Below are 57671 nucleotides of genomic sequence, written 5' to 3'. Positions count from 1 at the left end.
GCGGCCGTGGTCCCCGTGCGGCGGGACGCCCCGCGCGGGTGCTCGCGTGGGTGGACCTGCGGGGCGCGGCCGCCGACGGCATGGTCTGGGCGCTGCTGGCCGGGCCGACCGTGGTGGCCCTGGGCCTGCGCGCGGGCCTGCCGTTGGCGTCGGACACTCCGCTGTTGGCCGGTGTCGACGTGGCGGCGTGGCGGCCGGTGCTCCTGGCGGCCCTGGTCCTGCTGCACGTGCCGATGACGGCCGGGTCGGTGGTGGCGTTGCGGGCGGTGGAGGACCGGGAACGGGGCACACTCGCCCTGTGGGCGGCCTCCCCGCTGGGGACGGGCGCCTACCTCGCCTATCGCGCCGTGGCCGCCGCCGGGCTCACGGCGGTGCAGCTCGCGGTCGCGCTGCCGCTGAGCGGACTGGTCGACGGCGGTGCGCGGTCGGTGGTCGGCGCGGTTCCGGCCGCCGCACTCCTGGCCGCCGCCCTCGCGCTGGCGGTGGCGGCGACCGCACGGGACCGGGTGCGCGCCCTGGTCGTGCTCAAGGGTGCGGGCGTGCTCTTCGTCCTGGCGCCCGTGGCGCTGTGGGTCCTTCCCTCCCCCTGGGCGTGGTTCCTGCTGCCGCTGCCGGTGACCTGGCCTCTGGCGGCCCTGCCCGCCTACGGTCTGGCGCCGGTCGTGCCCGCCGGGCTGTGCGCGACCGCGGCGGGCGTGCTGTCGGTCGTGGGCGCGTGGCGGTGGGCGCGCGCGACGGTCGACGGCTGACGTCCGCGCTCAGCCCTGATCCGGCCGGACCCCGGACAGGGCGGCCTCGTCCACGCGGACCAGGGCCACCAGCGGCGCGACCATGAGCAGCGCCATGACGGCGAACACCGCGCGCAGCCCCGCGAGTTCGGCGAGCAGCCCGCCGAGGGCGGCGCCCAGGGGCATCGTGCCCCATGCGACCAGCCGGTAGGCGCTGTTGACCCGGCCCAGCAGGCCGTCCGGCGTGACGCGCTGGCGCAGCGACACGGTCACCACGTTCCACACGGCGATGCTCGCGCCCCCGACGAACAACCCCGCGCCCACCAGGAGCGGGTCCGAGGTCAGGGCGGGCACGCCCACGAGTGCGCCGAAGCCCACGACCGACAGGCGCAGCGCCCAGGCCCGGCCGAGGAGCCCCTCGACGCGGTCGGCCGTCAGGGAGCCCACGAGGCTCCCCGCCGCCGTGGCGGTCAGCAGCAGACCGTAGGCGGGCTCGGTCAGGCCCATCGGGGAGTCGGGGCCGACCGCGAACAGCACGAAGACCGCGAACGAGGCGCTGGTGGCCAGGTTGGACACGCCCACCAGGACCGCGAACACGCGCAGCAGGCGGTGCCGCCACAGGAAGCGCAACCCCTCGGCGATGTCGGCCCGCAGGGTCGTGCGGGTGGACCGTTCGACCCGGAACCGGCCGCGCACGAGCAGCAGCGCGCCCACGGCCGCCAGCCACAGCCCCGCGGGGGCGGCGAAGGCCGACGCCGCACCCAGCGCCACCAGCAGGCCGCCCAGCGGAGGGCCGACGAACTGGTTCGCGGTGAGCTCGACCGCGTGCAGCCGCCCGTTGGCGCGGGAGAGCCGCGTCCGGGGGACCACCTGGGGCAGGATCGACTGCGCGGAGGTGTCGTACACGGTCTCGGCGGCGCCGACGCAGAACGCCAGCGCGTACAGCACCGCGATCGATCCGGAGTCCAGGGCCAGCAGCACGGCCAGGAGGCCGAGGAGCGCCGCGCGCGCGAGGTTGGCGCCGAGCATGGCCGCGCGCCGGTCGACGCGGTCGGCGAGCGCTCCGGCGGGCAGGGCCAGCAGCAGCCAGGGCAGGCCCAGCGCGAGGGTCACGCCCGCGACGAGGGTGGGTGCGTCGGTGTAGGCCAGGGCGGCCAGCGGCAGGCCGACCTTGAGCACACCGTCCGCCAGGTTGGACAGCCCGGACGAGGCCAGCAGGGGGCCGAAGCGCGCGCCCGGGGTTCGTGACGTGATGGCCGGGTCCGGCCGAAGGGGGGTGTCATCGGACATGAATCGAGAATGGCTGATCGATTGAGAAAACTCAATCGACTTCCCGGCAAGAGTTCCCGGTCTCGCCCGCGTTCGTTAGGCTGTCGCCATGGCTGAGCTGGAGGACGGGCACGACGCGGTCCCGGGACGCCGACGGCGCCCGGCGACCGTCCGCGAGGCCAAGGCCCTCGCGCACCCGCTGCGCGTGCGGATCCTGCGGCTGTGCCTGCACCGCGAGCTAACCAACAAGGAGCTCGCCGACCGGCTCGACACCACCCCGGGCACGGTGCTCTACCACGTCCGCCAGCTCGTGGACGCGGGCCTGCTCGCCGCCGCCCCCGTCCGGACCGGCGACAGCGGCGCGCTGGAGAAGCCCTACCGGTCCACGGGAGAGACCTGGTGGCTCTCGCTCGACGACGGCGAGTCCGGCGGCGTGCCCGCCGCGGCGCCCCTCGCGGCCTTCCAGGAGGAGCTGGGCGAGGCCGGACCGGAGTCGGTGCGCGGGTTCGCCCGGTTCGTCCTGCACCTGTCCGACGAGGACGTCGCCGAACTCGACCGGCGCATCGTCGCGGTCCTGGACGCGTTCGTCGCCACCGACGACGAGCGCCGCGACCAGCCCGTGTACAGCGGAATGTTCGTTCTGCACCGGCCCGCCGAGTCCTGACCCGCGCCCCGCCGCGTTCCCGCCGGAGTCCTACTCCGTCCCCGACCCGGAGCGCCGGGCGTAGGCGCGAGCCGCGCGGGCGCGGTCGCCGCAGCGGGTCGAGCACCAGTGTCGGCGGCCGTGCCGGACCAGATACCGGTTGCAGGGGGTCGAACCGCAGGCGGTGAGACGTTCCGCGTCCGGGCTCGTGAGCAGGGCGGCGGCGTCGGCGGCGAGGGTCGCGAGGGCGTGGTCGAGGATCTGGGTGGTGGGGTGGGTGGTGGCGCGGTAGGGGCCGGTCCTGTCGTCCCACAGCAGCAGCGGGGCGGTGGGGACACGGGTCAGCGCGTCGTTGACGGCGCTCAACGCGGCGGGCAGGGCGGGCAGCCCGTCGGAGCGCGAGGCGAACAGCGCCCTGATCTGTTCGCGCAGCGAGCGCAGCTGGGACGCGCACATCTCCCGCAGGTCGGTGTCCACCGGGGCCAGGTCACGCTCGACCATCCATTGCTTCGCCGCCGCGACGGTGCCCAGAAGGTCGATGAAGCGCCCGCCCGGAAGCGCGATGACGCTGTTGACGAGGGCGAGGGAGGAGTACCGCTCCTCGCCCGGCGCCGGCGGCAGCTCGGGCTCGGCGGTGGTGGGGTCGTCCATGGATGTCATGGTACGACGTCCCGCCATGCGTGAACCTCACGTTTGATGTTGCCGACAAGCGTGAGGATCGTCTACGCTCGCATCACGGTTAACAAAACCTCTATCCGTGAGGAGCTTCCTCCATGCCCTCGTCCGCCACGGCGAACGCCCCCTTTCCCGTCCGCGTCTTCGGCGGCCCGACCGCCCTCTTCGAGTACGGCGGCCTGCGCTTCCTGACCGACCCGACCTTCGACGCCCCCGGCGACTACCCGACGCCGGGCGGCCCGACCCTCACCAAGACCGCGCCCGCCTCGGGCGCACCCGCCGACCTCGGCCGCGTGGACGTGGTCCTGCTCTCCCACGACGAGCACGCCGACAACCTGGACGACTCCGGCCGCGCGCTGCTCGCCGACGTCCCGCTCACCCTCACCACCCCCGGCGGCGGCCAGCGCCTCGGGGCGAAGGCCGAAGGACTGGCGGACTGGGAGGCGGTCGAGCTGGACCGCCCCGGGGGCGGCACGGTCACCGTGACCGCCGTCCCGGCCGTGCACGGCCCGGCTCCGCGCGAGGAGATCGAACTGATCACCGGGCAGGTCGTCGGCTTCGTCCTGACCGGCGAGGGTCTGCCGACCGTCTACGTCAGCGGCGACAACGCCTCGCTCGGCCCGGTCCGCGAGATCGCCGAACGCTTCGCCCCGATCGACACCGCCCTCCTGTTCGCGGGCGCGCCCCGGTTCCCCGGGCTCTTCGACGGACAGCCCCTCGTCCTCGACAGCGCCCAGGCCGCCGAGGCGAGCCGCATCCTCGGCGCTCGTCGCGTGGTGCCGGTCCACTACGAGGGCTGGGCCCACTTCACGGAAGGCCGTGCGGAACTGGAGGTCGCCTTCGAGAGGGCGGGGCTGGCCGACCGACTGGACTGGGGCGGCCGCGGCTGACCCCGACGCCCTTGTCGCGCTTGACAGCGGTCAGGTCGTACTGGCCAGTGACAGGAGGTCAATTCCACGTGCGTGTGGTGTTGACCAGCTCCTTGTCCCGCAGCGCCTGGCTCAGATCGATGCCCTCACGGTTCGCGAGCGCCGCGAGGTAGATGAGCACGTCCGCCAGCTCCTCGCCGAGGCCACCGACCGCGCTGTTCGGGTCCACTTTGAGCGAGGCACGCTTGCGCACCGCCTTGCACACCTCCCCGGTCTCCTCCGCCAGCTTGAGAACCTGCTCGACCAGGGTGCTGTCGGAGAACCCCCGCTCGACCTCCATCTTCGCCACGTACTCCTGGATCTCGGCCAGGGTGAGCGGGCGCTCGGGCAGTGGCTCCATGCGTTGTCCCTTCTCGGGGTGCGAGAGCACGGAGGCTATCAGCGGGGCGCAGGTGGGGGCGGAGGAATGGGTCAGTGCGCGGTCGAGGTGTGATCCAGACCGGAGCGCACGACCGCACTCACCCTCCTGTTCGCGGGCGCGCCCCGGTTCCCCGGGCTCTTCGACGGTCGGCTCATCGTTTTCGACGGCGCCCAGGCCGCCGAGGCGAGTCGCATCCTCGGTGTGGGTCGTGGGCCCACTTCACGGAAGGTCGCGCGGAACTGGAGGTCGACTGCGGTCGGCCGGGGTACCGGATTCCAACGTCAGTGCCCACCCCTGGTCGACGGGCACGGCGCGGGCCGTGAGGTCGTCGACGCGGGGCCGTCCGAGGTCCTTCCACTCCTGGAGGAGGTCGCACACCTGTCCCAAAGCGGGTGAGTCGGGTGCGTCGGCCACCAGCCGTGGCTCGGGGAACAGGGCGACGAACCCGGCGTGGTCGGGTGTGGTGACGCCGACCATGGTCTCCCCGCTGCGGTGGGCCATCGTCAGCCCGGACGGGTCGCGGGCGATGGTCCAGAGTTTGAAGTGCTCGATCTCGGGCCAGCCGACCTCCAGTGGCGCGGTGTGGTCGGTGGCCAGCATCCGGGCGAACACCGTCTCGGCCAGGTCCTGGTCGCCGGTGGCGGTGATCCAGGGGGCGGAAACGTAGGAGGGGCTGCGTTCCCCGTCCAAGACGCGGGAGACGGTGGCGTAGCGGGTCCGGTCCAGGGTGGGGGTGGTCATGGGCACGTACTGGCCCCGGTGCAGGCTGATGGACCCGGGGGTGTGGCTGTCATCGACGGTGATGCGGGCCATGGCGGTGGAGTAGGCGATCGGCGCGCAGACCAGGGGTGCCACGATCAGCCCACCAGGGCACACGTGTTCGGCCCAGGCGGTGGGCAGATGGGGCGGGGTGGTCCAGGCGATGAGGCGGTCGAACGGACCGTGTCCGGGAGCACCTCGGTAGCCGTCACCGGCCAGGGAGGTGATGGTGGTGTACCCGGCGTCACGGTGGAGCCGCTCGGCGCGGGTGATCAGGTCGGGTTCCACGTCCACCGACACCACACGCCCCTCGGGTCCGGTGAGCTCGGCGAGGACGGCGGTGGAGTACCCCGAGCCGGTGCCGACCTCCAGGATCCGCATCCCCGGCTCGATGTCCAACAGGGGCAGATGGCGTTCGATCACCGAGACCGGGGTGGTCTGGCGTACCGCTCTCCTGTTCTCACCGCGGTAGTGGGTTTCGTCAACCCGTGCCATCGCCGAGGTGATGGCGGGTGGGGTAACGGTGTCGGTCATGGAATTCCTCGGGTCTCGTGTGGTCAGACGCGCAGTGCCGTGGTCCAGGGCCACCCCAGATCGGCGGGTTCACCCACGGGGGTGCCGTCCACTGTTTGCGCCCAGGCGTGGGTGGCGGGTGGGTCGAACCTGGCTCCCAGACACCAGTGCAGGCGACGGCTGGTGAGCGCGGCGGCGATGACCGTGGCCAGGGACAGTTCCAGGCACGCGGCCCGCCCGGGCCAGTAGGTGCTCGCCCACAGGCAGCCGCCCGCCAAACGGCCCACCGCCGGGGTGGCCGCTGTGGAGTCGGCCAGCGGGAGTCGATGGAGGATGCCGATGGTGGCGATCGTAGCCCGCAAGGGTATGCGGAGCAGGGTGATCGCGCCGATGAAGGCGACCACGCCGAGGATTTTCCAGAGTGTCGTCACTTCGGGGTGGTTGCTGGAGGGCAGTGCCATGGGGCTGCTCATGTGATCACCTCCACCAGGCGCTGTGCGCGCAGGTCCTGGATGAGTTCGTCCAGGTCTCGTGCGAGTTCCTTCTCGGTGACGTCGAAGTGTGCGGCCAGTGCGGTGACGGTGTGGTGATGAGCGTGCCGCTCTTCGACGGTGCTCTGCCAGTACGCGGTGGCGGTCGGGTTCAGGTGCACCCAGGTTCCGGTGCGCAGGTTCAAGATGAGCGCGCCGCGTCCATGGGGGTCGATCGCTGGGGCCGCCCATCGGGTGGCACGAAGACCGTTCATCGGTACACCTCCCTGGATCCTGTGGGTGTGGGGGTGGTGGTCCACCAGGCCGGTGCCTCGGCCAGGGTGCGAACCCACAGCTCGGCCGTGACCAGGTGGGCGAGCGCGCTCAGAGGAGCGGCGCGCCCATCGACCGCTCGGTTCAACGCGGCCAGCGCCGGCGCGGGGTCCACGATCCCGACGTCGGCCAGGTGGGCGTCCTCCAGCAGGGTGCGGATGGCGGGAGCGTGGCGGCGCAGTCCCTCGTAGGCATGGGTGGTGAAGGAGTCCTTGGTGCGCCGCTTCAACAGGGCCGGTGGGAGAAGGTCGGCTAGGGCGGCGTGGAGTTGGGGTTTGAATCGGTGGACGTGGCCGCGGGTCCAGGACGGTGCTGCCAAGGTGGCACGCACCACCTGGTTGTCCAGGAAGGGAGCGCTGATGTGCACCCCCACGTCGTGGGCGATCAGATCGATGAACGTGGTGTGTGTGGCGGCGTAGTAGCGCAGGCCCCGCCAGTCCGCCCACGCCCCAGGCAGGTGGTCGTCGTCGGCTGTGCGTGCGGCGTGGTGGGCGTGCTCGGCGAGGACACGGCGGCTGGTGGGGGTGAGCCAGGCTGCCAGGGCGGTCGGGGCTGTCCACGCCAGGGCTCGCTCCAGGCGTGGGGGACGGGTGCCCTGTTCCAGGTGGGTGGCGAGTTGGTCCAGGGCGTGGGGGTAGCGGGTGCGGGCGAGTCGGTAGACGCCGCGCAGGAGCTGGTGTGCTGGGAGGCGCCACAGGCGGGCCCGCGCTCGGGTTTCGGCCCAGACTCTGCGGTGTTGGCCCGTGGCGGCCAGGTCGGCGAGGTAGGCGGGGCCGGTGGACAGGACGGTGTCGCCGCCGTTGCCGGTCAGGTGCAGGGTGCTGCCATGAGCGCGTGCGGGTGACAGGTAGGCGCGGTGGCGTCCCAAGGCGCGCAGGTCCGGGGCCGGAGCGTCTGTGGGGGCCGCCTGTTCCAGATGGCTGTAAGGCAACGTGTCGGGGTCACCGTGGACGAGGTGGTGGGTGATGCGGCTGGTGGTGGCCGCCGCTGTTCGGGCATGACGCACATCTTCGTGGTTGTCCAGACCTGGTGCGGTGTAGGTGAGCGCGTACACCGACCGGCGGCGAGCGGCGAGCAGGGTGAGGGTGGTCGAGTCCAGTCCACCGGACAGGTCCGCGCTCAGCCGCTCCGTGGTGGTGGCGCGCAGGTGGACAGCGGTGCTCAGGGCGGTACGCAGTCGGTGGGGTGTGGCGTCCGGGTCGGGGCCGGTGGGGGGTTCGTAGTCAATGGTGGTGGCGCGTTGGTGGGTGAGAATGAGGGCGTGGCCCGGTGGGACTTGGTGGATGCCGCGCCACAGGCTTCGGGTGGAGCGGAGTTCCTCCACCAGAGGCGCGGCCAGGCGTGCGGCGAGCACGTCGGTGTCCAGGCGGGCCGCGGTGGCCTGGGCGAGGGGGCGGGCGCGGGTGGCCCACAGCCACCCGTTGTCGTGGTGGGTGTAGAAGACGGGCCACACACCTGCCAGGTCGGTGACCACCACGGTTTCCTCAGGCGTGGTCAGGACGCTCAGGTAGGAGCCCGGCCAGTGGGTGAGCTGGTGCCAGTCGCGGGTTCGGAGGGCGTCATGGCAGGTGTCGTGGAGCTGGGCGGTCGTGGCACCGCAGCCGCCGATGACGGTAACCGTGAAATGGGTGGTGCGGTGGTGGAGCGCGCCGATGGTCCACACGGGACTGTGATGGTCGGTGAGGGTATCGGCTCCGATGGGGGTCAGCTCCGAGGGGCGGGGACGGTGGTATCCGGCTGCCCAGCGCATGGGGTCCTTCCCAGGGGTGTGGCCGCCACCCCCCCGCGGGGGTGAGGGGCGGCGGCCACAGGAGCGGGGGTTTACTCGTCGTCGTCGACGCCGACACCGACGTCGGTGAAGTAGCGGTCGTTGTCCTCACTGTCCTCGGGGACGTCTCCGAGGGTGTGGGCGTGGACGGTGCCGAGCGTGGTGGCTCGGGGCGGCGTGTAGGTGAACGCGCTGTCCATGGCCGTCACCTTCCCTTCGAGTCGTGTCGGCCCGCCACGGTCAGCGGACCTGGTATGCACCGAAGGTAGGACCGGGACCGCTAAGGGTGAAGGGACGTGTCGGCCTCCATCCCGAGACCACAGCGGGGCAGGTAGGCCACAGTGGCCCATCTTGACCTGTTCGGCCAGGTCACAGGCCCAAGTCTTGGGCCAGGTCCACGAGGTTCGGGACACGGCGGCCGTTCCCGCGTTCCAGCAACGCCTGTGTCGTGGTGTGGGCCTGGGGGTGGTAGCGCACCCACTCGGGCGCGATGCGGTGGGCTCCCAGCAGAGCCGTCGCTGCCTGCTGGTCGTGTCGGAGCTCGGTGCGGGTGTGGGCGGCGTTGAGCAGGTACCGGGCCCGCCAGGACGCCGGCGCTCGACCGCTGCTGGGTACACGGTCGATGAGATGGTGGGCCAGGTCCAACTCGCCCAGTTCCACGGCGTCGTTGACCGCGGTCATCGCCACCACACCGGGGCCGAACACGGCCCACCGATCGGTGCGATCGCCCCCCACACGTTCGGCCGCCGAACGCGCGATGGAGGTCAGATCCCAGCATCGCGGCGCGTGCCCAGCACGAGCTGCGGCTCCGGCGGCGTTGACCACCAGCGCGCCGAACACCGCCACCTGCTCCGGGGTGGCACTCATCCAGGACGGTTCGCAGGCTTCGGCCGCACGGGTGGCGATCTGTTCCGCCTGGCTCAGGCGGCCTTGGCGTCGGTAGATCCAGGACAGGAAGTTCGCGGCCGCCGCGTGGTGCAGTTGTGATCCGCTGGCGCGGGCGGCGGCCAGAGCCCGGTCGACCGCCAGGAACGCCAGGTCCTTGTGACCCAGGGTGATGGCCACTCCGGCTGAGGCCTGGTAAGCGGTGGCCAGAATGCCGTGTGCCGCGACCTGGTCTTGCTCCTGCCATTCGCGGGCGGCGTAGCGGGCTTGGGCGATGACCTCGGGCAGCCGCATGGACACCTGCGCATAGGCACCGTCCTGGTACAGAGCCCACACCCTGCCCATTTCGGCGCGCATCTCGACCACACTCGGCGGGTCGGGTTCGGCGGCGTCGATGGTGTCGATCAGGTCCAGTGCGTCGGGGCCGGTGAGGGCGTGACGGATGCCGTCCACGTCCAATCCCGGAGCGGTTTCGACGGGTTCGGGGTCAGCAGTCAGGAGGCCAGCGGTGGCGCATCCCAGGGCGTCGGCGAGTGCGTCGAGCGTAGCCAGGCGGGCTCCGGTGCGCTTGCCCTGCTCCAGGCGGCGCACCACGTCCACGCTCACCCCCGCCGCGGCGGCGAGTTCCTCCTGGGTGAGGGCACGTAGACGACGTCGTCGGGCGAGTTGGGGGCCGATGTGGGGGGAGGCCGGCACGGGCACCACCTCGTGGGTGACGGGGATGGCGGTCGGGGTTTCCCGCCGTGGGGTCAGTGTGCCCTGTACCTACGGGTGGTCACCACCCGTGCACGGAGAACGTCTGGCCTGACCGGATCCGGCCGATGACGGTGGCGATGTAGGGGATGGTGTCCTCGGGCAGGTGGTCGGGGTCGCTCCAAGACAGGCCCGCGCACAACCCGGGTTCCAGGTTGGTGGGGGTGCCCTCCCACCGGGTGGTGGTGAAGAAGAACCCGATCCTGGTCTTGCCTTGCGCGTTGCGGTGGTGGGCCACGTGCGCACACACCAGGTCACCTGGGTCGATGACGACCCCGACTTCCTCTTTGAGTTCGCGCGCGGCCCCCTGGACGGCGGACTCTCCCTCTTCCAGGTGGCCGCCGGGGATGCCGAACTGTCCGTCGGCGAACCCGGTGCCCTTGCGCTGGCCGAGCAGGATGCTTCCGTCACTACGTGTGAGTAGAACGCACACGTCCACGGTGGGATTCGCCCTCGTCGACACCATGCACCCTCCCAGTACGGTCCTGCTTCGAGAATGCTTCCCAGCATGCCGCAGGCCCTCTTCGGGCAGACACAGGGGTGCCCCCGCGTTCCGGGAAGGGCGTGCATACACACTGCGTGTGTGGCGTTGCCGTGAGGCGGTGAGCCAGGCAGTCCAAACCCTATGCCGCTGACCTACGCGGAACGCGGGCCGGTGTGCGTGCTTCCTCCAGGCGTCGGCGTGCCTCGGCCACGGCCTCGCGCCGGGCCGGGGAGTGCGCCGGTGGGTTCGGCGGCGGCACGGACGGTCGGTGTTTTCCCTCGTCGAGTGAGGCGCGCGCACGTGCCAGGAGCGCGGGGTCGACGGCCACGTCCTCCATCGGCGGTTCCGGTGTCGGCCGTGGCGGCTTGGCTGGCGTGGGCGGGTGCATGAGTTCGTTGGGGACCGTGCGGCAGGGGCGCTCGCACAGGCGGCAGGTACCGCCGGGGACGTTGCGGATCGCGGGGTGGCCGGGGCAGGTGCGGGGCGCGGTCCCGGCCGCGTCCACCAGGAACTCCGGCGGTCGCGCGAAGGGGTCGGGGTCGTCTCCGGACCGGGGGCGGGGGATGCCCGCGAACGGGGAGGGCGGATGTCCGTGCACGCCGCGCCCGAGGCGTCCGTCGAGGAAGGCCCGCGCGTCCTCGGGGCTGCGCAGGCGGCGCATGAGCGCGGGGAAGGGGCGGCGCGCGGTGGTGGCGTCGCTGAGCACGGCGGTGAGTTCGTCGGGTGTCAGGCCGTCGTCGAGGACCTCGCGCGCCGCGCGGTCCAGGGCCGTCCGGTCGGCGTGGGGGTTGCCGAGGACCGCGTCGGGGATGCGTTCGAGCTGGGGCAGGCACACCGCGGGCGCCGCGTCCGGAGGCCGGGGCCTCCGGACGGACGGAGAAGGGTCGCTGGGGTAAGGGTGAGTTGGGAAAAGGTCTGTGCGTCGATCTGACGTGTCGCCGACGTCAATCTGAACAGGCGAGGCCTCAATCTGACGTGCCGTCGCCACCGGCGGGTAGGGGCGGGTGGTCGCGTCGAGGGGATCCTCGCCCAGCGCGGCGCGTACCTCGTTGATCTCCGCCAGGGTCTGTTCCGCGAAGACGCTGGCGGGGACCAGCAGTTCCAGGACCCCGGGAAGCCGGTCGGCGGCCTGGAGACGGGCCTCCACATCGTCGGAGAAGAAGACACGCACCTGGGCGCGGGACAGGCGTCGGATGAGTCCGGCGCCCGCGAGGTCCTTCAGGGCGCGCTCGACCGTGGACCGGCTCATGGTCCCTCCGCAGCGCTCCACGAGGCTCCCGTGGCTCAGAAAGCACCAGCGTCCGTCGGCGTCCACGGCGTTGGCGATGGCCACCGCGACCGGGATCGAGCGGTAGCTCGGAAACAGACCCTCGTTCATCGCCCGGGCGACCCACAGGAGCGGAATGAACCCGACCCCCTTCATCGCGCCTTTGTCGCGCTTGCGGGGGGCAGCGGTCGAATTCGGGGTTTCGGCCACGGGGGCGGGGCAGGGGAGAGTAGACTGCACGGCAGTCGCCTTCCTGGTGTTGCAGGACAGGTGGTCAGAGCCCGGAACCGGTGTGGTCGCACCGACCGGGCTCGAATCTTTTCGGGACCCAACGTAGCGGGGGGAACACGAGTTCGGACGGTTTCGGGAGAAGTCCGTCCCGCTCACCCCGGAAACGCTGTCGGGAATCGCATCCGACAGGGCATGTGCCAGGTTCGTCCCCACCACACGCCCCGGTTTCGGCCCTGCCGTAGGTCGAATACGGGCTCAGGTCAGAACCGCAGCCAGGTCCCCGCCAGCCCCTGCTGCCCCTCGCCGGGCGCCGACCAGTCGCACACCCCGTCCGCGAACACCCGCGCCGCCCGGTCGGCCTGCTCCTTCGTGAACTCGGCCGGGTGCGCGTCGGCGTCGAAGGGCACGCGGCGGCACCGGATCACGTCCGAGGTCACCGGAGCGCCCGCGACCATGCGCGGCGACGCGTGCGTGGGGAAGGCCTCGGCGCACGTGTCCCCGCTGCCGGTCCCGAGGGGCAGCTGCTCACCGACCACCCGCCGCCGGGGCCCGTCCCCCACCCAGCACGCGTCGGTCAGCCACGCGGGCCGCGCCGCGCGGACGTGGTCCATGACGGGCCGGTCCGGGGCCCGCCGACGCCGCTCCAGAACACCCGTCGCCCAGACGTCCAGCTCCCTCAGCGCCCGACCGGCCACCGGCGCCGACGCCGAGAACCCGCCCGACCCCCGCTCCTCGACCAGCATCACGTGGTTGTCGACGGTGCCGTTGGCCGCGCGCAGCCGCTCGCGGGTGGCGAACGAGTGGTAGCGCATGTGCACGTCGCCGCCCGGGGAGTCGTCGGTGTAGGTGCGGTGGTCCACGATCGGGATGCGCGACAGCCCCGCGCCGCCGTTCAGCAGGCGTCCGGTGCGGTAGGCGGCCTCGGTCGCGGCGGGGTCGGCCTCGGTCCGCGCGGCCATCACGTGCCCGTCGGCGTCGATCCCGCCGACGTGCTCGTTCAGGTGCAGGAACTCGTCGACGTCGATCGTCCCGTCCAGCAGCGCCCCGAGCCCGTACTGCACGCCGACGTTGTCCAGCGGGCGCCGGGGCAGACCGGTGTACGGGTCGGCGCCGTACACGTTGACCGTGTGGGCGAACAGCTCGCAGCGGGCGCCGCGGGGGTTGCGCTCGGGGTGGTAGCGCAGCTCCTCGGGCACCCGTGCCCGGCAGACGCCCCGGGGGTCGATCCGCACCGCCTCCCGGGCCATGCGTCCGAGGCTCCTCCACGTCGGGAACCCCGAGACCGCCAGCCGCTGGTCGCGGGTGAGCGCGTCGGGGTGCTCGCGGGCGTAGGCGTCGAGCAGCAGCGCGTCGGCGGCCGCCGGGACGAGCGAGGTCAGCACGTCGGGGAAGCTCTGGGAGACCACGACGCCGTCCAGCAACCCCGGATAGTTGTCCGCGATCTGGTGGGACTGGTACGCGCCCCCGGAGGACCCCCACCCCAGCGTGAGGTCGGGGGAGCCGTGGGCCAGGACGAAGCGCTCCCGGACCGCCGCCATGGTCTCGGCGGCGAGCAGGTCGTTGCAGTTGTACCCGAACACGTTGAGCGTGGCGGAGGCGACCGCGTACCCCTGGGAGAGCATCCCGGCGTCGAGCACCCCGGCCGTGCGCGAGCCCTGCACGAACCAGCCGCCCTTGCAGCCGCCGCCGAACTTGTACACCAGGCGCCGGTTCCAGCCCTCGGGCGCGTGCCAGGGGTCGGGTTCCGCCGCGCCCGGGGTGAACAGCACCGCCGTCTCGTAGATCGCCCGGTTGGCGGTCCCGGTCTCCACCCGCACGGTGAAGGGGACCTCCGCGCCCGTGGAGGTCGTGGCGAGTGCGGCGTCGTCGGGAACGCGGTCGGGGTCCGGCATCGCGGCCCACGCGTCGTCGGTGGTCCGGTACATGTGCCGGACCACGGTGGGGGCCGAGCAGTCCTCGTCGAGGGGCGCGCCGAGCGTGCCGCCGCCGTGCAGGTCGAAGGAGACGGTGTCGCACACGAACGGCGTCTCGTGCGGCCCGGAGAACACCGGTCCCGACGCCGGGTGGTTGGTGACCGCGAGCCGGGTCCGCCGTCCCGACAGCGCCGCCGCCAGTGTGGCGCGCCCCTCGGGCAGGCCGGTGACCACACCCTCCAGGGCGGGGCCGACACCCTCCAGGCGCACCGTCGCGAGCGTGTCGGTGACGTCCCGGCCGTCGACCGTCAGCCGGGCCCGGTCGGGGTCGGCGCCGGGCGGCAGGCCGACCCGGACCAGGGCGGTGCCGCCCATGACCGCGTCGGGCCGGGAGGAGAGCACCTGGATCGTCGGCCCGCCGCCGTCGTCCGGGGCGGGCGGGGGAACCGTGGGGGCCGCCGACGGGGGGAGGGCGGAGGCGGAGGCCTCGAAGGCGTTCTGGGGGGTGGGGGGTGTCCCGGAGACGGTGAACACGGCGGCGCAGAGGGCGGCTCCGGCGCCGACGAGGGCGCGTCCGCCGCGCGGTCTCACCACGGGCGCTCTCGGGACGGTTCGGTCGCGGGTGCCGCGGCCGTGGGCCGCTGGGGATCGCTCACGCACGCCCCGATCGTGTCCACCGGGTCAACCGGGGAGGAGGGAACACACCGGGGATGAGACGGGCTTTGCCCTCCCATGACGCCTCGGATACCCCGAACCAGGACGAACCGAACACCGCGCCCGCGAGGCGACGGAGGGCGCGCACGAACACCGGCCTCCACGCCGCCGGAGGCCGGTCAGCGCCGCCCTCAGCGGCGCGCCGCCGCGGACCGGTGCGGCTCCGAGGGGGTCGCGTCCGTCACGACCTGGTGATCCTCCGCCCGCTCACCCGGGCCGGGGTGATCTTCAGGACCTGGTCGCGCGGACCGGCCGCCCACGGCTGGGGCATGCGCCCCTGCGGCAGCCGGGACAGCTCCCCGGGGTCGCGGACCCACCGGCACCGGCCGGAGGTCAGCACGCTCCACCCCTCGCGCCGGTCCTCGTCGAAGTGGTCGACCTGGAACGAGGCGTACCCGCGCCCGTGGCGCATGACGGTCCCGGCCAGCGTGGACCGGAACACGATCGTGTCCCCCGTCATGAGGTAGTTCACCGGCAGCACCGTCGGCGCGGCGTCGCCCTCGATGGTGAAGGCCACGCGGCCGATGCTGTGCGACGCGAGCAGGTTGAGACAGGTCTGCCGCTCCAGGACGGTGAAGCTGGCCCTGGCGTCGCCCTCGGCGAGGTCGGCTCCCGTCAGGAGCTCGTCCTCCTCTCCGAGCCGGGCCGTCCCCTCCATGATGTCGGCGGCCTGGCGCTGCTCCGGCGGGGAGGTCGGCTTCGTGGCCGCCTCCCGTCCCCGGGAATCCGCGCCCGCCCCGCTTGTTCCTTCCATCACGAGCCCCCTGAGATGGTGCCTTCGTCTTCTCCCGCGCCGTGCTCGCCGGTCGGAGCCCGAAGGCGCGGCTCCCCGGCTGCGACGGCGAAGGCCTCCACTGACCGCCTACCCGGTCGGGCGCACGACTCAAACGAGAGCCCGGTCTCCTTCCCGGGGCGCGGCTCGGCGGCGGGCGCGGCCGGCCACGGAAGGCGCGCCGCGGGTGTCGTCCGGGGTGACGTGGATCTCCCGTCGCGATGTCACGCCCGGGGGCCGCCACCCCGTCTGGAGGGGTGAAGGTCAACGCACGGATGGGAGACACCCCATGGCACACGACATCGTGGTCCTCGGAGCCGGATACGCGGGGCTGGCCGCGGCCCGCAAGATCGATCAGAACGCACGCGCCCGCTCGGTGGACGTCCGCGTCACCCTGGTCAACGCCAGCGCGGACTTCGTCGAACGCGTCCGGCTGCACGAGGTGGCCGCCGGACGGGACGTGGGCGTGCACCCCCTGGCCGCGTCGCTGGAGGGCACGGGCGTCGAACTGACGGTCGGGTGGGTCGAGGGCGTCGACCTCCGGGAGCGGCGGGTCCGCGTGCGCACCGACGGCGGCGCCCGCGAGCTGGGCTACGACACCCTCGTCCACGCCCTGGGCAGCACCGCGGGCACCGCCCCCGTCCCCGGGGTGGCCGAGCACGCGCACACCTGCGCCACGCTCGACGGCGCCCGTGCCGTCGCCGCCCGCCTGGCCGAGGGGGGAGTCCGGCGCCTGGCCGTGGTCGGCGGCGGCCTCACCGGGATCGAGGTCGCCACCGAGATCGCCGAGAGCCGCCCCGACGTGCGCGTGGAGCTGCTCACCCAGGGCCGGGTCGCCCCCGGCACGAACGCCAAGGGCCGGGCACACCTGCTGCGGGCGTTCGACCGCCTCGGGGTGGCGCTGCGCGAGGAGACGTCCGTCGCCGAGGTGGACGCCGACGGCGTGCGCCTGACCGACGGCACCCGCGTCGCCGCCGACCTCGTGATCTGGTCGGTGGGCTTCTCGATCTCGCCGCTGGCGCGCGAGGCGGGGCTGACGGTCGCGCGGGACGGGCGGGCCCTGGTCGACCGCACGCAGCGCTCCGTCTCCCACCCGGACGTGTACGTGGTGGGGGACGCCGCGCACGGGGCGGACGCGGGCGGCGGGGTCATGCGGATGTCGTGCGCGATGGGGCTGCCCATGGGGTGGACCGCGGCCGAGGCCGTCGTCGAGCGCGTCGCGGGACGCGAACCCAAGGAGGTGCCGTTCGGCTATCTCGCCCAGTGTGTGAGCCTGGGGCGCCGCGACGGCCTCATCCAGTTCGTCAAGGCCGACGACGCCCCGCGCCCGTTCGTGCTGCGGCGCGGCGCCGCCGCGCGGTTCAAGGAGTTCGTCGTCGTCAGCGCCTACGGGTCGCTGTGCGGTGGGCCGCGCGCCGCCGACTCCAGCCTCGCCATGGGACGCCGGGTGGCCCGCAGCGCCGCCCGTCGAAGCTCCGGGACGGCGGGGGCCGCCGCGACCGCCGCCGCGGCCGGCCCCCGGCGCTGAGCGGGACGTCTCAGGCGTGCTCCCGTTCCGGCACGAGCTTGGGACTGGTCAGGAACGGACGCGCCACCCGGTCGGCCAGGCGGGTCGAAGCCAGGCGCAACAGCTGACGCCGCACCAGCAGCCGCGTGGTCGAGGCGGGCACGAACCACCGGGCCAACCGCCGCCCGGCCTCTTGCTTGACCTCGATCACCGGCTTCACCCGGCCCTCGTACCGGGTCAGGGCCGCCGCGAGATCCCCGCCCGAGCGTGCCGGGGCCAACTCCCGCCCCAGCACCTCGGCGGCGGCCACCGCCATGCTGGCCCCCTGGCCCGCCATGAGCGACACGGCCTGGCAGGCGTCGCCGACCAGCACGACCCGCGAGCGCGACCAGGTGGGCACGACGATCTGCTCGACCTCGTCGTAGAAGGGACGCGCGGGGCAGGACTCCAGCAGCCGCGGCAGGTGCCAGCCCATGCCCGCGTACACCTCGTGCAGCCGGGCGCGCGGGTCGGTGGGCATCGACCCGTCCGGCGCCAGGTGGCACAGGAAGGTCGCGCCGGTGGACTCGGACAGGCGGTACAGGCCCGCCTGCGCCCGGGGCGCCTCCAGCATGTGCAGTTCGCGCCCCAGCTCGGCCGCGACCTCGGCGTCCTCGAACAGGAACGCCGCGGTGTGCGCCCCGAGGTAGCGGCGGTACCGCTCCTCGGGTCCGAACACCAGCTCCCGTACCCGCGAGTGCACGCCGTCGGCGCCCACGAGCAGGTCCGCCCGCTCCAGCGCGCCGTCGGTCAGTTCCACCGTCACCCCGTCGGCGTCCTGGTCGACGCGGGCGACGCTGAGCCCGTGGCGCACGTCGGCCTCCGCCCCCAGGGACTCCCGCAGCTCCTGCTCCAGGTCGCCCCGCAGCAGGGAGACCAGGCGTCCCCCGCCCAACCGCTGGGTGGCGTCGCCGTTCATCCGCGCGGTGCGGCGGCCGTGCGCCGTCCGGTACTGGATCCCCGCCAACCGCAGGTCGTGGGCGTGTACCCGGTCGCGCAGGCCCATGGTCTCGATCGAGTCGTAGCCGGGGCCGAAGAAGTCGATGACGTAGCCGCCGGGGATGCGGCCCTCGGCGGCCTGGGCCTTCGCGTCCGCGGCGTCGAGCGGATCGGGCCGGTGTTCGACCACGGTCGTCTCCCAGCCCGCGCGGCGCAGCCACCAGGCGGTGGCCAGCCCGGCGATGCCCGCGCCGACGATGATCGCCCTCATCGTGCGTCCTCCTCGTCACGGGACGCCGCCAGGAGTCGGCGCAGGGGTTCGGCGTAGGCCTCGGGGGCGGGCACCGGGATCAGCGCGCGGTGCAGGACGATCCCGTCGAGGAACGCGCACAGGAGTTCGGCGACCGCCTCGGGCTGCGGCGTGCCGTGCCCGGTCAGCCACGCGGTGATCGCCGAGCGCACGTCCAGCAGGATGCGGGACATCGTCGTCCGGAGTTCGGGATCGCGGGTGGCCGCCAGGTAGGCCTCGGCGAACAGGACCGAGGCGGGGTCGTCGCCCGAGTAGGCGTCCATGGCGCGCAACGCCGCCGTCAACCCCTCGACGGGGTCCGCGGTGGCGGTCATCGCCGACAGGGGTCCGTCGAGCACGCCGGTCAGCGCCGAGTCGACGGCGGCGCGCAGCAGGGCCTCCAGGGAGTCGAAGTGGTAGTGCACCAGCCCCGGCCGGACCTCGGCCCGGGCGGCGACGAGCCGGGTGGTGACCGCGTTCCAGCCCACCTCGGGGATGAGTTCCACGGCGGCCGCGAGCAGCTTGGCCCGGCTGGTCCTGCCGCGTTCGGCGGAGGTGACGGGAGGTGCCCCAGATGTTTGGTCGTTCGCCTTGGTCATATGACCAAATTAGGGGAACGCGGGGCCAAGGTCAAGAGGGGAGGCGGGTGCGCGGGAGAGCCGGGCCGCGTTCAGCCGCGGTGGAGGGCGTCCCCGCGCACGACGCGCGTGCAGCTGTCGCGGAAGCGTTTGACCAGCTCACCGTTGGGGCGGTCGCTGCGCTCGACCCAGTCCCGGGCGGCCGTCTCGGTCAGGCCGCCCGCCCGCTGACGGCGGTGCAGCCGCAGCTCGCGCACCTCGTCGGGGGCGTCCACGTACCAGAGTTCGGTGAACAGGGCACGTGCTCGGGGCCAGGGGGCGTCGTCGTTGGCGAGGTAGTTGCCCTCGGTCACGACCAGGCGGGTGTGCGGCTCGACGACGTGCCGGGCGGCGACCGGTTCGTGCAGGTCGCGATCGTAGTCGGGCACGTAGACCGGGTGGTCGGTCTCCTCCAGGAGGCGGCGCACCAGTGCGACGTACCCGTGCGCGTCGAAGGTGTCCGGCGCGCCCTTGCGGTCACGGCGGCCGAGGCGGTCGAGCTGGGCGTTGGACAGATGGAACCCGTCCAGGGGCAGGTACCCGGCGGTGCCGGGCGCGGTGCGTCGATTGACCTCGGCCACCAGGTGGCGGGCGAGCGTCGACTTCCCGGCGGCGGGGGCGCCCGCCAGCCCCAGGACGGCGCGACGGCCGTCGCGGGAGGCGGCGTGGACGAGGGCGAGGGCGTCGGTGACGACGGTGTCGGACATGCCCAGAGCCTACGACGGCCGCGCCGGGGTGTCCCGACGCGGCCCGTGACCGGTGGCGGGGACGGCTACGGCACGCGGCCGACGTGCGCCAGCGCCTGGCGCACCAGCACACCCTGACCGCCCGCCATCTCCTGGTGCACCAGCGGGTTGGCCGCCTCCTCGGGCGTCAGCCACACCAGGTCCAGGGCGTCCTGGCGCGGCTGGCAGTCACCGGAGACCGGGACGATGTAGGCCATCGCCACCGCGTGCTGGCGGGGGTCGTGGAACGGCGTGATCCCGGGAGTGGGGAAGTACTCGGCGATCGTGAAGGGCTGCGGCGAGGTGGGGATGCGGGGCAGCGCGACCGGACCCAGGTCCTTCTCCAGGTGGCGCAGCAGGGCGTCGCGCACGCGCTCGTGGTAGAGCACCCGGCCCGAGACGACCGACCGGCTGAACGTGCCGTCCGGCGCCGCGCGCATGAGCAGCCCGAGGTGGGTGACGGACCCGGACTCGTCCACGCGGACGGGTACGGCCTGGACGTAGAGCACGGGCATGCGGCCGCGGATGCTCTCCAGCTCCTCGGGGGAGAACCAGCCGGGCTGGGTGTCTGCGGTCTCGGTCATGGGGTGCGCGGCGGGCCCGCCCGGACACGCCGGAACGCGGACGCCGCTCCCTCCCTTCGCTCTCGTCGTGACCCTGGGGTCTGACCGCCCGGTGGGCCGGGCGGTGGCGCACGTGTGCTGTACCGCTTCTACCGCACCGGAGGGTCGAACGCACGGTGCGGGTGGGAGTCCGGAGTGTCCGGAAGGGGCCGGGGCGGACGATCAGCACGTGTCCTCGGACGCGGGATCGCGGCGCGGCGTCGCGACGTCGCGGCGAAGTTTTCTCGCGGAAAGCCTCCCACGAGATCACTACAGAGGTTACGATCTCGTACGCGGTCGCGTAGTGGATAGGTTACGTCCAGTGAGAGGTGGCCCGAGTGGCGAGTGCTGACCGATTCCGCGTCCAGGAACGTTTCCCCTGTACGGGAGTGACGGTGGTCCCCGTCCACGGCGACATCGACCTCGCCACCGCCGACCGCATGCGCGACCAACTGCTGAGGGCCGCACGGGCCTCCCGGTGCGACTGCCTCGTCGTGGACATGTCGGGTCTCGACTTCTTCGACGCCAGCGGACTGCGCGCCCTGCTCGCCGTCGACCACGTCCTGACCCGCGAGGGCCGGCACGTCGTGCTCGCCGAACCGGCCCCGATCGCCGCGCGCGTCCTCGACGTCCTCGACATGGGGCGGGTGTTCGAGATCTACCCGATCCTGGAGATGGCCCTGACCCACACCAGCGGGCTGCGGTGGGACGGCGCCCCCTTCTCCGGCCACCCGGTCACCGGGGCGCCCTGACCGAGGCCGGTGCCCGACCCCGCCCAGGGCGCCGCGACCTAGGACCGACCGCTCCCCTCCGGTCCCGCGCCGCCATCCCGCACCAGGAAGGGCTCCAACAGCCCCGGCACGGCCGCGTCCGCCCAGGCCAGCCCCTGATCCAGTCCGACGTCCGCGGCCGCGTACATCCCGTCGCCCGCCGCCGTGGTCGCCGCGACGTCGGCCAGACCCGCCCACCGCTGGAACGGCGACCGGGTGATCCGCCAGCCGATCACCGCCGACCGCTCCAGGGTCACGGTGTCGCGCGCCGCCATGCCCCGCCGCACCACCAGGTAGCGCGGGTGCAGGCCGTGGCCCAGGGCGCGGTAGGAGCCGACCGCGTAGCCGAACGCCAGCACGCCGAACAGCACCGCCGCCACCGCCCAGCCCCAACTCGGTGTCGCCTCCACCGTCCGCGTCGCCAGCGGCAGCGGGATGATCTCCTCCTCGACCTCGTACACGTGCGACCACCACGCCTCGGTGGCCAGGGCGTGCGCCCAGGCCAGCAGCGCGGCGGCCACCGCGCCGACGAGCGTGGCGACCCCGGCGCGGGTGAACCGGCGGCGCAGCGCGGACCCCGGGTGCGCGGTCAGCGGCACGTCCAGCGGCGAGTCCGGCGTCCGCATCAGCGCGGCGGCCAGCTCGCGGGCCCGTGCCCTGGGCATCCCGGGGGACAGGCGGCTCTTCGCACTGGTCTTCTTCGCGTCGGCCGCGGCCAGACCCGTCGCCACGGCCCGCACGTCCGCACCGCCCGCCAGGCGCATCACGAACGGCTCGTGCAGGGTGACGCCGTTGAGCCGCCGCTCCTCCACCGACAGCGACACGCTGGTCAGCAGCCCCCGGCGCAGTCGCACGGTGCCGTCGGGCTCGCGGGTGAGCCGGTAGTTCCACCACGTCTCCACGGCCACGGCGGTCAGCACGACCACACCGGACACCAGGAGCGCGACCAGGGCCGTGGGCACCACCACGAGCAGGCGTGTCATCACGTACGAGGACATCTCCTCCGGCGTGGGCAGCCCCAACCGGCCCGACATCCAGTCCCAGGCCCACCCCTGGGTCTGGGCGTTGAGGCCCAGGAGGGCGGCGACGGCGCCGAGTCCGACCCCCAGTGTGGCGGTGGTGGCCGAGGCGAAGCCCAGCCACGCGGGCTTGAGCCGGGCGAGCTCGACCTCGCCGACCTCGGCCTCCTCCGCGCCGACCGTGCCTTCCTCGCCCTCCTCCGCGCCGGGGGAGACGGTCGCCCGCGCGGCGCGGCCGCGGTCGAGCAGGTCGCGGCGCAGCGCCTCACCCTGGTCGGCGGTCACGTAGACGAGCTGGAGCTGGTCCGAGCCGCCGGAACCGACCTGCTCGCCCGTGCCGACGGTCACCGAGCACAGCCCGAAGATCCGCACGAAGATCGGCGCGGCCACGTCCACACTGCGCACGCGCTCGCGGGGGATGGACCGGTAGGACTTGGCGACGATCCCCGAACGCACCTCCATGCGCTCCCCGGTCACCCGGAACCGGGTCGCGCGCAGTCGCAGCAGGTCGAGGTAGGTCGTCAGGGCCAGGAAGACGAGCGTGGCCGGCACGGGGACCAGGACCCACGGGGACGGGCTGACGACGGCGAGCACGACCGTGCCGACGATCGCCAGGGGTACGAGGAAGACCGCGATCGCGACGGCGCTGGCCCACACCGACAGCGGGTGCAGCCGCTCCCACGCGACCTCGGGGTCCGGAGCCTGCGGGGAGAGGTCGTCGGGGGAGGTCATGTCGCGTCTCCCGGGGTCGCCTGGGTGGTCTCGGTGAGGCGGTCGGCCACCTCGGTGGCCACGGTGTGGTCCAGCCCGGCGATCTCGATGGGACCGGCCGCCGAGGCGGTCGTCACGGTCACGCTGGACAGGCCGAACGCGCGCTGGAGCGGGCCGCGCTCGGTGTCCACGGTCTGGATCCGCGACATCGGGGCCACCCGCCACTCCTGCCAGATCCAGCCGCTGGAGGTGTACACGGCGGTGTCGGTGACCTCCCACCGGTGGACGCGGTAGCGCCACTGGGGCATGACGGCGGTGATCAGGAGGCCGAGGCCGCCGATCACCGCGGCCGCGAGGAGGAGCCAGAACCGGGGCGGGGCCCAGATCAGGGCGGGGATCACGGGGATGACCGTGAGGACCACGGTGACCACCAGTGACCGGGTCGTCCACCACCAGACGGCACGCCGGTCGACGCGGTGGTGGGGTGGGCGCAGTCGCGGGGCGCCGGTGCTCATCGCGTCCACGTCTCCTCTCGGTAGGGGGCCCGAGCGGGCCTGCCAGTAAAAAAGTGATATCACAATGCTATGCTCCAGTCATCACCTGGAGGAGAGAAGCGACCATGAGCGAACCCACACGGGCCCCGCGCCCCGCCCCCCAGTACCGAGAGCACGACGCCCGCAGCCTGGACGGACTGCTGATGGCCGCCGTCTGCCTCGTGCTGGTCCTGGCGGGGGCCGCGATCGCCGTCCTGACCGTTTTCGGCCGGCCCCCGTTCCTGATCGGCGTCGGCTCGGTCGTGGCCGTCGTGGGCGCGGGTCTGTCCCTGGGGCTGACCATGGTCTCGCCCAACGAGGCGCGCGTCGTGCAGCTGTTCGGCCGCTACGTCGGCACCGTCCGCACCGACGGCCTGCGCTGGGTCAACCCCTTCACGCTGCGCGGCGTCATCTCCACGCGCATCCGCAACCACGAGACCTCCGTCATGAAGGTCAACGACGCGGCGGGCAGCCCCATCGAGATCGCCGCCGTCATCGTGTGGCAGGTCGAGGACACCGCCCGGGCCACGTTCGAGGTGGACGACTTCGTCCAGTTCGTCTCCACGCAGACCGAGGCGGCCGTCCGCCACATCGCGGGCCGGTACCCGTACGACTCCTACGAGGCCGGGGACGCCCCGTCCCTGCGCGACAGCGCCGACCTGGTCACCGAGCAGCTGTCCAAGGAGGTCGGCGACCGGGTCGCGGCGGCGGGCGTGACCGTCGTGGAGACGCGGTTCACCCACCTGGCCTACGCGCCGGAGATCGCGCAGGCCATGCTCCAGCGCCAGCAGGCCGGGGCCATGATCGCCGCCCGCCAGGAGATCGTGGAGGGCGCCGTCGGCATGGTCGACCGCGCCCTGGAGCGCCTGTCGGAGGACGAGATCGTGGAACTGGACGAGGAGCGCAAGGCCGCCATGGTCAGCAACCTGCTCGTGGTGCTGTGCTCCGACCGCCCCACCAACCCCGTCGTCAACACCGGGACCCTGTACCAGTAACCCCGACGAGGTGGCCGTGCCCGAGCGAAAGAAGGTGCTGCTGAGGCTCGACCCGGCGGTCCACGACGCGCTCGCGCGGTGGGCCGGTCAGGAGCTGCGCAGCACCAACGCCCAGATCGAGTTCCTCCTGCGCCGTGCGCTCGACGACGCCGGTCGCATGCCCGGGGAGGCGCGCGACATCCCCCGCCGGGGCCGCCCCCGCAAGGCGCGGCCCGAGGAGGAGCCACCCGAGGATTGACGGAGCCGGGCGCCCGGCTCCGTCGGCGCTCGGATCCCCCCTCCCCGCCGGGTCAGGCCGGATCCGCGTCGGTGAGCGCGGCCACCGCGGCGTGCAGGGCACGCGAGGTGGCGCGGTCGGCGGGGAGGAACGACTCGATCCGCAGCTCCGAGACGGTGATGTCCACGGGGGTGCCGAAGGTGGCCACCGTGGACAGCAGCGCCAGCTCCTCCCGTCCGTGGCGCAGCCGCAGCGGCACGGCCAGCGCGGCGGTCGCGGCGGCTCCGCTCGGGGAGGCGCCGGAGTCGGCGCCCGGGTAGGCGCACAGCTCGCGGTACAGATCCGTCAGGCCGGGGTCCGCGGTCCACTCCGCCTCCCGGCGCAGCCGGTCCAGCAGATGGGCCCGCCACTCCCCGAGGTTGACGATCCTGGGCGCCAGCCCCTTCGGGTGCAGACCCACGCGCAGGACGTTCACCGGCGGTTCCAGCAGCTCCTCGGCGACCCCCTCCAACAGGACGGCGACGCCCGCGTTGGCCTCCAGCAGGGTCCACGCGCGGTCGACCACCACCGTGGGGAACGGCTCGTGACCGGCGAGGACCTCCCGGACCGTGCCGCGCAGGGCCGCCAAGTCGGGTCCGTCCACCGGCGTCTCCGCGTAGGCCGGGGCGTACCCGGCGGCGAGCAGCAGCCGGTTGCGGTCCCGCAGCGGCACGTCGAGGCTCTCGCTGAGGCGCAGGACCATCTCCCGGCTGGGACGGGAACGGCCGGTCTCCACGAAGCTGAGGTGCCGGGTGGAGATCTCCGCCTCGATCGACAGGTCCAACTGGCTGATCCGCCGCCTGGTGCGCCACGACCGCAGCAGCGGCCCGACGCCGGGCTCCCGCGCGAGTGCCGCGTCCGCGGTCACGCGGTCTCCCGCGCGACCGTGCGGAGCGCGAGCTCCTCGACCACGGTGATCCCCGCGACCGCCAGCGCCTGCGCGAGGACGAAGGCCACGCCGAACGCCGTCGGCGCGGCCACGAGGACGACCGCCACCGAGCCCACGACCCACAGGGCGTTCAGGGCCACCACGGGCACGGTCTCCCGGGACCCCGGCGCCGGGCGTGCGGCCAGCAGCCACAGCACGACGGCGAACGGGACGAGGAAGGCCCCCGCGGACAGCACCAGCGCGAGGGGCAGGCCGAGGAGTTCGGGCAGGACGGGCGCGCCGAGCAGCAGCACGAGACCGGCGCCCGCGCAGGCCAGGCCGTCCGCGCGCAGGGCCAGTCGGAGCGGGTGGGCGTTGGCGGTGAGGGACAGGGTGGCCACGGTGCCTCCTGGGGTTCTCGGAAGTGGCGCGCCCAGTCTCACCGCAGGGGGGTCATCGTGTCGATGACCCGTGAGGTCATGTGGAGGGGGACGGGAGCCGGGCACCCCTTCCGGGGCGCCCGGCTCCCTCCGTGACCTCGGGGTCCGGTCAGTCCAGGGCGAGGATCAGGTCGCCGCCCTCCACCCGCTGGACGCCGTCGATCGCGATCCGGGACACGACCCCCGCCGCGGGGGCCGTGATGGAGGCCTCCATCTTCATGGCCTCGATGGTGGCGACCGTGGCGCCGGCCTCCACCCGCTCCCCCTGGGACACGGCCAACGTGACCACACCCGCGAAGGGCGCGGCGACGTGCCCGGGGACGCTCCGGTCCGCCTTCTCCGCCTCGCGCAGCGTGGACGACTGCGAGCGGTCGCGGATCTGCAGCGGGCGGAGCTGGTCGTTGAGCGTGGTCATCACCGTCCGCACGCCGCGCTCGTCGGGCTCGCTGACCGCCTCCAGGCCGATGAGCAGACGCACGCCCGGCTCCAGGTCCACCACGTGCTCCTCACCCTCGCGCAGCCCGTAGAAGAAGTCCGGGCTGGAGAGCACGCTCGTGTCGCCGTAGGACGCGCGGTGCGCCTGGAACTCCCGGGTGGGGCCGGGGAAGAGCAGGCGGTTCAGGGTGGAGCGCCGGTCCTCGGCCAGACCGACGCGGTCCTCCGCCGTCAGCTCCTCGGTCCGCCGGGCCGCGCCCCGTCCCTCCAGGGCCTTGGTGCGGAACGGCTCGGGCCACGCCCCCGGCGGCACGCCGAGCTCGCCCCGCAGGAAGCCGACCACCGAGTCGGGCACGTCGAACCGGCCCGGGTCCTTCTCGAAGTCCTCCGGCGCGACCCCCGCGCCGACCAGGTGCAGGGCGAGGTCGCCCACCACCTTCGACGACGGCGTCACCTTGACCAGCCTGCCCAGCATCCGGTCGGCGGCGGCGTACATCGCCTCGATGTCCTCGAAACGGTCGCCCAGCCCCAGGGCGATGGCCTGGGTGCGCAGGTTGGACAGCTGCCCGCCGGGGATCTCGTGGTGGTAGACACGGCCGGTGGGCGAGGCCAGACCGGCCTCGAAGGGCGCGTACACCCGCCGGACGGCCTCCCAGTACGGCTCCAGCGCGTTCACCGCGTCCAGGCTCAGACCGGTCGGGCGCTCGGAGTGGTCGAAGGCGGCCACGATCGCCGACAGCGACGGCTGCGACGTCGTCCCCGCCATGGAGGCCACCGCGCCGTCCACCGCGTCCGCGCCCGCGTTCACCGCCGCCAGGTAGGTCGCCAGCTGCCCGCCGGCGGTGTCGTGCGTGTGGACGTGCACGGGCAGGTCGAACTCGCGGCGCAGCGCCGACACCAGCCTCGCGGCGGCGGGCGCGCGCAGCAGGCCCGCCATGTCCTTGATCGCCAGCACGTGGGCGCCCGCCGCCACGATGCGCTCGGCCAGGGACAGGTAGTAGTCGAGGGTGTACAGCTTCTCGTTCGGGTCGGACAGGTCGGAGGTGTAGCACAGCGCGACCTCCGCCACCCCCGTCCCGGTCTCGCGGACCGCGTCGATCGCCGGACGCATCTGCTCCACGTCGTTGAGCGCGTCGAACACGCGGAACACGTCCACGCCCGTCGCCGCGGCCTCCTGGACGAACGCCGAGGTCACCTCGGTGGGGTAGGGGGTGTAGCCCACGGTGTTGCGGCCGCGCAGGAGCATCTGGAGGCAGATGTTGGGCACCGCCTCGCGCAGCGCCGCCAGCCGCTCCCACGGGTCCTCGGCCAGGAACCGCAGGGCCACGTCGTAGGTCGCACCGCCCCAGCACTCCAGGGACAGCAGCCCGGGCAGGGTGTCGGCCACCGTGGGCGCCACGGCGAGCAGGTCCGTCGTCCGCACCCGGGTGGCCAGCAGCGACTGGTGGGCGTCGCGGAAGGTGGTGTCGGTGACCGCCAGGGTGTCGGAGTCGCGCAGCCAGCGCGCGAACCCCTCCGGGCCCAGCTCCTCCAGCCGCTGCTTCGAGCCGGGCGGCGGCCCGTCCCCACCGGCCGCGGGCAGCTTGCCGACGGGGTCGACCAGGTGCGGGCGCTCCCCGTTCGGCTTGTTCACCGTCACGTCGGCCAGGTAGGTCAGCAGGCGCGTGCCGCGGTCGGCGGAGGGACGGGCGGTGAGCAGGTGGGGCCGCTCCTCGATGAACGAGGTGGTGACTCTGCCCTGCTGGAAGTCCGGGTCGTCCAGGACCGCCTGGAGGAACGGGATGTTGGTCGCGATGCCGCGGATGCGGAACTCGGCCACCGCGCGCCGGGCCCTGCTGATCGCCGTGGGCAGGTCCCGGCCCCGGCAGCTCAGCTTCACCAGCAGGGAGTCGAAGTAGGCGCTGACCTCGGTGCCCGCCGCGGCGGTGCCGCCGTCCAGCCGGATGCCGGAGCCGCCGGGGGAGCGGTAGGCGCTGATGGTGCCGGTGTCCGGGCGGAAGCCGTTGGCGGGGTCCTCGGTCGTGATCCGGCACTGGAGCGCGGCCCCGCGCAGGGTGATGGAGTCCTGGCTCAGTCCCAGGTCGGCCAGGGTCTCCCCGGAGGCGATGCGCAGCTGTGCCTGGACCAGGTCGACGTCGGTGACCTCCTCGGTCACGGTGTGCTCGACCTGGATGCGCGGGTTCATCTCGATGAAGACGTGCCGTCCGTCCCGGTCGACCAGGAACTCGACCGTGCCCGCGTTGCGGTAGCCGATGGTGCGGGCGAAGCGCACCGCGTCCTGGCACATCCGCTCACGCAGCGCCGGATCGAGGTTGGGCGCGGGGGCCAGCTCCACGACCTTCTGGTGCCGCCGCTGGACCGAGCAGTCCCGCTCGAAGAGGTGGATGACCTCTCCCCGCCCGTCGGCCAGGATCTGCACCTCGATGTGGCGGGGCTCCACCACGGCCTTCTCCAGGAACACCGTGGGGTCGTCGAAGGCCGCGCCGGCCTCGCGCATCGCGGCCTCCACGGACTCGCGCAGCGCCCCCGGAGCGTCGACCCGGCGCATCCCCCGGCCCCCGCCACCGGCGACGGCCTTGACGAACAGGGGGAAACCGATCTCCTCCGCGGCGGCCACCAGGGCGTCCACGTCCGTGGAGGGCTCGGACGAGCCCAGCACCGGCACGCCCGCCGCCCGTGCCGCCGCCACCGCCGTGGCCTTGTTCCCGGTCAGCTCCAGCACGTCGGCGGGCGGTCCGACGAACGTGATGCCCGCCTCCTGGCACGCCCGGGCCAGCTCGGGGTTCTCGGACAGGAAGCCGTATCCGGGGTAGACGGCGTCCGCCCCCGCCTCCAGAGCGGTCCGCACGATCTCCTCGACGGACAGGTACGCCCGCACGGGGTGGCCCGGCTCGCCGATCTGGTAGGCCTCGTCGGCCTTGAGCCGGTGCAGCGAGTTGCGGTCCTCGTGCGGGAAGACCGCGACGGTCCTCGCACGCAACTCGTTGCCCGCACGCAGCGCACGGATCGCGATCTCTCCTCGGTTGGCCACGAGGATCTTCTCGAACATACAGGCAGCCTCCTGGGTCTCCGCCCGTGGTGGGGTGGGGACCGTCGGCGCCGTTGCCGTCGTCCGTCGCCCCGCGCACATGGTGAGGGGCACGATAGTTGGCGCGCCTCGTCGGCGCCGACACCGGGTCGGCCCACGGACCGTGCCGGGCGTCGCGCGTGGGGACATCCGGCTCCGTCAGGGGCGCCTGTCCGGCGGCCTCGTCGGATCCGCCGATGTGCTTTCGCCACTCGCCCGGGGCGACGAGCCAGGGGGGACGACGCTCAGGGGGAAGGGGGCGCCGAAATCGATCGCCCCGTCCGCTACCCCAGCGCGGCGGCAGCCGCCCGCCCCGCCGTGCGGCCGGAGAAGACGCACCCTCCCAGGAAGGTCCCCTCCAGCGCCCGGTACCCGTGCACGCCGCCCCCGCCGAACCCGGCGACCTCGCCCGCCGCGTACACCCCCGGGAGCGGGCTCCCGTCCGCCCGCAGCACCCGCGCGTCCAGGTCGGTGTGCAGCCCGCCGAGCGTCTTGCGGGTCAGCACGTGCAGGCGCACCGCGATCAGCGGTCCCGCCTTGGGGTCCAGGATCTGGTGCGGCTTCGCCACCCGCGCCAGCCGGTCGCCCCGGTACTGGCGGGCGCCGTGGATCGTCATCACCTGGAGGTCCTTGGTGAAGGGGTTGACCATCTCGCGGTCACGCGCGACCACCTCGCGGGTGACGGTGTCGGGGTCGAGCACCCCGTCGTCCGCCAGCTCCCGCATCCGCTCGATCAGCGCGGGCAGCCGGTCGGCCACCACGAAGTCCTCACCGTGCCGCTTGAACGCCTCCACGGGCTCCGGCGCCCCGGGAAGCACCCGCTTGAGCACGAGCTTGAGGTCCTTGCCGGTCAGGTCCGGGTTCTGCTCCGACCCCGACAGCCCGAACTCCTTCTCGATGATCCTCTGCGAGAGCACGAACCACGTGTACTCGTGGCCGGTGCGCATGATGTGCTCCAGCGTGCCCAGGGTGTCGAACCCGGGGAAGCACGGCGCGGGCATGCGCCGACCGGTCGCGTCCAGCCACAGCGACGACGGCCCCGGCAGGATCCGGATCCCGTGCCGCGCCCAGATCGGGTTCCAGTTCGTGATGCCCTCGGTGTAGTGCCACATCCGGTCGGGGTTGACGATCCGCCCGCCCGCCCGTTCGGTGATGGCGAGCATGCGCCCGTCCACGTGTTCGGGGACCCCGGAGAGCATGTGCGCGGGCGGTGTGCCCAGCCGCTCGGGCCAGTTCTTCCGTACCAGGTCGTGGTTGGCGCCGATCCCACCGGAGGTGACGATCACCGCCTGCGCGCCGAGTTCGAACTCGCCGACCACGTCCCTGCTGCTGGCCTGCCCGCGCGGGGTGTCGCTGGGCGCCAGCACCGCCCCGCGCACGCCGGTGACGGTTCCGTTCGCGACCACCAGGTCGTCCACGCGGTGCCGGAAGCGCAGGGTGACCAGCCCGCGCTCGACGGCCGCGCGCACCCGGCGTTCGAACGGCGCCACGATCCCCGGGCCGGTGCCCCACGTGATGTGGAAGCGCGGCACCGAGTTGCCGTGTCCGCCGGCCAGGTGGCCGCCGCGCTCCGCCCAGCCGACCAGCGGGAAGATCCGCAGGCCCTGCGCGTGCAGCCACGCGCGCTTCTCCCCGGCCGCGAAGTCCACGTAGGCCTCCGCCCACCGGCGCGGCCAGGCGTCCTCGGGACGGTCGAAGGCGGCCGTGCCCATCCAGTCCTGGAGGGCGAGGTCCGCCGAGTCCCTGATCCCCATCCGGCGCTGCTCGGGGGAGTCGACGAGGAACAGCCCGCCGAACGACCAGAACGCCTGCCCGCCCAGGGAACCCTCGGGCTCCTGGTCCACCAGGACGACCCGCTTGCCCGCGTCGGCGAGTTCGGCGGTCGCGACCAGTCCGGCCAGCCCCGCTCCGACGACCACCACGTCGGCCTGGTCGACTCCACTGCTCATGCGGACACTTCCCCTCGACGGTCGGGCGCGATGACGACGACTGTGCCCAGGGGAGTCCGCCATGGCAAGGGAGGTGTGTGTCCCGCGCCACAGGGTTTGTCAGGGTGTGACAAGGGGGCGGGGCCTGGCGACCCGACGACGGCACCGGATCCCCGGAGGCGCGGACCTGAGCCCTCAGGCGCCGAACCGCACCAGCGACCGGCCGCCCCTGCCCTGGCGCATCCGCTCGAAGGCCTCGGGCACCCCGGACAACGGGATCTCGTCGGTGACCATCGCGGCCAGATCCAGTCCGCCCGACCGCACCAGCTCCGCCAGGACGGGGATGTCGCGGGCCGGGTCGCTGGACCCGTACACGCACCCGCGCACCGTGCGGGCCTGGTGGAACAGCTCCAGGGCGTTGAACGACACCTCGTCGTCCAGCGCGCCCACCCCGACGACCGTCACGGTCCCGCCGCGCCGCGTCGCGTTCCACGCCGAGCGCACGACCGCGGCCGAGCCGACCACCTCGAAGGCGTGGTCGGCGCCCCGGCCCCCGGTCAGCGCCCGCACGGCCTTGGTCAGCGAACCGTCGGCGACCAGGAAGTCCGTCGCGCCCAGCGCCCGCGCCAACTCCTCCTTGGCCGGGGACGCGTCCACCGCGATCAGCGGGTCGGCCCCGGCCAGGCGGGCCGCCTGCAGGAGCGACAACCCGACCCCGCCCAATCCCAGGACCACCGCCGACTGGCCCTCGCGCACCCGAGCCGAGTTGGCCACCGCTCCCCACCCGGTCAGCACCGCGCAGCCCAGCACGGCGGCGACGGCCGGGTCGACCCCGTCGGGCAGCGGCACCACCGCGTGCGCCGGGACGACCGTGGCCTCGGCGAAGGCGCCGGTGCCCAGTCCGGGGTAGACGGGCGTGCCGTCGGTCAGTTCGGCGTAGGTGCGACCGGCGCGGTCCAGGGCGTGCTCGCACAGGTGGGGCTCGCCCTGCGCGCAGAACCAGCACTCCCGGCACGGCGGCGCCCAGTTGAGGATCACCCTCTGCCCGGGCGTCACCTCGGTCACCCCCGCACCGACCGCCTCGACGGCGCCCGCCCCCTCGTGTCCGAGGACGGCGGGCCAGGGCTGGGGCAGGGTTCCGTTGGACAGGGACAGGTCGGAGTGGCACACCCCCGCCGCCGTGAGGCGGACGCGCACCTCGCCCGGCCCCGGGTCGGGCAGCACCAGGTCCTGGATGCTCGGCGGGGCTCCGGTCTCGGTGAAGACGGCGGCCTTGACGGTCGTACTCATGGCAGAGCTCCAATCACGCGGTGTCGCGACAGTAGCAATACCGTCTGGTCGGTCGGCGGAGAGGGGCGGGTCGAGTTTATGGAAGTCCCTATATTGGGCTTCCCTGCGCGCGGGTATTTCCTCCTCGATCACCCGGTCACCGCAGGTGGGACCGGGCCAGCAGCACCGGGGCAGCGTGGCCGCCGGTGCGCGACGCGGGGAGGTTCCATGGCGCGACCGGTCGGACCGCCGAAGCCGCGGCACTACCTGATGTGCCGCCCCACGTACTTCGCCGTCGAGTACGCGATCAACCCCTGGATGGACCCCGCCGCAGGGGTCGACCGCGAGCGTGCCATCCGCCAGTGGGAGGCACTGCGCGACCTGTACCGGGAACTCGGACACCGGGTCGTCGAGATCGCGCCCATCGAGGGGCTGCCGGACATGGTCTTCGCGGCCAACGGAGCGCTGGTCGTGGACGGGCGGGTGTACGGGGCGCGGTTCGCCAGCGCCGAACGCACCCCCGAGGGCCCCGCCTACCTGGACTGGTTCCGCACCGCCGGGTACACCGAGACCCGCGAACCCAAGCACGTCAACGAGGGAGAGGGCGACTTCATCACCCTGGACGACGTCGTCCTGGCCGCCACGGGCTTCCGTACCGAGGCCGCCGCCCACCTGGAGGCCGAGCGCTTCCTGGACCGCCCGGTCGTCACCCTGCAACTGGTCGACCCCCGCTTCTACCACCTGGACACCGCCCTGTTCCCGCTCTCCGGCGACCGGGTGGCCTACTACCCGGGCGCCTTCTCGGCGGGCAGCCAGCGCGTCCTGCGCTCGCTCTACCCGGACGCGCTCATCGCGACCGAGGAGGACGCGGCCGTGCTGGGCCTCAACGCCGTGTGCGACGGCCGCGACATCGTCATCGCGGCCGAGGCGACCGCGCTCGCCGACCGCCTGCGCGGGCTCGGCTACGCGGTCCACCCCGTGGAACTCGACGAGCTGCGCAAGGCCGGGGGCGGCGCCAAGTGCTGCACCCTGGAGCTGCGCGGCGCCCGCCCCTGAGCCGGACGGCCGGAAACCGCGCACACACGTGCGGATTCCGGCCGTCCAAACCCGATCCGATGTGGGAAATGCCACTCTCCGTCAGAGTGGACTTACCGGTAGTCACAGGTCAGCGTCAGTGTCCGACATCGTAGGGTCACCGGAACCGCTCGCCCGCCCACGATCCACCCCTGGCCAATCCGGACTGGGCCCCTAGGCTCGAATCCGTGAAGACCAAACAGCGCCGACTTCCGCGTCGTGTCCGGGAAAAGCAGATGATCGACGCCGCCGTCACGGCGTTCGCCCGAGGCGACTACCACACGGTACGCGTCGAGGAGATCGCCGAGGCGGCCGGCACCTCCAAACCCACGGTCTACCACTATCTGGGATCCAAGGAGGGGATCTTCACCGCGTGCGTGCGCCGCGAGGCCGACCGGCTCGTCGCCGCCATCCGCACCGCCGTGTGGGACCCCCAGGCCCCCGCCGGAGCCGACCCGCTGCGCCGGGGACTCCAGGCCTTCTTCACCTTCGTCACCGACAACCGCGACAGCTGGACCGTCCTGTACCGACGGACCTCCTCCCAGGCCGAACCCTTCGCGGGCGAGGTCGTCCGAGCCCGGGACCGCGTGCTGGCCGCGGTCGTCGAGCTCGTCACCGCCTGCACCGGCGACCCCCGTGACGTGCCCGACGGCACCGGGTGCCTCCTCGACCCCAAGGACGCCGAACTCCTGGCGCGCGTGGCGGTCAGCACCGCCGACGCCTGCGCCGACTGGCTCCTGGAGCATCCGGAGGAGACCCCCGACGCCCTGGCCGGGCACGTCACCGAGCTCACCCGCTCACACCTGCGATCCAGGCACGCGGTGACCGCCCGCTGACACCGGCCACGGTCAGCCGATCGAGCTCACCACGTGCCTGACCCGGGCCCGGATCGGCGCTGACCCGCAGGGCCCGGCCGTGGCCACCGGTCACACCGAGGACGCCAGCCCCCGGTCGACACCGTCGGCCAACGCGCCTACCGGTGCGTGGGCGCGAACAGCCCCAGCACCATGGGCAGCACGACCACGGCCGGACCGGGGCGGGCCAGGGCGTCGGACACGTCCTCGCGCAGCCTCCCCGGGGCGGTGACCGTGGCCGGGACGCCGAACGCGGCGGCCAGCGCGGCGAAGTCCGGGCGGGCCAGCTCCGTGTGGGCGGCCTCGCCGAAGGAGGCCTCCATGTACTCGCGCAGCACGCCGTAGCCGCCGTCGTCGACGATCAACCACGTGACGTCCAGGTCGTGCTGGCGCGCCGTGGCCAGCTCGGCGATCGAGTACATCGCGCCGCCGTCGCCGGAGACCGCGAGAACCGGGCCGTCGGCGGCCACCGCCGCCCCCAGCGCCGCGGGCAGCGCGTACCCCAGCCCGCCCGCGCCCTGGGCGGAGTGCATCCCCGCGCCCCTGGGGTCCCAGGCCGACCACGCCCAGTACGCCAGGATCGTCATGTCCCAGAAACTGGGGGCGGTGTCGGGCAGCGCCTCGCGCACCGACGCCAGCACCGCCCGCTCGGCGGCCAGGTCCTGCCCGTCCAGCCGGTCGGCCACGGCCCGCCGCACCCCGGCGACCTCCGCGACCGTCTCCGGGGCCTCCGGGCGGCGACGGACGCGCCCGACCAGCGCGGCCAGGGTCAGCGCGGCGTCGCCGTGCACACCCAGCGCGGGCAGGTTGGCCTCCAGCTTGCCCGGGTCGGCCTCCACCTGCACGACCCGGCCGCGCGGGGCCAGCGTGTGGTAGTTGCTCGACAGCTCGCCGAGCCCCGAGCCCACGACCAGCAGGACGTCCGCGCTCTCCAGGAACGCCGTCGTGTGCCGGTCCTCGATCCACGACCGCAGCGAGAGCGGGTGCTCCCACGGGAAGGCGTCCTTGCCTCCGAACGTGGTGGCCACCGGCGCCCGCAACGCCTCGGCCAGCTCCACCAGCGCGGTCCGCCCGCCGGACCGGCTCACGCCGCCGCCGGCGAGGATCATCGGTCGCCGGGCCGCGTCCAGCACACGCGCGGCCTCGGCCACCACCTCCTCGCGCGGGCGGAGCGGCACCGGGTCGGCGGCCACGTCCACGACCGGCGGCGCCCCCGCCGGACCCAGGAGCACGTCCTCGGGGATCTCCACCAGGACCGGCCCCGCCGGAGCGGACGCCGCCACGCGCCAGGCCTCGGCCAGCGCCGAGGGGATCTGGGACGCGTGCCGCACCGTGGCCACGGACTTGGCGACGCCGGCGAAGTGCGCCGACTGGTCGGGCAGCTCGTGCAGGTACCCGTGGCGTCCGCCGCCCAGGCCCGCGCGCGGCACCTGCGAGCTGACCACCAGCACCGGGGCGCAGGAGGCCCGCGACTCCTGGAGGGAGGCCAGGGTGAGCAGCGCGCCGGGACCGGTGGAGACGAACAGCGGCGTGACCTCGCCCGTCACCCGGGCGTGCCCGTCGGCGGCGAAGGCCGCGTTGTTCTCCACCCGGCTGGAGACGAACCGCAGCGGCGCGCGGCGCAGCGCGTCGAACAGCCCCAGCGCGTGCTGGCCGGGGATGCCGAAGGCCACCGTGGCGCCCAGCGCCGCCAGGGTCTCGACCACCAGGTCGCCGCCGTTCCTCGGCGCGCTCCCACCCATCGGCGCCGGTCCTACTTCCGGGACTGGTTCAGGGCCAGGACGCTGACCAGGTCGTAGGCCACGTGCGAGGCCGCGGTCGCGGTGATCTGCGCGTGGTCGTAGGCCGGGGCGACCTCCACCACGTCGCCGCCCACCAGGTTGCAGGCGGACAGGCCGCGCAGGATCTCCAGCAGCTCGCGGCTGGTGATGCCGCCCGCCTCGGGCGTGCCGGTGCCCGGGGCGTGCGCCGGGTCGAGGACGTCGATGTCCACGGACACGTACAGGGGGCGGTTCCCCACGCGCTGGCGCAGCATGTCGGAGATCTCGTCGACGCCGCGGCGCATCACGTCGGCGGCGGTCACGATGCCGAACCCGAAGCGGCGGTCGTCCTCCAGGTCCTTCTTGCCGTAGAGGGGGCCGCGGGTGCCCACGTGGGCGATCGCCTCGGTGTCGAGGATGCCCTCCTCCACGGCCCGGCGGAACGGGGTGCCGTGCGTGTAGGGCTCGCCGAAGTAGGTGTCCCAGGTGTCCAGGTGCGCGTCGAAGTGCAGCAGGGCGATGGGGCCGTGCTGGCGGTACAGCGAACGCAGCAGGGGCAGGGCGATCGTGTGGTCGCCGCCGAGGGTGACCAGGCGGGTCCCGGCCTCGACGAACCGCGAGGCGCCCGCGTCCAGGGTCTCCACGGCGTCGCCGATGGAGAACGGGTTGACGGGGATGTCGCCGCCGTCGACCACCTGGAGCCGCTCGAAGGGCGCCACGTCCAGGCCCGGGTGGTAGGGGCGCAGCAGACGGCTCGCCTCGCGGATGGCCGAGGGGCCGAACCGCGCGCCGGGCCGGTAGGAGACCCCGGTGTCGAACGGGACGCCCACGACCGCGATGTCCGCGCGCTCGACCTCGTCGATGCGGGGCAGCCGGGCGAAGGTCGCCGGCCCGGCGAAGCGCGGCACACGGCTGGAGTCGATGGGTCCGATCGGAGTGTTCATGTCCGTCCTTGTTCTCGCGGCGACGTCGACGCAGGTCACAGTGCTGCGCTCAGACTAGGGAGCGAGTAGGCTTCCTACCAGTGGTTGAATGGCACCACAGTTGCCCCGGAACTGGATGAAGTGTCCATACTGTGGGAAGGAGCGTGAGCGCGTGGTCGTCTCCGTCGCCGGGCCCGACACCCACGCCGTCCCGCTCAGCGCCGTGCTGGCCCGCCGCGACCTGGCCCTGACCGCCGTCGTCGACGCGGGCGACCCCGGCATCGTCTGGGCGGTCGTCAGCGAGCTGGCCGAACCCGCCCTCTACCTGCGCGGCGGCGAGCTCGTGCTGACCGCGGGGCTCAACCTTCCCAGGAGCGCGGAGGGGGTGCGCGACTACGTGCGCTCCCTCGCCCAAGCCCGCGTCAGCGCCGTCGGCTTCGGCGTCACACCGGTGCACGACACGCTCCCCGCCGCGCTCGTCGAGGAGTGCCGGAGCCAGGGCCTGCCCCTGGTCGAGGTGCCCCGCCCCACCCCCTTCGCCGCCGTCAGCCAGGCCGTGGGGGAGGAGCTGGAGGAGCGGCGCATGCGCGACCTGCGCCGCATGGGGGAGGCCCACCAGCGGCTCACCCGCGCCGTCACCGCGACGGGCCCCGTGGACCGGGTCCTGGAGGTCCTGGCCGACTCCCTGGGCGCGTGGTCGGCGCTGGCCGCCCCGGAGGGCCTGCGCACCAGCTCCGGGGCGCCGGACGCCCTGGACGAGGAGCTGACGGAGCTGGTCGCCAAGCTCACCGAGGTCACCGGCCCCCGCAGCGCCAAGGCGGTCTCCGGCCCCGACGAGGTCTTCCTGCACACCGTCGGCACGCCCCCGGACGACCACGGCGTGGTCCTGGTGGGCCGTCCGCGCCCGCTCGGCATCACCGACCGCGCGGTCCTGCGCACCGCCACCGCCCTGCTGGACCTGCTCACGCGCCGCCACGGCGACGCGCCGCCCGTCCCCGGCCGCCTGCTGACCGCCCTCCTGGTCGACGGCGGGCTCACCGACCCGGCCGCGCCCCTGCTCGCCGAACTCACCGGGGCCGGGGAGAGGGGAACGCCCGCCTACCGGGTGCTGCGCGCCGTCCCGGCCGGTACCGGCCGGCGCACGTCACCGGCGGCGCTGCCCCTGCCCACCCAGGTCCTGGACACCGGCGCCGGACCCGAACCCGGGCTGCGCGCCGTCCTGGCAGACCGGGGCGAGGACGAGCACCGGGCGCACCTGGAGGAGCTGCGCGTGCACGGCTGGATCGCCGCCCTGAGCGGACCGGTCGCCCCCGAGGACCTGCCGGGCGCCGACCGCGGGGCCGTCGCCCTGCTGGAGCGGGCCCGCGCCGTGGGCGGACCCCTGGTGTGGGAGGAGGACGGCGACCCCTTCGCCGGGCTGCTCACCCCCTCCGGCGCCGACGACCTCGCCCGTCGGATCCTCGGCCCACTCACCGGGGACACCGACTCCGCGCGCGTCCTGCGCCGCACCCTGCGGGCCTGGCTCGCGCGCCACGGCAACTGGGACCGGGCGGCGGCCGACCTCGGGGCCCACCGCAACAGCGTCCGCTACCGGATCGGCCGGATCGAGCGCGACCTGGACGTGGACCTGGCCGACGCCGAGCAGCGCATGCGCCTGTGGTTCGCGCTCACCCGGTGGCGGGCGCGCGACTGAATTCCCGGGGCGTGTGCCGCGGACCCGCTCCAACCGGGTGGTCCGGTTTCACGCCGCGCCGTACCGTCGACGGTGGATGGGGGAGGCCGCTGCTCGGAATCGGAACGCGGTACCTCTCCCGGCCGCCGAACCGCGTGCGTGTTCCGGTTCCGTCCACCTCCCCCCATCCGCGGTTGGACACTGGTGAACTCCGCAGAGAACGTGAGGACTGGGGCTCAAATGTCGTTTCCCCCTCTGGACACGGCCCTCCCTGCCGGGGTCGACGCCCGAGAACACGCCAACCTGCTGCGCCGGGTGCACGAGGCCGCGCTCACCGGCCGACCGGCTCCCGCCGCGCTGCGGCCGGTCATCGAGGACTCCTGGGGCCGCATGCGGCGCTTCGGGATCGACCCCGACAGCGGGCCTCCGCCGCGCGTGGCCCGACCCGACGAACTCCACCGCACCCGGTCGGCCTCCCCGATCGCCGAGGTGCTGCCGCTCATCCGCCGAGCCCTGGTCTCGGTCGCCGACGAGGCCGAGCACATCATGCTCGTCACGGACGCCTCCGGCCAGATCCTGTGGCGCGACGGCTCCCACCGCGTGCGGACGGTCGGCGACCGCGTGGGGCTCGTGGAGGGCGCCTACTGGAACGAGGGCAACACCGGGACCAACGCCATCGGGACCGCGCTGGTGGTGGGCAGGCCCGTGCAGGTGTACTCGGCCGAGCACTTCGTCCGCAACCTGCACGCCCTCACGTGCGCCTGCGCACCCGTGCACGACCCGCGCGACGGACGCCTGCTCGGCGCCATCGACGTCACCGGGCCGGTCTCGACCGTCCACCCCTCCACCCTGGCGCTGGTGAACACGGTCGCCCAGCTGGCCGAGGCGCACCTCCAGAGCATCCACCACGGGCACCTGGAGCGCCTGAGGGCGGTGGCCGCGCCCCTGCTGGCCCGGATGAGCGGACCCGCCCTGGTCGTCGACGAGGCGGGGTGGACCGCGGCCGCCGTGCACATCGAGCCGGTTCGCCGGGTGCTCCTGCCCACCCAGCGCGAGACCGGCACCGCCTGGCTGCCCGCGCTGGGCGAGTGCGCGCTCGAACCCCTGCCCGGCGGCTGGCTGGTCCGACCGTGCGGGAAGGAGTCGGCCAGCCCCACGACCGTCACCCTGGAGCTGTCCAGGGCGGCGTCGCCCGCGGTGCGGGTCGCCGGGCCCAGCGGGGAGTGGACGCACCGTCTCACCCCGCGCCACGCCGAACTCCTCCTGCTCCTGGCCGTCCACCGCGACGGGCGCACGGCGGCCCAGCTGTCCGAGGACGTGTTCGGGGCGGCCGGGCACGTGGTGACCGTGCGCGCCGAGCTCTCCCGGCTCCGCCGCCACCTGGGCGGCATCCTGGACAGCCGCCCCTACCGCTTCAGCGAGGAGGTGCGGGTGCGCGTCTCCTGGCCGCGGGAACGCGCGGACCTGTTGCCCGGATCCCTCGCCCCCGGGGTCCGGACCCTCCGGGAGCGGGACCCCGACCGCGTCGAAGCCATCGCTGCGGGTGGGGGAGTCGCAACCTAGTGCAACCATTGCCTGCTCGGCGGGGATGGTGTGGACTGTTCGCGCACGGCCCGCCAGGCCGGGCGGACGGTGTCGGGCGTGAGAGGGCGCGGCAACCGGAGCCACGGCGTCAGCGGCGTTCGCCGCCCGCGGAACCTTGAGGGGGGTTGCGGGGCATGGGCGAGCGCGCGAGCGGGCCCCGGTGGTCCAGGGCGATGGGGGAACTCTCTGGACGCACCGTACGCACGGCGTGCCTCCGAGGTGGCTCCTCGGGGGTACGCCGTCACCCCGTGCCGTCGCCCGTCCGACCGGCGGCCTCCTCGGAACCGTCCGACCCCGCGCCGCCGTCCTCGGCGGTCTCCCCGGCCAGGGCGGGCGCGCACTGGAAGCAGTCCATCGTGAACACCTCGGCGCCGCCGACCCGGCCGCTGAACACCCCGTGCAGGCCGTCGTCGCCCGCCTCCCGGTCGGCCAGGACCTCGGTCCGCAGCCGTCCCTCGAAGACCAGGTGATCCCCGTCGCGGGTCGTGCCCGTGCAGTGCACCTCCACGGCCCCGTCGCCCTCCCGTTCGGCCTCCTCCCGGCCCTCGGCCCCGGCCGACTGCTCCCCGGCGCCCGGGGAGGGACTCCCGGACGGCGGCTCGTTCGCGCACGTCAACACTCCCTGGACCGGGTGCCCGGCCCGGGCGAAGGCGCGTTCGGCCGCGGGGCGCAGCACGGTCGCCGACAGCGCGCCCGCGGCTCGCGCCATCTCCCGTCGAGCGGCCTCGGCCCGTTCCACGCGCGCGTCGTCGGTGGTGCAGGCGGTCGTGAGGGCGCTGGCCAGGAGCAGGCAGGCCAACGGAGCGAGAACGGTGGTCGTGCGGACTCTCATGTCTTCCCCCCGGGGTGCCGTTCCGGGCGCGGTGCGCACCCGGAGGTGTCCCATGTGGCCAATGTCTTAGATGCGGATAATGCGCCCTATGTCCGACTCGCGAGGAAAGGTGAAAATGTGCTCCATCTTCTGGTCATCGGGCCGTAGCACCCCCGCCGCACGCGGGTATCCCATCGAGGGACGGCCACGACGGCGACGGCGGGTCGACCGTCCAGGCGGCGCCGCGCGTGTGTGGCGATCGGCACGAAACCGCCAGCTCGTGGCGGAGAGAGGACCCCGCTGGGCTACACTCGGTGCATTTACGGGTCCGGGTGCACACCCGGACCGTCCGACCCGACCGTCGCACGGGGGCTCCGGCACAGACCGGGCCGCCGTGTGAACCAGGGGGCGGCGCACGGCGTCGAACGAGGGACCGCGACCGGCCCCACGTCCCGCCCGTGGGCCACCCGACCGACCTTCCTGACGGAGGTGGACCGTGTCCGCTGACCACCGAGAGCAGCAGCCCAGCCAACAGGGTTCGCGTATCGACCCGCACGTCGGCCGCTACGCACACCGAGCACAGGGCATGGTCGCATCGGAGGTCCGCGCACTGTTCGCCGTCGCGTCCCGGCCCGAGGTCGTCTCCCTCGCCGGAGGCATGCCCAACGTCGCGGCGCTCCCGCTCGACCAGATCGGCGAACTCGTCCGCGACGTCGTCGCCGAGGAGGGACCGGCCGCCCTCCAGTACGGGTCCGCCCAGGGCGACCCCGTGCTGCGCGAGCAGATCTGCGACTACATGACGCTGGAGGGCATCACCGCCAGCCCGGACGACGTCATCGTCACCGTCGGCTCCCAACAGGCCCTCGACCTCATCACCCGCGTCTTCGTCGACCCCGGCGACGTCGTCCTGTGCGAGGCGCCCACCTACGTCACCGCGATCAACACCTTCTCCGCCTTCCAGGCCGACATCCGCCACGTCGCCATGGACGAGGACGGCGTGGTGCCCGAGGAGCTCGACGAGGCGCTCACCCGCGCCGCGCGCGAGGGCCGCAGGGTCAAGTTCTTCTACACCGTCCCCAACTTCCAGAACCCCGCGGGCATCACCATGACCGCCGAGCGCCGCGCCCGGGTGATGGAGATCTGCGAGCGCCACGACGTGCTCGTGGTCGAGGACAACCCCTACGGCCTGCTCCGCTACGACGGCGAGGCCCAGCCCACGCTCTACTCCCAGGGGTCGGGCAACGTCGTCTACCTCGGGTCGCTGTCCAAGACCCTCTCGCCCGGCCTGCGCATCGGCTGGGCGCTCGCCCCCGCGCCCGTGCGCGCCAAACTGGTCCTGGCCGCCGAGTCGGCGATGCTGAGCCACTCCACGTTCAACCAGCTGGTCGTGCGCCGGTACCTGCGGACCTTCCCCTGGCGCGAGCAGATCAAGGCGTTCAACACCATGTACGGCGAGCGCCGCGACGCCATGCTCGGCGCCCTGGAGGCGATGATGCCCGCCGGGTGCACCTGGACCCGCCCCGAGGGCGGCTTCTTCGTCTGGGCCACCCTGCCCGAGGGCATCGACGCCAAGGCCATGCTGCCCCGCGCGGTCGCCGAACGCGTCGCCTACGTACCCGGCACCGGCTTCTTCGCCGACGGCCGCGGCCGCGCCGACATGCGGCTGAGCTTCTGCTATCCGACCCCAGAGCAGATCCGGGAGGGCGTGCGCCGCCTGGTCGGCGCCATCGAGGGCGAGCTCGAGCTGCGTGATACGTTCGGCAGCACTCTGGCCCCGCCCACCGAGGGCAGCCAGGCACCCGCACCCGACCTGCCCTGACACCTTCCCCCGAGGGCACCGCCACCATGTCAGCACCACACAAGGAGGTCCGCGCCGTGGCAGACCTTGACCGCGTTCTCGTACTCGCCGGGGGGCTGTCCCCCGAACACGAGGTGAGCGTCCACTCCGGGCGGAGCGTCGCCGACGCGCTGCGCCGCCTGGACGTGGAGGTCCAGGTCGCCGACGTCGACGGCACGCTGTTGGACCGGCTGTCCGAGGACCCGCCGCAGGTGGTCTTCCCCGTCCTGCACGGCGCCGCCGGCGAGGACGGCGCGATCCGCGAGGTGCTGGAACTGGTGGGGGTGCCCTACGTCGGCGCCCGCCCGCAGGCGTGCCGCCTGGCCTTCTCCAAGCCCGCGGCCAAGGCCCTGATGGCGGCCGAGGGCGTGCGCGTCCCGCGCGGGGTCGCGCTGCCCAAGTCGGCCTTCCACGACCTGGGCGCGCCCGCCCTGCTCACCCGGATGGCCGACCGCCTGGGCCTGCCGCTGTTCGTCAAGCCGGACCGGGGCGGCTCCGCGTTCGGCGCCGCGCCGGTCACGTCGGTCCAGGACCTGTCGGCGGCCCTGGTCTCCTGCTTCGCCTACAGCGACTCCGCGCTCGTCGAGGAGCAGATCCAGGGCACCGAGCTGGCCGTGGGCGTCCTCGACACCGGCGACGGCCCCGTCGCGCTGCCGCCGGTGGAGATCGTGCCCGACGGCGGGGTCTACGACTACGCCGCGCGCTACACCGCCGGGCGCACCGAGTTCTTCTGCCCGGCCCGCCTGGACGCCGACGCCGTCGCGGCCGCCACCGAGGTGGCCCTGACCGCCCACCGCGTGCTGGGACTGCGCGACCTGTCGCGCACCGACCTCATCGTCGGCGACGACGGTCAGGTCACCTTCCTGGAGACCAACGTGGCCCCCGGCCTCACCGAGACCTCGACGTTCCCGATGGCGGCGGCCGCGGCCGGACTGGACTTCGCGGTCGTGTGCCGGGAGCTGGCCCACCAGGCGCTCCTGCGCGGCTGAGCCGGAAGGACCGATGCCCCCCGCCCCCGCCGCCCGCCTCGGGATCGTCGCCGCCCTGTTCCCCCTGGCCGCCGCCGGGTGCGCTGGCCCGGCCGACACGCCTCCGCCACCGCAGGAGCGGCCGTCCGCCGCTCCGGGGCCCTACCGGCCCCAGCGGGCGGACTTCGACGGCGACGGTTTCGACGACGTGGTCGTCACCGTGCCCTCCGCCACCGTCGACGGGGCGGGGGACGCCGGATACCTCGCGGTCGTCCCCGGTTCGGCGGACGGCCCCGATCCCTCGTCCGCCCGGACGGTCTCCCGAGCGGACGACGGCGTTCCCGGAGAACCGACGGAGGCGGACCGGTTCGGTCGCACCGCCCACGCCGGCGACCTCGACGGCGACGGCTACGCGGACCTGGTCGTCGGCGCCGCGCGGGACCGGGGACCCCTCGTGCTGTGGGGGAGCGCCGACGGCCTCGGCTCCGGAGTGCCCCTGGGCGAGAGGACGGCCTACGGCGTGGTGGACGCGCTCGACGACTTCGACGGTGACGGGCACCCCGACCTCCTGTACGTCGACTCCGAGGCCGGGGGCGGCGCGGGCGGCCTGCGGTTCATGTACGGACCCTTCTCCCGCGACGGCGCCCCCGACCGGACCGCGACCGAGCTGACGGCCTACGTCGACACCCGGGAACTCCGCGTGATCTCCGGTGACCTCAACGGTGACGGCCGGGCCGACGTGGTCGGCTTCCCCGCGTTCGAGGAGATGGCCTACGAGACACCGGTCTGGCTGGGCTCGTCGGAGGGACTCGTGTCCGTCGATCCCCTCCCGGAGGCGGACGAGGGCACGGTCGCCGACGTCGACGGCGACGGCTACGGGGACCTGGTGCTGCGGGTCCTCACCCACGGCACGGTGGAGGACCCCCCGAACGTGCCCAGCGAGATCATGGTCGTCCACGGGTCGGCGGACGGGCCGGGAGAGCGGCGGGCCACCCTGACCCTGGACACCGAGGGCGTTCCCGGTGAGGCGGCCGACGGCGACCAGTTCGGCTTCGAGCTGGCCTCCGGGGACGTGGACGGGGACGGGTACGCGGACGTCGTGGCCGGGGTGGCGCGCCCCGGTCCGACCGCCCCCTACGACGCGGGCGACGTCGTCGTTCTGCGGGGCGGCGCCGAGGGCCTCACCGGGGACGGCGCGCTGCGGTTCGGACCCGAGGAGGCCGGGGTCTCCGCTTCCCGGCCGGTGGAGCCGGAGTGGAGCATCGACCCCTGGCCGCTCGTGTCGATCCGCACCCTCGACTCCGACGGCGACGGTGTGACCGACGTCGTGGTGGGCCGGCCCCTCCGGGACGACGACGGATACGCCTGGGAACCGGGGCCGGTATGGGCCTTCCGGGGCACGGACGAGGGGCTGACCGGAGTCCTGTCCTTCACCCTCGCGGAGATCGGCGCCGCCACGGGACGAGGCTTCGGTTACGGCCAGTCGTTCGCGCACTGATATCCCGTGGAGATCGAAGACCCGGCGGTGGTAGCGTGCCGCCGCGGGACACCGCCGAACGACGGAAGGTGAGCACGGTGCGCACACGTGAGTTCCAGGGGACGCCGGTCGGGCGGGTCGGGCTCGGCCTCATGGGCATGAGCTGGGCCTACTCGGCCTCCGAACGCGACGACGCCCGTTCGGTGGAGCTGATCCGCGAGGCCGTCGACCTCGGCGTGACCTTCCTGGACACCGCCCAGGTCTACGGCGGCGGCCACAACGAGGAGCTGGCGGGACGCGCGCTCAGGGGGATCCGCGACCAGGTCGTCCTGGCCACCAAGACGGGCCTGGTCATGGACGACGCCGCGACCCTGGCCATGCACCGGGACGGCACGCCCGACCACGTCCGCCGCTCCCTCGACGAGAGCCTGCGCCGCCTCGGCACCGACGTCGTCGACCTGTACTACCTGCACCGCGTCGACCCCGCCGTCCCCCTCGCCGACACCTGGGGCGCCCTGGCCGAACTCGTCGCCCAGGGCAAGGTCCGCCACCTGGGGCTGTCGGAGGTCACCCGCGCCCAGGCCGACGAGGCGCACGCCGTCCACCCCGTCGCCGCGATCCAGTCGGAGCTGTCCCTGTGGACCCGCGACGCCCAGGGCGCCGAGGGCGGGAGCGCGGGCGGCTTCGGGGGCGTGGCCAACGACGGCGACGGTCCGGGCGACGTCGTCGGCTGGTGCGCCGAGCACGGCGCGGCCTTCGTCCCCTTCTCCCCGCTGGGCCGCGGTTTCCTGACCGGGACGGTCACCGCCGAGGGCCTGGAGGAGGGCGACCTGCGCGCCCGGCAGCCGCGCTTCCAGGAGGAGGCCGTCCGCCGCAACCAGGCCCTCGTGGACGTCGTGCGGCGCGTCGCCGAGCGGCGCGGCACCACGCCCGCCCGGGTCGCGATCGCCTGGACCCTGGCCCAGGGCGACCACGTCATCCCCATCCCCGGCACGAAGAAGTCGGCCTACCTGCACGACAACGCCGGGGCCGCCGACCTCGACCTGACCCCCGAGGACCTGCGCGAACTCGACGACCTGCCCACGGCGGCGGGCACCCGCTACTGACCGGCCGCCCCGGGCCGGTCCCCGCGAGGACCGGCCCGGGGCCCGCGTCAGTCCCGCGCGAACCCCAACGCCCGCTCGACCCCGGCGCGGACGGTCTCGCGCAGCAGCGGGACCTTGTACCCGGTCGCGGGCAGCGGGGAGCACAGGTCGGCCAGGCCGTCCAGCGCCGCGACGAACGCCGCGCCCGGCTCGACCCCCGGCACCGCGCCCACCAGCGCGGACTCCACCCGCGGCAGCCGCAACGGGGTGCGCGCCACACCCCCGACCGCGACCGCCGCCGTCTCCACCGGACCGTCGCCGCCGTCCGCGCACGCCAACCGGACGGTCACCTCCACCAGCGGCCACTCGGCCCGGGAACGCCCGGTCGCCCGCAGGTAGGCCGCCCGCTCACCGGGCACCGGCGCGGGCAGCGACACCGACACCAGCACCTGCGTCGGACTCAGCACGTGGTCGCGGAAGGGATCGGCGCCGTCGTAGAGCTCCGCCACCGGCCGCTCGCGCGACCCCTCGCCCGCGACCTCCGCCACGGCGTCGTAGGCCACCAGGGCCACCGCCACCGTCGACGGGTGCGGCGCCACGCACGGTCCCTGGTCCACCACCACCCCGCGCAGGTGGTCGCCCTCCCGCGCCGGACAGGCGTCACCGCCCGTCTGGAAGCAGTCGAAGGCCGGATTGCGCAGGTACCAGCACCGGTTGCGCTGCAACAGGTTGCCGCCCAGGGTGGCCGTTCCGCGCACCTGCGGCGTGGCCAGCGCCCCCGCCGTGCGCGCCAGGGCCGGGTACGCCTCGCGCAGCCGGGCGTCGGCCGACAGGTCGTGCACACTGGTCAGCGCGCCGACCCGTGCCGACCCGTCCTCGCGCCAGTCGATCCCGCGCAGGTCGTCGACCCCGGTCAGGTCCACCACCGGCGCCGGGGCGAGCACCCCGTGCGCCAGGCACGCGGTCAGGTCGGTGCCTCCCGCGCGCGGCCGGGCCCCGCTCCCCTCCAGCTCGGCCAGGGCGACGCCCAGGTCGGTCGGTCGTGTCGTGGTCATCGCAGCCCCTCGATCAGTCGGTCCGGACGGATGGGAAGGTCGCGCGGGCGCCAGCCGGTGGCGTCGAACACGGCGTTGGCCACGGCCGCCGCCACGCCCACCGTCGACACCTCGCCCAGGCCCACACCGCCGCCGGGCACGTGCTCGAACCCCTCCTCGTGGAAGTGGACCTCGGTCTCGGGCACGTCGCCCATCCCGGGGATCCGGTAGTCCTCCAGGTTGTCGGTCAGCACGACCCCGGTGGCGGGATCGTCGCGCCGCTCCTCGAACAGCGCGTAGCCCACGCCCTGCACCACCGCGCCCTCACACTGGTTGCGGGCCAACCGCTCGGAGTAGACCCGGCCGGCCGCGATCCCGGCCCAGCAGCGGGTCGGCCGCACCCGCCCCAGCAGGGTGTCGACCTCCACCTCCATGACGTGCACCGCGCCGATCAGCCCCCGCCCGACCGCCAGGTCGTCCCCGGCGACGAGCGAGGACATCCGCTCCCACCGGTCCAGGGAACGCCCGCCGGTCACCCGCAGCCCCTCGGCGGCGGCGAGCGCCTCCTTGAGGGCGATCTCGGGGATGGGCCCGGCAGGGGGGACGTCGGCCGAGTGCTCGCGCAGCCCCTCGCGCAGGCGGTCGGCGGCCTCGGCGGCGGCCGGACCCATCGAGGTGGTGGTCCGACCGCCGAAGGAGCCCGTGCCGTGCACCGACGCGCTGTGCCCGATCTCCACCCGCAGGTCCGCGGCGGGCACGCCCAGCCGGTCGGCCACCACGTCGCGCAGGACCGTGCGGATGCCCGTGCCGATGTCCTGCGTGGCCGAGCGGACCACCACCGCGCCGTCCTCGACCGACAGCTCCACCCGCGCCCGCGGCCCGAGGAGGTAGATCCAGTTGCTCGCGGCCATGCCCACGCCCCGGCGGAACCGACCGGTCCGCCTCCCGCGCGGACGGTCACGCCACAGCGGATGCCCGGAGACCACGTCGTACAGGGCGGCGCGCTTGGGGTTGCCGTCCCAGCGCCGCCGCAGGGACAGCGGGTCCTCGCCCAGGCGCCGCGCCATCGTGTCCACCGCCTGCTCCAGGGCGAAGCTCATCGGCGGTCCGCCCGGCCCCCGGAACGGCGCGCCCGGGGGACGGTTGGTCACCACGTCGAAGTCCCGGACGCGGCGCGGCGTGCGACCGTACATCAGCGCGGCGAGCGTGGCCGTGCTGGAGCCCACCGACACGCCGCCGTCGCCGTGGGAGTCCACGCTCATCGCCGCCAGATCACCGTTCTCGTCGGCGAGCAGGGCCACGCGGGTGCGGGTGCCGGGGCGGTGCCCGGCGTCCGTCAGCTCCTCGGACCGGTCGAGGACGACCCGCACCGGGGCGTGGGCCAGCCGGGACAGCTCGACCGCGGACACGATCTCGGGCGACATGGCGGCCTTGGCCCCGAACCCGCCGCCGACGTACTCGGTGACCACGTGCACCCGGTCGCGGGGCAGTCTCCAGCGCTCGGCGGCCTTGTCGGCGGTCCGGCTCACGGTCTGGGTGGACACGTACAGCGTCAGGTCGCCGTCCGCGCCCCAGGCGGCCACGCACACGTGCGGTTCCAACGGGGTGTGCAGCTGGGTCGCGGTGCTGTACTCCTGGGCGACCAGCCGGGGGTCGTCGGCCTCGGCCGCGGCGCGCAGTCGACGGGCGGCCGTGGCGCCGCGCCAGCTCACCACGCCGGGGCCCCGGACGTTGCCCCGCCAGGGCGCGGAGGGGCCGGGGGCCTCGCCGTACGAGGGAACCGCCTTCTGTTCCGCGCGGCTCGGGTAGAGCACGGGCGCGCCCGGGGCCCGCGCCGCCTCGGTGTCCAGGACGGCGGGCAGGGGGTCGTAGTCGATCCGGACGGCCTCGGCGGCGGCCCGGGCCTGGGCGGCGGTGGGCGCGGCCACGGCGGCGATCGGCTGGCCCACGTAGCGGACGGTGCGGTCCTCGGCCAGCAGGTCGGTGAGGACGGGCGTGCCGTCCTCCTGGGGTCGGGAGGCCTGGCGGGACCCGCCGCGGGCGCGTGCGCCGCCCGGGTCGACGGAGCGGATCCGGGCGTGCGGGACGGTCGAGCGCACGATCACCCCCTCCCAACAGCCCTCGGGGGCGAAGTCCGCGCTGAACCGGGCGCGGCCGGTGATCTTGTCGTGGGCGTCGGCGCGCGGCGGGTCCTGGTCGGGTTCGGAGTCGAACTCCCCGGCGCAGGCGGCGGCCACGGCGGCGAAGACGCCCTCGTAGGCGCCGCAGCGGCACAGGTGGCCGGCCAGGGCGTCGGCGATGGTGTCGCGGTCGGGGCGGGTGTCGCCGTGCTCGGCGCGCCAGGCGTCGGTGAACGCGGCGGCCTCCACGACGAACCCGGGCGTGCAGTAGCCGCACTGGAGGCCGTCGTGGGCGGCGAAGGCGCGTTGGACGGGGTGGGCGCCGCCCAGGCCCTCCACCGTGGTCACGGAGCGCCCGGGCAGGGCGTCGGCGGGCAGGAGACAGGAGACGGTGGGGGAGCCGTCGAGCAGTACGGTGCAGGCCCCGCACACCCCGTCGCCGCACGCGATCTTGGTGCCGGTCAGCCCGAGCCGGTCGCGGATGTGCTCGGCGGCCGTCGCGCCCGGCGTGTCCGGGGCCGGGGCGGGTGAGCCGTTGACTTCCAGGTCCATGTGGCCGTCCCTGGTCGAAACGTAAAGTTGTCACTGACAACTTAAGTTGGGGGCGCACCCCTGTCAAAGGCATGGACGGCGCGCGCCGACCCCTCGGGCCGACCCGCGCCGTCCCCACCGGAACCCGGCCGGTCAGCCGCCGGGCACGGGCCAGACCGGCTCGAACACCGGCTCGTCGAGCGGCGGCACGGTGGGCTCACCGCCCCCGCCGTCCCCGGGCTCCTCGCCACCGGGGTCGTCACCGGTGCCGTCGCCGGGCTCCCCGCTCGGCTCGTCGCCGGTCCCGTCCCCTCCGTCGGGGTCGCCGCCGCCGTCGTCGGTCGCGCCGTCGTCGGGCTCGTCGGCGCCCCCGCCCTCCCCGGGACAGCCGTCGGTCCCGCAGGGCTCCTCCCCGGGGCAGCCGGGCGCGTGGGGGTCGGCGGCGCAGTCCGTGCCCTCGGCCGGGTCCCCCGCGCCCTCGTCCACGGGATCGTCCACGGACGCGTCGACGGGGTCCTCGACCTGGCTCACCTCTCCGGCCGGGTCCTCCCCGCCGGACGCCGGGGCCTCGGCCGGCGGGGCGGAGGGGGTGGATCCGATGGGCACGATCTCGGGGAGGGCGCCCTGGCGGTAGGCCACCAGCAGCAGGACCCCGAGCATGGCCAGGACCACGGTGGCGGCGGCCCGTGTCAGGGCCCCTCCGCGCGCCCCGTGCCTGCGGCGCCGACCGCCGGCGACGCGACGGCCGGGCCAGGGGTCCGGCGCCCCCGCCCGCGGTTCCGCGCCGTCGATCGGGCCGGTCCCCCCGCCCACCGGCACGCCGACCGGGGCGGCCGTGGACCGGTCGCGGGTGGACGCGCCCTCCGGCGCCGTGGCGCCGTCCGCCGCCGTGGCGGCCCACGCGACGCCCGTCAGCACGTCCGTGGGCGGGAGCACCGGTCGGATGACCGCGGTCCCCTCGTCCACCAACGTGGCGGCCTGCTCCAGGACGGCCGTGGCGGCCAGGGGCGCGGTGGTCGGCCCCGTCCCGAGCAGGGTGTTCAGCACGTCCACCGCCCTGGGGCGCGCCGCGGGGTCCTTGCCCAGGCACCGCCCCAGGACGGGGAGCAGCCGGTCGGGGACCCCGTCCAGGTCGGGCTCGTCGCGCAGCACCCGGTCGACCACCTCCATCGTGGTCTCGCCGGGGAAGGCGTGCCGTCCGGTCGCCGCGAAGGCCATGACGGCCGCCCAGGAGAACACGTCGCTGGCCGGTCCCACCGTCTGTCCCCGGACCTGTTCGGGGGACATGTACGCGGGCGTGCCCACCACGCCCGTGGTGTGCCGGGTGGCGTCGTCCAGGCGTGCGATGCCGAAGTCGATCAGCCGGGGCCCGTCCGGGCCGAGGATGACGTTGCCCGGCTTGACGTCGCGGTGCACCACCCCGGCCTCGTGCACGGCCGTGAGCGCGGTGACCGTGGCGATCGCCAGTCGGTCCAGCGCCGGGCCCTCGCGCGGCCCCCCGTCGAGCACCGCCGTGCGCAGGGTCGGGCCGGGCACGTACTCGCTGGCGATGTAGGGCAGGGGCCCGTCCATGTCGGCGTCCAGGACGGCGGCGGTGCAGAAGGGCGCCACGCGGCGGGCCGCAGCGAGCTCCTGGGCGAACCGCGCCCGCTGGTGTGTGTCGTCGCCCCAGGTCGGGGTCAGGACCTTGACGGCGGCGGGCGTGCCGTCCGGGGCGTGCCCCAGGTAGACCATGCCCTGGCCGCCGCCGTCGATGCGGGCGGCGAGTGTGTAGGGTCCGATGCGTTCGGGGTCGGAAGGGCCGAGCGGAGTGGTCATGGTGCGCGCCTGTCCGAGGGTGGGGGAGCCGCCGGATCGCGGCCTCGTCCACCTCTGTGACGTCGGGTGGAGCGCGGCGGATCCTTACCCGGAGGTTGCAGTACTGTCACTTTTTCCCGTCGGCCGGGGCGGTGTCCGCGCGTGTCGCCCGAACACGGGCGTCGGGCCGCCGCGCACCCAGGGGTGTGCGGCGGCCCGAGGCGGCGGGGAGAGGGGGTGCTACTCCAGGCCGAGGGCGTGGAGCGCGAAGTGGAACGCGAACACCGCCGAGAGGACCCACATCAGCCAGTGGACCTCCTTGTACTTGCCCTGGGCGGAGCGGACCACGGTGTAGGCGATGATGCCGATCCCGATGCCGGTCGCGATGTCGAAGGCGAACGGCATCATCGCGATGGTCAGGAACGCGGGGATCGCGATCGAGATGTCGCTCCAGTCGATGTCCCTGATGTGCATCATCATCATGACGCCGACCAGGACCATCGCCACCGAGGCCGCCTGCGTCGGCACGATCGCGAACACCGGGGCGAAGAAGATCGCGCTCAGGAACAGGAACCCCGTGACCACGCTCGCCAGACCGGACCGCGCGCCCTCGCTCACACCGGCCGTGGACTCGACGAACACCAGGGTCGCCGAGGAGCTGGTCAGACCACCGACCACGGCGCCGGACCCGTCGGTGACCAGGATCTGGTTGACCCGGGGCATCTGCCCGGTGGAGTCGGAGATGTTGGCCTTGGCGCCGATCGCCAGGATGGTGCCGAGCGCGTCGAAGAACCCGGCCAGCACCATGGTGAAGAGGATGACACCGGCCGTGGTCGGCCCGGCCGACGACCAGGCGCCGAACATGTCCACCTGGAAGAGCAGACCGAAGTCGGGCAGCGCCACCGGGTTGCCGGGCAGTTCGGGGCTGGAGCCGCCCCAGCCCGCCCCGCCCCAGGCGGAGGCGTCGAGGCCGAACACGTAGTGGAAGGCGATGCCCAGCAGGGTGGCGCCGACGATCCCGTAGAAGATCGCGCCCGTGACGTTGCGGGCCAGGAGTACGGCGGACAGGACCAGGCCCGCCACGAAGACCAGGATCGGCCAGCCGTTGAGGTGGCCGCCGGTCTCGGGGCCGCCGAGCGTCAGCAGCGCGCCGCCCGCGCTGACGAAGCCCGCGTTCTTGAGCCCGATGAGGCAGACGAACATGCCGATGCCGACACCGATGGCGATCTTGAGGTTGTGCGGCAGCGCGTTCATCACCGCGGTCCGCACGCCGGTGACCACCATCAGGATGATGACGATCCCCTGCCAGACCACCAGGCCCATGACCTCGGACCAGGTCATGACGGGCGCGGCCACGTAGGCGACCACGGCGCTGACGCCCAGCGCCGCGGCACAGGCGATCGGGGCGCGGCCCACCACGCCCATCATGATGGTGACCAGACCCGCGGACAGCGCCGTCATCGTGGTCAGCTGCGCCGCGTCCAGGGTGTTGCCGGCGGCGTCCTCCACGCCGCTGAGGATGATCGGGTTCAGGACGATGATGTAGGCCATCGCCATGAAGGTGGTGAGCCCGCCGCGGACCTCCTGTCCGACGGTGGAACCGCGCTCACCGATGAAGAAGAAACGGTCGAGCCAGGATCGAGCCGGTACGGCCTGCGCCTCGGGGCGCTGACCGGTGTCGTCGATTTGTGTCATGTCCCCTCCTGGAGGGAGATGAGCATGGAAAACACCATGCGTGGGGGGATTGCTACACGGAGTAGCCAATCAATGGGTGGTGGAGGACGACGCTGTCCTGCCTGGCACCCGCCCCGGTGCCGAGGGCGCCGGCGGATCCGGGGCGGGCGGTTCTGGGGGGGGCTGGGCGTGGTCGGCGAACACGAGCGTCCACCGACCACGCCCCGGGCGACGGGCCGAGGCCCGCCGCCCCCGTCAGAGGTCGATGCCGACGATGTCCTCCGGACGCACCGGCGCGTGCGTGAGCGGACGGCCGGTGGCGTCGCGGACCGCGGCCACGATCGCCGGAGTCGAGGACAGGGTCGGCGGCTCACCCGCGCCGCGCAGCCCGTACGGGGCGTTCGGGTCGGGGTGCTCCAGGACGTCGATCCGCATCGGCGGAGTGTCCAGGATGGTCGGGATCAGGTAGTCCGTGAACGAGGGGTTCCGGATCACGCTGTCCTTGACCTGGATCTCCTCCATCAGCGCCAGACCCAGACCCTGGGCCGAGGCGCCCTGGATCTGACCGGCCAGCTGCTGCGGGTGCAGCACCTTGCCGACGTCCTGCACCGCGTCCAGGGCCACCACCTTGACCAGGCCGAGCTCCACGTCCACGTCCACCACGGCGCGGTGCACGCACATGCCGAACTGGGTGTGGGAGGCGCCCTGACCCAGGACCGGGTCGAGCATCTCGGTCGGACGGTGGTGGTGGACCCGGGTCTCCTCCACGACCGTGCCGCCGCTGGCGGAGTCGCCGAGCAGGTCGGCCAGCGAGGTCAGCACACCGTCGGTGGCCGAGACCAGCTTGCCGCCCACCAGGGACAGGTCCGCGTCGTGGCGGTCGACCGGGACCACACCGCGCTCGCGGGCGATCGCGAACACCGACTCGCGCACCGCCTCGCAGGCCATCTTCACCGCGCCACCGGTCATGTACGACTGGCGGGAGGCGGAGGAGGAACCGGCCGAACCCACCTGGGTGTCGGACGGGTTGATGACCACCCTCTCCACACCCAGCTCGGTCCGGGCGATCTGGCCCTTGACGGTGACCAGGCCCTGGCCGACCTCGGCCGCCGCCGTGTGCACCAGCACCACCGGCTCACCGGCCACGATCTCCAGCCGGGCGCGCGCCGTGGAGTAGTCGTCGAAGCCCTCCGAGAAGCACAGGTTCTTCAGGCCCACGCCGTAGCCCACACCGCGCACGACGCCCTCGCCGTGCGTGGTCCCGGCCACGCCGCCCGGGAGGGTGCGCAGGTCGGAGGGGTCGGGCAGCTCGGCGCGGTCGACGGGCATCGGCAGGTCGCGGGCGCGCTGGAGCATCTCGGCCATCGGGAGCGGCATGTCGATCTCCTGGCCCGTGATGATCCGCGAGCCCTCCGACATGGCGTTCTTGATCCGCAGGTCCACCGGGTGCAGGCCCAGCTTCTCCGCGAGCTTGTCCATCTGCGACTCGTAGCCGAAGCACGCCTGGACCGCGCCGAAACCGCGCATCGCGCCGCACGGCGGGTTGGTGGTGTACACCCCGTAGGCGTCCACGAGGACGTTCGGCACCTCGTAGGGGCCGATGCCCAGCGAGGAGGCCACACCCACCACGGCGGGGGTCGCCGAGGCGTAGGCGCCGCCGTCCACGATGATCTCCAGCGTGGCGTACAGCAGCGTGCCGTCGGCCTTGGCGCCGTGCTCGAACCGCATCTTGGCCGGGTGCCGGTGCACGTGGCCGTAGAAGGACTCCTCGCGGTTGTACACGATCTTGACCGGCTTGCCGGTGCGCAGGGCGAGCAGGGCGCCGTGGATCTGCATCGACAGGTCCTCGCGGCCGCCGAAGGCCCCGCCGACCCCCGCCATGGTCATCCGCACCTTGTCCTCGGGCAGGCCCAGGCAGGGCACGATCTGCTTGAGGTCGCTGTGCAGCCACTGGGTGGCGACGTAGAGGTGGACGCCGCCGTCCTCCTCGGGGACGGCCAGGCCGGACTCGGGCCCCAGGAACGCCTGGTCCTGCATGCCGACCTCGTACTCGGTCTCCACGACCGCGTCGGCCTGGGCGCGCAGGGTCTGGAGGACATCCCGCTCCCGCTCCTGGCTCCCGGCCGCGTCCCGGAACCCGCCGGTGCGGATGGGCTGGTAGCGGACCCGGTTGCCGGACTGGTGGTACTCCTCGTGGATCTTGAGGGTGCCCTCCTCGTGTACCAGCGGGTACTCGGGGTCCAGGGCGGCCCGCCGCGAGTCGCTGACCGGGGGCAGGACCTCGTAGTCGACCGTGATCCGCTCCAGGGCGCGGCGCGCGGTCTCCGGGTGGTCGGCGGCCACGAGGGCCACGGGCTCACCCTTGTAGCGCACCTTGCCGAAGGCCAGCACCGGCTGGTCCTGGTACTCCAGCCCGTAGCGCTTGGCGCCGGGGACGTCCTCGTGCGTGAGCACGGCCTCCACGCCGGGGACCTTGAGGGCCTCGGTGATGTCGATGCCCAGGATCCTCGCGTGCGGGTGGGGGCTGCGCAGGGTCATCCCCCACAGCATGTCCTCCATCCACATGTCCGAGGAGTAGGCGAACTCCCCGGTGACCTTCAGGGTGCCGTCGGGGCGGCGCGGGCTGGAGCTCAGCCCGTCCTTGGTGGTGCTGGACAGGTCCGTGACCGTCCGGGTGCTCGTCGTCGCCATCTAGAGGTTCGCCTCCTGAACCAGGGCGCGGTGCGCGGCGCGGCCACGCGCGGCCGCGGTGTCGGCGGACAGGGTGCGGAGCTGGCCGCGGTCGACGACGGTGTTCCCGCCGACGAGGAGCCGCTCCAGGGGAGGGGTGGGGCCGAAGACCGCGGCCACCACCGGGTCGTCGATCACGTCGTGGCCGAAGCCGTCCACCCGCCACAGGGCGATGTCGGCGACCTTGCCCACGGTGATCGAACCGAGCTCGGCGTCGCGGCCCAGGACACGGGCGCCGCCCAGGGTCGCCATCTCCAGCGCCTGGCGCGCGCTCAGCGCCTGCGGGCCCTTGCGGGCACGGGCCATGAGCAGCGCCTGGTGCATCTCACCGGCCAGGCCGGTGAGCTCGCTGGAGGCCGGGCCGTCCACGCCCAGGCCCACCCGGGCCCCCGCCTCCAGCAGTTCGGTCACCCGGCAGATCCCCGCGCCCAGACGGGCGTTGGAGGTCGGGCAGTGCGCGATGCCGGTGCCGGTGGCGGCGATGCGGGCGATCGCGGCGTCGGACAGGTGCACCGCGTGGGCGAACCACACGTCCTCACCGAGCCAGCCGAGCTTCTCCGCGTACTCCACGGGGGTGCACCCGAACTCGGCCTGGCACTTCTCCTCCTCGTCGAGGGTCTCGGCGAGGTGGGTGTGCAGGCGCACGCCCTTGGAGCGGGCCAGTTCGGCGGCGCCGACCATCAGCTCCCGGCTCACCGAGAACGGCGAGCACGGAGCCGCGGCCACGCGGGTCATCGACTCGGGCGAGGCGTCGTGGTGGGCGTCGATCGCGGCCGCGGTGCCCTCCAGGGCGCCGTCGGTGGTCTCCACGACGCTGTCCGGCGGCAGCCCGCCCGCGCTGTGTCCGCGGTCCATCGACCCGCGGGCCAGGTCCAGGCGGATGCCCACCTCGCGGGCGGCCTCCACCTCGGCGGCCACGATGTCACCGCGGCCCGAGGGGTAGATGTAGTGGTGGTCCGAGGCGGTCGTGCACCCGGACAGCGCCAGGTGGGCCATACCGGCGCTCGTCGTTCCCGACACCACCTCGGCGTCCAGACGGTGCCAGATCTCGTAGGAACCCACCAGCCACTCGAAGAGCGTGCCGTCGGCGAACAGCCCCTGCGTGGCCCACTGGTACAGGTGGTTGTGCGTGTTGACCAGGCCCGGGGTGGCCAGGCACCCGCGGCCGTCGATCCGCTCCGCTCCCGCGACCTCGGGGGCCGGGCCCGCGCCGACCGCGCTGACGCGGCCGTCGGTGACCACGATGTGGCCGCCGGCGTACTCC

General features: G+C 73.9%; 48 protein-coding genes (2 of these 48 only partly in view). 15 read left to right on the top strand and 33 right to left on the bottom strand.

Annotated elements, in window-relative coordinates:
• Nucleotides 1–749, top strand: the 3' end of a protein-coding gene (locus AB0I72_RS15615) for a hypothetical protein (protein ID WP_358568212.1). Its footprint begins 766 nt before the window's first position; only the last 749 of its 1515 coding nucleotides appear in the window; the start codon falls outside the window, past its left edge; its stop codon occupies nt 747–749.
• Between the two features lie 9 nt (nt 750–758).
• On the opposite strand, the gene AB0I72_RS15610 is transcribed toward AB0I72_RS15615, so the two are convergent.
• Nucleotides 759–2018 carry an MFS transporter gene (locus tag AB0I72_RS15610; RefSeq protein WP_358568210.1) on the bottom strand — a complete coding sequence of 420 codons (1260 nt, stop codon included), beginning with the start codon at nt 2016–2018 and terminating at the stop codon, nt 759–761.
• Between the two features lie 88 nt (nt 2019–2106).
• Between AB0I72_RS15610 and AB0I72_RS15605 the strand changes: the two genes are divergently transcribed.
• Nucleotides 2107–2661: a winged helix-turn-helix domain-containing protein gene (locus AB0I72_RS15605; protein WP_358568208.1), complete on the top strand. Its 555-nt coding sequence runs from the start codon at nt 2107–2109 to the stop codon at nt 2659–2661.
• A gap of 30 nt (nt 2662–2691) precedes the next feature.
• Here the strand turns inward: AB0I72_RS15605 and AB0I72_RS15600 are convergent, their stop codons facing one another.
• A complete protein-coding gene (locus tag AB0I72_RS15600; RefSeq protein WP_358568205.1) occupies nt 2692–3291 on the bottom strand; it encodes an ABATE domain-containing protein in 600 nt (199 codons plus the stop codon).
• A gap of 122 nt (nt 3292–3413) precedes the next feature.
• Between AB0I72_RS15600 and AB0I72_RS15595 the strand changes: the two genes are divergently transcribed.
• Nucleotides 3414–4205, top strand: coding sequence for an MBL fold metallo-hydrolase (locus tag AB0I72_RS15595; protein ID WP_358568202.1), 792 nt, complete (start codon nt 3414–3416; stop codon nt 4203–4205).
• A 58-nt stretch (nt 4206–4263) separates the two neighbouring features.
• Here AB0I72_RS15595 and AB0I72_RS15590 read toward each other — a convergent pair whose 3' ends face one another.
• The 11 genes from AB0I72_RS15590 to AB0I72_RS15540 form a co-directional block, all read right to left on the bottom strand.
• Nucleotides 4264–4584, bottom strand: a complete 321-nt coding sequence (locus AB0I72_RS15590) for a MazG nucleotide pyrophosphohydrolase domain-containing protein (protein WP_358568199.1) — start codon at nt 4582–4584, stop codon at nt 4264–4266.
• Between the two features lie 240 nt (nt 4585–4824).
• The gene (locus tag AB0I72_RS15585; RefSeq protein WP_358568196.1) at nt 4825–5898 is read right to left on the bottom strand and encodes a methyltransferase domain-containing protein; all 1074 of its coding nucleotides are present in this window, start codon (nt 5896–5898) and stop codon (nt 4825–4827) included.
• 23 nt (nt 5899–5921) lie between these two features.
• Entirely contained in the window at nt 5922–6350 is a 429-nt protein-coding gene (locus tag AB0I72_RS15580; protein WP_358568193.1) for a lasso peptide biosynthesis B2 protein, read from the bottom strand.
• Nucleotides 6347–6622, bottom strand: a complete 276-nt coding sequence (locus AB0I72_RS15575; protein WP_358568190.1) for a PqqD family protein — start codon at nt 6620–6622, stop codon at nt 6347–6349. The genes AB0I72_RS15580 and AB0I72_RS15575 overlap by 4 nt, the downstream gene beginning before the upstream one ends.
• Entirely contained in the window at nt 6619–8430 is a 1812-nt protein-coding gene (locus AB0I72_RS15570) for an albusnodin/ikarugamycin family macrolactam cyclase (RefSeq protein WP_358568187.1), read from the bottom strand. Before AB0I72_RS15570 ends, AB0I72_RS15575 begins: the two co-directional genes overlap by 4 nt.
• 71 nt (nt 8431–8501) lie before the next feature.
• The gene (locus AB0I72_RS15565) at nt 8502–8648 is read right to left on the bottom strand and encodes a hypothetical protein (RefSeq protein WP_358568184.1); all 147 of its coding nucleotides are present in this window, start codon (nt 8646–8648) and stop codon (nt 8502–8504) included.
• A 169-nt stretch (nt 8649–8817) separates the two neighbouring features.
• Nucleotides 8818–10029: a helix-turn-helix transcriptional regulator gene (locus AB0I72_RS15560; protein WP_358568181.1), complete on the bottom strand. Its 1212-nt coding sequence runs from the start codon at nt 10027–10029 to the stop codon at nt 8818–8820.
• Between the two features lie 79 nt (nt 10030–10108).
• Nucleotides 10109–10552, bottom strand: a complete 444-nt coding sequence (locus AB0I72_RS15555; RefSeq protein WP_358568179.1) for an NUDIX domain-containing protein — start codon at nt 10550–10552, stop codon at nt 10109–10111.
• Between the two features lie 157 nt (nt 10553–10709).
• Nucleotides 10710–11993 (bottom strand): hypothetical protein, encoded by a 1284-nt coding sequence (locus AB0I72_RS15550; protein WP_358568176.1) that lies wholly within the window; start codon nt 11991–11993, stop codon nt 10710–10712.
• A gap of 335 nt (nt 11994–12328) precedes the next feature.
• Nucleotides 12329–14572: a DUF6351 family protein gene (locus AB0I72_RS15545; RefSeq protein ID WP_358568173.1), complete on the bottom strand. Its 2244-nt coding sequence runs from the start codon at nt 14570–14572 to the stop codon at nt 12329–12331.
• Nucleotides 14573–14876: 304 nt separating this feature from the next.
• Nucleotides 14877–15449: a pyridoxamine 5'-phosphate oxidase family protein gene (locus AB0I72_RS15540; protein ID WP_358568170.1), complete on the bottom strand. Its 573-nt coding sequence runs from the start codon at nt 15447–15449 to the stop codon at nt 14877–14879.
• A 307-nt stretch (nt 15450–15756) separates the two neighbouring features.
• On the opposite strand from AB0I72_RS15540, the gene AB0I72_RS15535 reads away from it, so the two are divergent.
• Entirely contained in the window at nt 15757–16995 is a 1239-nt protein-coding gene (locus tag AB0I72_RS15535) for an FAD-dependent oxidoreductase (protein ID WP_358568168.1), read from the top strand.
• A gap of 10 nt (nt 16996–17005) precedes the next feature.
• On the opposite strand, the gene AB0I72_RS15530 is transcribed toward AB0I72_RS15535, so the two are convergent.
• The 4 genes from AB0I72_RS15530 to AB0I72_RS15515 all read right to left on the bottom strand — a co-directional run bounded on the left by AB0I72_RS15530 (nt 17006) and on the right by AB0I72_RS15515 (nt 20167).
• On the bottom strand, nt 17006–18223 hold the full coding sequence (locus tag AB0I72_RS15530; protein ID WP_358568165.1) for an FAD-dependent oxidoreductase: 1218 nt from the start codon (nt 18221–18223) through the stop codon (nt 17006–17008).
• On the bottom strand, nt 18220–18840 hold the full coding sequence (locus AB0I72_RS15525) for a TetR/AcrR family transcriptional regulator (RefSeq protein WP_358568162.1): 621 nt from the start codon (nt 18838–18840) through the stop codon (nt 18220–18222). Before AB0I72_RS15525 ends, AB0I72_RS15530 begins: the two co-directional genes overlap by 4 nt.
• A 71-nt stretch (nt 18841–18911) precedes the next feature.
• A complete protein-coding gene (locus tag AB0I72_RS15520) occupies nt 18912–19565 on the bottom strand; it encodes a nucleoside/nucleotide kinase family protein (protein WP_358568159.1) in 654 nt (217 codons plus the stop codon).
• Between the two features lie 65 nt (nt 19566–19630).
• The gene (locus AB0I72_RS15515; RefSeq protein WP_358568156.1) at nt 19631–20167 is read right to left on the bottom strand and encodes an NUDIX hydrolase family protein; all 537 of its coding nucleotides are present in this window, start codon (nt 20165–20167) and stop codon (nt 19631–19633) included.
• Nucleotides 20168–20574: 407 nt separating this feature from the next.
• On the opposite strand from AB0I72_RS15515, the gene AB0I72_RS15510 reads away from it, so the two are divergent.
• On the top strand, nt 20575–20937 hold the full coding sequence (locus AB0I72_RS15510; protein ID WP_358568153.1) for an STAS domain-containing protein: 363 nt from the start codon (nt 20575–20577) through the stop codon (nt 20935–20937).
• Between the two features lie 38 nt (nt 20938–20975).
• Here AB0I72_RS15510 and AB0I72_RS15505 read toward each other — a convergent pair whose 3' ends face one another.
• Nucleotides 20976–22706 (bottom strand): PH domain-containing protein, encoded by a 1731-nt coding sequence (locus tag AB0I72_RS15505; RefSeq protein WP_358568150.1) that lies wholly within the window; start codon nt 22704–22706, stop codon nt 20976–20978.
• Entirely contained in the window at nt 22703–23200 is a 498-nt protein-coding gene (locus AB0I72_RS15500; RefSeq protein ID WP_358568147.1) for a PH domain-containing protein, read from the bottom strand. The genes AB0I72_RS15505 and AB0I72_RS15500 overlap by 4 nt, the downstream gene beginning before the upstream one ends.
• Nucleotides 23201–23304: 104 nt before the next feature.
• Here AB0I72_RS15500 and AB0I72_RS15495 point away from each other — a divergent pair, with 104 nt between their 5' ends.
• Together AB0I72_RS15495 and AB0I72_RS15490 are read left to right on the top strand one after the other, a co-directional pair.
• Nucleotides 23305–24213, top strand: coding sequence for an SPFH domain-containing protein (locus AB0I72_RS15495; protein ID WP_358568144.1), 909 nt, complete (start codon nt 23305–23307; stop codon nt 24211–24213).
• A gap of 16 nt (nt 24214–24229) precedes the next feature.
• Entirely contained in the window at nt 24230–24451 is a 222-nt protein-coding gene (locus AB0I72_RS15490; RefSeq protein ID WP_358568141.1) for a hypothetical protein, read from the top strand.
• A gap of 52 nt (nt 24452–24503) precedes the next feature.
• Here AB0I72_RS15490 and AB0I72_RS15485 read toward each other — a convergent pair whose 3' ends face one another.
• From AB0I72_RS15485 to AB0I72_RS15465, 5 genes are all read right to left on the bottom strand, one after another.
• Nucleotides 24504–25337 (bottom strand): helix-turn-helix transcriptional regulator, encoded by an 834-nt coding sequence (locus tag AB0I72_RS15485; protein ID WP_358568138.1) that lies wholly within the window; start codon nt 25335–25337, stop codon nt 24504–24506.
• Nucleotides 25334–25738, bottom strand: a complete 405-nt coding sequence (locus AB0I72_RS15480) for a hypothetical protein (RefSeq protein WP_358568135.1) — start codon at nt 25736–25738, stop codon at nt 25334–25336. Before AB0I72_RS15480 ends, AB0I72_RS15485 begins: the two co-directional genes overlap by 4 nt.
• 148 nt (nt 25739–25886) lie before the next feature.
• The gene (locus tag AB0I72_RS15475) at nt 25887–29261 is read right to left on the bottom strand and encodes a pyruvate carboxylase (protein ID WP_358568132.1); all 3375 of its coding nucleotides are present in this window, start codon (nt 29259–29261) and stop codon (nt 25887–25889) included.
• A 302-nt stretch (nt 29262–29563) separates the two neighbouring features.
• A complete protein-coding gene (locus tag AB0I72_RS15470; RefSeq protein ID WP_358568129.1) occupies nt 29564–31228 on the bottom strand; it encodes an FAD-binding dehydrogenase in 1665 nt (554 codons plus the stop codon).
• 174 nt (nt 31229–31402) lie between these two features.
• The gene (locus AB0I72_RS15465) at nt 31403–32497 is read right to left on the bottom strand and encodes an alcohol dehydrogenase catalytic domain-containing protein (protein WP_358568126.1); all 1095 of its coding nucleotides are present in this window, start codon (nt 32495–32497) and stop codon (nt 31403–31405) included.
• A gap of 207 nt (nt 32498–32704) precedes the next feature.
• Here AB0I72_RS15465 and ddaH point away from each other — a divergent pair, with 207 nt between their 5' ends.
• Complete coding sequence (gene ddaH, locus AB0I72_RS15460; protein WP_358568123.1) at nt 32705–33532, top strand: dimethylargininase; 828 nt, start codon at nt 32705–32707, stop codon at nt 33530–33532.
• A gap of 206 nt (nt 33533–33738) precedes the next feature.
• On the top strand, nt 33739–34386 hold the full coding sequence (locus AB0I72_RS15455; RefSeq protein WP_358568120.1) for a TetR/AcrR family transcriptional regulator: 648 nt from the start codon (nt 33739–33741) through the stop codon (nt 34384–34386).
• Nucleotides 34387–34523: 137 nt separating this feature from the next.
• On the opposite strand, the gene AB0I72_RS15450 is transcribed toward AB0I72_RS15455, so the two are convergent.
• Complete coding sequence (locus AB0I72_RS15450; protein WP_358568118.1) at nt 34524–36146, bottom strand: thiamine pyrophosphate-binding protein; 1623 nt, start codon at nt 36144–36146, stop codon at nt 34524–34526.
• 11 nt (nt 36147–36157) lie between these two features.
• The gene (gene speB / locus AB0I72_RS15445) at nt 36158–37108 is read right to left on the bottom strand and encodes an agmatinase (RefSeq protein WP_358568115.1); all 951 of its coding nucleotides are present in this window, start codon (nt 37106–37108) and stop codon (nt 36158–36160) included.
• A gap of 115 nt (nt 37109–37223) precedes the next feature.
• Here speB and AB0I72_RS15440 point away from each other — a divergent pair, with 115 nt between their 5' ends.
• Both AB0I72_RS15440 and AB0I72_RS15435 read left to right on the top strand, forming a co-directional pair.
• Nucleotides 37224–38780 (top strand): PucR family transcriptional regulator, encoded by a 1557-nt coding sequence (locus AB0I72_RS15440; protein WP_358568467.1) that lies wholly within the window; start codon nt 37224–37226, stop codon nt 38778–38780.
• Nucleotides 38781–38999: 219 nt separating this feature from the next.
• Complete coding sequence (locus AB0I72_RS15435; protein ID WP_358568113.1) at nt 39000–40322, top strand: GAF domain-containing protein; 1323 nt, start codon at nt 39000–39002, stop codon at nt 40320–40322.
• Nucleotides 40323–40584: 262 nt separating this feature from the next.
• Here the strand turns inward: AB0I72_RS15435 and AB0I72_RS15430 are convergent, their stop codons facing one another.
• Entirely contained in the window at nt 40585–41175 is a 591-nt protein-coding gene (locus AB0I72_RS15430) for a hypothetical protein (RefSeq protein WP_358568110.1), read from the bottom strand.
• A 565-nt stretch (nt 41176–41740) separates the two neighbouring features.
• On the opposite strand from AB0I72_RS15430, the gene AB0I72_RS15425 reads away from it, so the two are divergent.
• The 4 genes from AB0I72_RS15425 (at nt 41741) to AB0I72_RS15410 (ending at nt 46542) form a co-directional block, all read left to right on the top strand.
• The gene (locus AB0I72_RS15425) at nt 41741–42973 is read left to right on the top strand and encodes a PLP-dependent aminotransferase family protein (RefSeq protein WP_358568464.1); all 1233 of its coding nucleotides are present in this window, start codon (nt 41741–41743) and stop codon (nt 42971–42973) included.
• A gap of 56 nt (nt 42974–43029) precedes the next feature.
• On the top strand, nt 43030–43980 hold the full coding sequence (locus AB0I72_RS15420) for a D-alanine--D-alanine ligase (protein WP_358568107.1): 951 nt from the start codon (nt 43030–43032) through the stop codon (nt 43978–43980).
• 13 nt (nt 43981–43993) lie between these two features.
• Nucleotides 43994–45457: an FG-GAP and VCBS repeat-containing protein gene (locus AB0I72_RS15415; RefSeq protein WP_358568104.1), complete on the top strand. Its 1464-nt coding sequence runs from the start codon at nt 43994–43996 to the stop codon at nt 45455–45457.
• A gap of 77 nt (nt 45458–45534) precedes the next feature.
• Nucleotides 45535–46542 (top strand): aldo/keto reductase, encoded by a 1008-nt coding sequence (locus AB0I72_RS15410; RefSeq protein ID WP_358568101.1) that lies wholly within the window; start codon nt 45535–45537, stop codon nt 46540–46542.
• 47 nt (nt 46543–46589) lie between these two features.
• Here the strand turns inward: AB0I72_RS15410 and AB0I72_RS15405 are convergent, their stop codons facing one another.
• The 6 genes from AB0I72_RS15405 to AB0I72_RS15380 form a co-directional block, all read right to left on the bottom strand.
• Nucleotides 46590–47576: an FAD binding domain-containing protein gene (locus tag AB0I72_RS15405; protein ID WP_358568098.1), complete on the bottom strand. Its 987-nt coding sequence runs from the start codon at nt 47574–47576 to the stop codon at nt 46590–46592.
• Complete coding sequence (locus AB0I72_RS15400) at nt 47573–50227, bottom strand: molybdopterin-dependent oxidoreductase (RefSeq protein ID WP_358568095.1); 2655 nt, start codon at nt 50225–50227, stop codon at nt 47573–47575. The genes AB0I72_RS15405 and AB0I72_RS15400 overlap by 4 nt, the downstream gene beginning before the upstream one ends.
• A 132-nt stretch (nt 50228–50359) precedes the next feature.
• The gene (locus tag AB0I72_RS15395) at nt 50360–52024 is read right to left on the bottom strand and encodes a serine/threonine-protein kinase (RefSeq protein ID WP_358568092.1); all 1665 of its coding nucleotides are present in this window, start codon (nt 52022–52024) and stop codon (nt 50360–50362) included.
• Nucleotides 52025–52243: 219 nt separating this feature from the next.
• Nucleotides 52244–53698 (bottom strand): NCS2 family permease, encoded by a 1455-nt coding sequence (locus tag AB0I72_RS15390; protein ID WP_358568089.1) that lies wholly within the window; start codon nt 53696–53698, stop codon nt 52244–52246.
• A 234-nt stretch (nt 53699–53932) separates the two neighbouring features.
• Nucleotides 53933–56368: a xanthine dehydrogenase subunit D gene (pucD, locus tag AB0I72_RS15385; RefSeq protein WP_358568086.1), complete on the bottom strand. Its 2436-nt coding sequence runs from the start codon at nt 56366–56368 to the stop codon at nt 53933–53935.
• Nucleotides 56369–57671, bottom strand: the 3' portion of a protein-coding gene (locus AB0I72_RS15380; protein WP_358568083.1) for an 8-oxoguanine deaminase. Its footprint extends 53 nt past the window's final position; the window shows 1303 of its 1356 coding nt (coding positions 54–1356); its start codon lies off the right edge, out of view; its stop codon occupies nt 56369–56371. It lies immediately after the preceding gene.

This window comes from Nocardiopsis sp. NPDC049922 (genome assembly GCF_040660275.1).
In the GTDB taxonomy this organism is placed as follows: Bacteria; Actinomycetota; Actinomycetes; order Streptosporangiales; family Streptosporangiaceae; genus Nocardiopsis.
Note: the sequence above shows the minus strand (reverse complement) of the source record. Positions and strands in the feature narration are given on the sequence as shown.

Coding starts and splice junctions, on each gene's coding strand:
- AB0I72_RS15610 (WP_358568210.1), bottom strand. CDS start 2,018: ATGTCCGATGACACCCCCCTTCGGCCGGACCCGGCCATCACGTCACGA.
- AB0I72_RS15605 (WP_358568208.1), top strand. CDS start 2,107: ATGGCTGAGCTGGAGGACGGGCACGACGCGGTCCCGGGACGCCGACGG.
- AB0I72_RS15600 (WP_358568205.1), bottom strand. CDS start 3,291: ATGGACGACCCCACCACCGCCGAGCCCGAGCTGCCGCCGGCGCCGGGC.
- AB0I72_RS15595 (WP_358568202.1), top strand. CDS start 3,414: ATGCCCTCGTCCGCCACGGCGAACGCCCCCTTTCCCGTCCGCGTCTTC.
- AB0I72_RS15590 (WP_358568199.1), bottom strand. CDS start 4,584: ATGGAGCCACTGCCCGAGCGCCCGCTCACCCTGGCCGAGATCCAGGAG.
- AB0I72_RS15585 (WP_358568196.1), bottom strand. CDS start 5,898: ATGACCGACACCGTTACCCCACCCGCCATCACCTCGGCGATGGCACGG.
- AB0I72_RS15580 (WP_358568193.1), bottom strand. CDS start 6,350: ATGAGCAGCCCCATGGCACTGCCCTCCAGCAACCACCCCGAAGTGACG.
- AB0I72_RS15575 (WP_358568190.1), bottom strand. CDS start 6,622: ATGAACGGTCTTCGTGCCACCCGATGGGCGGCCCCAGCGATCGACCCC.
- AB0I72_RS15570 (WP_358568187.1), bottom strand. CDS start 8,430: ATGCGCTGGGCAGCCGGATACCACCGTCCCCGCCCCTCGGAGCTGACC.
- AB0I72_RS15565 (WP_358568184.1), bottom strand. CDS start 8,648: ATGGACAGCGCGTTCACCTACACGCCGCCCCGAGCCACCACGCTCGGC.
- AB0I72_RS15555 (WP_358568179.1), bottom strand. CDS start 10,552: ATGGTGTCGACGAGGGCGAATCCCACCGTGGACGTGTGCGTTCTACTC.
- AB0I72_RS15550 (WP_358568176.1), bottom strand. CDS start 11,993: ATGAAGGGGGTCGGGTTCATTCCGCTCCTGTGGGTCGCCCGGGCGATG.
- AB0I72_RS15540 (WP_358568170.1), bottom strand. CDS start 15,449: ATGGAAGGAACAAGCGGGGCGGGCGCGGATTCCCGGGGACGGGAGGCG.
- AB0I72_RS15535 (WP_358568168.1), top strand. CDS start 15,757: ATGGCACACGACATCGTGGTCCTCGGAGCCGGATACGCGGGGCTGGCC.
- AB0I72_RS15530 (WP_358568165.1), bottom strand. CDS start 18,223: ATGAGGGCGATCATCGTCGGCGCGGGCATCGCCGGGCTGGCCACCGCC.
- AB0I72_RS15525 (WP_358568162.1), bottom strand. CDS start 18,840: ATGACCAAGGCGAACGACCAAACATCTGGGGCACCTCCCGTCACCTCC.
- AB0I72_RS15520 (WP_358568159.1), bottom strand. CDS start 19,565: ATGTCCGACACCGTCGTCACCGACGCCCTCGCCCTCGTCCACGCCGCC.
- AB0I72_RS15515 (WP_358568156.1), bottom strand. CDS start 20,167: ATGACCGAGACCGCAGACACCCAGCCCGGCTGGTTCTCCCCCGAGGAG.
- AB0I72_RS15505 (WP_358568150.1), bottom strand. CDS start 22,706: ATGACCTCCCCCGACGACCTCTCCCCGCAGGCTCCGGACCCCGAGGTC.
- AB0I72_RS15500 (WP_358568147.1), bottom strand. CDS start 23,200: ATGAGCACCGGCGCCCCGCGACTGCGCCCACCCCACCACCGCGTCGAC.
- AB0I72_RS15495 (WP_358568144.1), top strand. CDS start 23,305: ATGAGCGAACCCACACGGGCCCCGCGCCCCGCCCCCCAGTACCGAGAG.
- AB0I72_RS15475 (WP_358568132.1), bottom strand. CDS start 29,261: ATGTTCGAGAAGATCCTCGTGGCCAACCGAGGAGAGATCGCGATCCGT.
- AB0I72_RS15470 (WP_358568129.1), bottom strand. CDS start 31,228: ATGAGCAGTGGAGTCGACCAGGCCGACGTGGTGGTCGTCGGAGCGGGG.
- AB0I72_RS15465 (WP_358568126.1), bottom strand. CDS start 32,497: ATGAGTACGACCGTCAAGGCCGCCGTCTTCACCGAGACCGGAGCCCCG.
- ddaH (WP_358568123.1), top strand. CDS start 32,705: ATGGCGCGACCGGTCGGACCGCCGAAGCCGCGGCACTACCTGATGTGC.
- AB0I72_RS15450 (WP_358568118.1), bottom strand. CDS start 36,146: ATGGGTGGGAGCGCGCCGAGGAACGGCGGCGACCTGGTGGTCGAGACC.
- speB (WP_358568115.1), bottom strand. CDS start 37,108: ATGAACACTCCGATCGGACCCATCGACTCCAGCCGTGTGCCGCGCTTC.
- AB0I72_RS15440 (WP_358568467.1), top strand. CDS start 37,224: ATGAAGTGTCCATACTGTGGGAAGGAGCGTGAGCGCGTGGTCGTCTCC.
- AB0I72_RS15435 (WP_358568113.1), top strand. CDS start 39,000: ATGTCGTTTCCCCCTCTGGACACGGCCCTCCCTGCCGGGGTCGACGCC.
- AB0I72_RS15430 (WP_358568110.1), bottom strand. CDS start 41,175: ATGAGAGTCCGCACGACCACCGTTCTCGCTCCGTTGGCCTGCCTGCTC.
- AB0I72_RS15425 (WP_358568464.1), top strand. CDS start 41,741: ATGGTCGCATCGGAGGTCCGCGCACTGTTCGCCGTCGCGTCCCGGCCC.
- AB0I72_RS15415 (WP_358568104.1), top strand. CDS start 43,994: ATGCCCCCCGCCCCCGCCGCCCGCCTCGGGATCGTCGCCGCCCTGTTC.
- AB0I72_RS15405 (WP_358568098.1), bottom strand. CDS start 47,576: ATGACCACGACACGACCGACCGACCTGGGCGTCGCCCTGGCCGAGCTG.
- AB0I72_RS15400 (WP_358568095.1), bottom strand. CDS start 50,227: ATGGACCTGGAAGTCAACGGCTCACCCGCCCCGGCCCCGGACACGCCG.
- AB0I72_RS15395 (WP_358568092.1), bottom strand. CDS start 52,024: ATGACCACTCCGCTCGGCCCTTCCGACCCCGAACGCATCGGACCCTAC.
- AB0I72_RS15390 (WP_358568089.1), bottom strand. CDS start 53,698: ATGACACAAATCGACGACACCGGTCAGCGCCCCGAGGCGCAGGCCGTA.
- pucD (WP_358568086.1), bottom strand. CDS start 56,368: ATGGCGACGACGAGCACCCGGACGGTCACGGACCTGTCCAGCACCACC.